Source organism: Kitasatospora sp. NPDC088264, assembly GCF_040685715.1.
Taxonomy (GTDB): Bacteria; Actinomycetota; Actinomycetes; order Streptomycetales; family Streptomycetaceae; genus Kitasatospora.
The window spans coordinates 1-55807 of record NZ_JBFBIR010000014.1 but is presented as its reverse complement, the minus strand read 5'-3'; the positions used below and the strand labels follow the sequence as shown (position 1 = coordinate 55807).

The following is a 55807-nucleotide window of genomic DNA, read 5'->3' as shown; positions in this document are numbered from 1 at the left end:
AAGGGCCGGTGAGGAGCGAGGCGCGCGGGCTGTCAGCGCACGTCGACGGCGCGCGGCCCCGCGCCGCGCTCCAGGTACCAGCGCGCGGTGCCCACCACGCCGTACGCGCGGATGCGCCGGGTGGAGTTCTGCACCACCATGTCGCGGCGGCGCACCACCGCCGTGGTGTGCCGGCGGACCCTGTTGAGGAACGCCCGGTCGGTGGGTGAGGGCCGCCGGGGCATGCCGCCGACGGCGAGGTAGAGCTCGGCGGTGATCGCCATGTTGTTGCCCGCGTGCATCCGGTACGGGGTCAGGTAGCCGTGTCGGCGGCGGTGCGCGGGCCGGATCCGGCCGAAGAAGGCGCCGAGCGCGACCAGTGCCAGGAACACCGCGCGCCCGGCCGGGCCGTGCTCGTCGTGGCGGGCGGCGACCCGGCCGCAGACCAGCCCGCCGGAGGCGACCAACCCTGCGCGGGCCGCGGCCGTCCAGCCCGGTTCGGGCAGGCAGTCGGCGTCGGTGCGGGCGAGCAGGGTGGCGCCGTGGGCGATGGCGTACCGGAAGGCGGTGTCCACCGCGGAACCGACGCCCTTCTCCCGCTCGACCACCACCTCGACCGGGAACGGCGCGTGGGCGGCGAAGGCCCGCACCAGGGCGACGGTGCCGTCGGTGGAGCCGTTGTCGGCGACGAGCAGGGTGAAGTTACGGTCGCGCTGGCCGGTGAGGGCGCGCAGCACGCCCTCGATCCGGGCCTCCTCCTGGTAGGCGGGGACCACCACCCACAGGTCGGTCCTCACGAAGCCTCCCAGACCATGGTCATGAGGCTGACGCCACCGCCGAGACCGATCAGCAGCACCTTCTCGCCAGGCGCCAACATGCCGCGTATTCGGTCGAGTTGCACGCCCAGCGTGGCACTGGCCACGTTGCCGAGTTCCGGCACGGTCAGGACCAGCTTCCCGGCCGGCACCCCGGTCAGCTCGACGAAGCGTTCCAGGTAGGGGATCGTCACCTGGTGCACCAGCACCCGGGCGTAGTCGTCCCAACCGAGGCCGGTGCGGGCGGCGAGCCGGGCCAGGGCCGCGGGACCGATCTCCTCGAAGATGCCGCGCAGTTCCTTGCCGCCGCCCCGGAAGTAGCTGTACTCGTCGCCGCGCGGGTGGCGGGAGCCGCCGCCGGGGATGCCGCCGGCCGGCCAGTGCTCGGAGGCCGTCTCCGTCCCGACGTCGAGGATGCCGCCCCGCTCCACGGCCTCGACGACGACGGCCGCCCCGGCGTCGCCGAAGGTGTAGCCGGCGAAGCCGTCCCGGAACTCCGCCGGGGAGGACGGCGTGCGGAGCATGGCCCGGCTGGGTGTCTCGCCGGTGACGACCAGGGCACGCCGGGCCCGGCCGGCCAGGATCATCGCGCGGGCCAGGTCGATTCCGTTGAGGAAGCTGTTGCAGGCGTTGCTGACGTCCAACGCGTGTGCACGGGTGCCGAGTTCGGCCTGCACGATGTGGGCGGTGGCGGGCTCGCACACGTCCCGGGTGGCGGAGGCGAACAGCAGCAGGTCCACGTCCTGCGGACGCAGTGCACGGGCGGCGAGGGCGCGTCGGGCGGCGCCGACCGCCAGGGTGGAGGCGTACTCGCCGTCGGCGGCGAAGTGCCGGGTGCGGATGCCGGTCGCCTTCTCGAACATCCGCTCCGGCAGGGCGAGTCGGCCGCCGGCGGTGACCTCGTCCTGGAGCTGCTGGGAGGTGAGCCGGCGGGCCGGCAGGTGGGAGCCGACGGCGGTGATGCCGATCCTCGGTGTTGCTGCTGTGTGCATGCCCCCATGCTCCGGCGGCACGACCGGGCCGACCTGAGTACGGGTACTCAGGCCGGCCCGCCGGGCTACCCGATCACGTCTGCGCAGATGGACGGTGGACGGTTGCCGGGACTCCGGCGCGTGCAGCACCCGTGGTGCCGTCACCGGTCCGGGTGGCTACTCGCCGCAGCGGCCGACCAACTTCGCGTTACAGCCCCGCCGAGACCCCGAGCCCTGTCATGATCGGCATGTTGCGTCTCGTAGATCCTCGATCCTCGGAAAACAGGAGTGGCTGTGGCAGAGCGGCAGAACGGCACGGTGAAGTGGTTCAACGACGAGAAGGGCTACGGCTTCATCACCCCGGAGTCCGGAGCGGACCTGTTCGTTCACTTCCGGGCGATCCAGGGAAGCGGCTTCAAGTCCCTGGTTGAGGGCCAGAAGGTGACCTTCGTGGCGGTCCAGGGCCAGAAGGGGCTCCAGGCCGACGAGGTCCAGGTGGTGGGGTAGTAGCAGTTCCTCCCCTTCCTCCCCCGGGCCCCGGTCCGAACGGGAGATGCGGGAGATGCGGGAGATCACGCCCTGGGCGGCCTCCGTTCGATCGGGGCCGCCCAAGCCGTTCTGAACGGCTGGCCGGCTCGCCGGGCGGTCAGCCGCCCGACGTCTCGACGGTCCTCAGCCGCGCCGGGTGCCGGCCGGCCGGTTGCGGTGGCGGCCGACGGTGCCGACGCGTTTGAGGGTCCGGACGATCGGGGCGGTCTCGACCGTGTCGATGCCCGGGAGGGCGCCGAGACGGTCGGTCAGGTAGTCGTACAGGTACTCGTCGTCGGGGCAGAGGACGGCGGCGAGGAGGTTGGTCCGCCCCGTGGTGGCGGCGGCGTAGGCGACTTCGGGGTGTTCCGCCAGGGCTGCGCCGACGGCGGCGAGGTGCGAGGGCCGCACCGACATCCAGATGGCGGTGGTGGTCGGGCTGCCCAGTAGCCGCTCGTCGACGTCCACGACGAAGAAGAGCGCTCCGGCCGCGCGCAGGTGGGCGATCCGGCGGCGCACCGTCGACTCGTGGCAGCGGGCCTCGGCGGCCAGCGCCGCGTACGTCGTACGGCCGTCGCGGGCCAGCGCGGCGAGCAGCGTGTGGTCGAGGTCGTTGAGCTCGGTGAGCCCGGTGGGCTCCAGCGACGGCGCCCAGGACGGCGACGACGGCCGGGCGTCGGAAGGCGGGAGCCTCGGGGGTGGGAAGGCAGGCGGCGGGAACGCGGGGGCGAGCGCGTCCCGCTGGTCCTGGTCCAGCGCGCAGGTCAGGGCGCCCCAGGTGGTCGGGCCGCCCTTGAACAGCCGCAGCACGCGCTGCGCGGTGATCGAGGTGACCCCCGGGAGCCGGTCGAGCAGTTGCACCGGCGCGTCCTGGGCGCGGTCGCGGTGCGCCACGAGATGGCAGATGATCTCGGTGGCGCCGGAGGCGAGCTGGACCCACCGCGTGTCCTCCCGCGCGGCCAGGGCCCGGGCCAGGCCGAGCGACGCGCCGGGGGCGGACTGCAGTCGCAGCGCCCACACGGTCTGCCCGACGGGCCGGGGGTTGAGCCGGCCGATGACGCGCAGCCCGGCGCTCTCGCGCAGCGCGGCGTAGCGGCGGGCGACGACCTGCTCGGAGACGCCCAGCACCGAGGCGATCCGGCACAGGGGGGCGCGCCCGTCGATCTGCAGGGCGTGGATCAGCCGGAGATTGAGGGATTCCACGGATCCAGACCCTACCCGGGGCGGTATCCGGCACCTACGTCCGGACTCGTTGCGTCCGCTCGCGGCCGATCCGGATCATCGGTGCGCAGGCCGACGCGGCGCCTGTCCGCGCGGAACTGCGATCCCCGTGACGGCCCGCGCCGAGGCTCGGCCGCCACCCGCGAGGAAGAGGAGGAGGGGAGATCCGGGCACACCACCCGGCTCCCCGACGACAGATGAGCACATTCCGTGATCTTCGGCATTACATCGACCACCTGACCGAGGCCCTCGGGAAGGACGAAGTCCTCCAGATCGACGGCGCCGACCGGGACCTGGACATCGGAGGCATCACCGAACTGCTGGCGGAGCGGGAAGGCCCCGCCCTGATGTTCGACAACATTCCGGGATTCCCCACGGGGTACCGGGTGTTCACCAACTTCATGGGGACGCCCGCCCGCACCGCGGTGGCGCTCGGGCTGCCGCACGACACCCCCAAGCTCGACATCGTGCGGGCCTGGAAGGACCTCAGCAAGCGGATCGAGCCCGTTCCCCCGGTGGAGGTCGCCACCGGCCCGGTCCTGGAGAACGTCCTGGTCGGCGAGGACGTGGACCTCGGGATCTTCCCCACCCCGCGCTGGCACGACAGGGACGGCGGCCGCTACATCGGCACCGCCTGCATGGTGATCACCCGCGACCCCGACAGCGGCTGGGTCAACGTCGGCACCTACCGGGCCTGCGTCCAGGGCCGCGACCGGCTGTCGCTGTGGATGCTCGGCAACCGGCACGCCAAGGCGATCGCCGAGAAGTACTGGGCGCGCGGCCAGACCTGCCCGATCGCCGTGGTGGTGGGCCAGGACCCGATCCTGTCGACCGCCGCCGCGATCGCCGCACCGTCCGGGATGTCGGAGTACGACCTGGCGGGCGGGCTGCGCGGGGAGGGCGTCGAGGTCCTGTACGCGCCGGGCAGCGAGCTTCCGATCCCGGCGCACGCCGAGATCGTGATCGAGGGCGAACTGCCGCCGGTCGAGGAGGAGTCCGTCCTGGAGGGCCCCTTCGGGGAGTGGACCGGCTACTACACGCACTCGGGCCAGGAGACCGTCGTCCGGGTCACCCGGATCCTGCACCGCGACGACCCGATCATCCTGGGCGCCCCGCCCATGCTGCCGACCATCCCGGCCGGCGACCAGGCCGTTCCGCTCTACTCGGCGTCGCTGACCTGGGACCACCTGGAAGCGTCCGGCGTGCAGAACGTCAAGGGCGTGTGGGCCTACGCCCGGCAGCTCCTGATGGTCGTCTCCATCGAGCAGACCGGCGCGGGGGACGCCATGCACGCGCTGCTGGCGGCGGCCGGGCGCAAGCGCACCGGCGGCATGGAACGGTACTTCGTCGTGGTCGACGAGGACATCGACATCACCGACATCAACCACGTCCTGTGGGCGATGTTCACCCGCGTCCACCCGACCGAGTCCATCCAGGTCCTGCGTGCGCCCACCACCGCCATCGACCCCCGGCTCGCACCCGACAGACTCGCCACCGGCGACCTGTCGATGGGCATCGTGCTCATCGACGCGTGCAAGCCGTTCGCGTGGAAGGACCGGTACCCGGCGGCCAACCGCGTCGACCAGGCCACCCGCGAGCGACTGCGCGAACGCTGGGCGGGCGTCCTGGCGCTGTAGCCCGCCGGGGGCGGTGAGGGAGCAGCGGCGCGCCCCCTCCCTCACCCTCCCCTCCGGCCCTTCCCCCCTACGCCAGGAGCACATTGTGTCCGCCACACCCCCCACCACACCCCCCGCCACCCGCCTCGTCATCGGAGTCACCGGCGCCACCGGCGCCCCGATCGCCGTCCGCCTGCTACAGGTCCTGCGCGAGGTACCGCAGGTGGAGACCCACCTCGTCCTGAGCACCTGGGCCCGCTCCACCATCGAGGTGGAGACGCCCTACAGCGCCCGGCGCTTCGCCGAACTCGCCGACGTGACACACAAGTTCGGCGACCTCGGCGCCACCATCTCCTCCGGCTCCTACCCGGTCGCGGGCATGGCCATCGTCCCGTGCAGCATGAAGACGCTCGCGGCCGTCCGGCACGGCATGGCCGACAACCTCATCGCCCGCGCAGCCGACGTCACCCTCAAAGAACGGCGCCCGCTGGTCCTTGTGCCCCGGGAGACACCCCTCAACGAGATCCACCTGGAGAACATGCTCGCGCTCTCCCGGATGGGCGTACGCATCGTCCCCCCGATGCCGGCCTTCTACGACATCCCGAACGGCATCGGCGACCTCGTCGACCACATCGTCATGCGCGTCCTCGACCAGTTCGACCTCCTCGCAGGCACCGCCGACATCGCGGAACGCTGGCAGGGCCTGGCCGACACCCGCCGCCACCACCCCTAGCATCGCGCGGCACACCCACCCCGCTACGAAACACCACAGCGCTGGTCGCAGCCACCCACGTGTGGCCGCGACCAGCGCTCTTCGGAATCAGTCGAGGATGGCGTCGATCTCCACTTCAACGAGCCATTCGGGATCGATGAAACGTGAAACCTCGACGACGGTGCAGACCGGACGGACCGACGCGAACCGCTCCCCGTGCGCTCGCGCGGCCTCCTTCCAGCGCGTCACATCGGTGAGCATGAGACGGGTCCGCACAACGTCCCCCAACGACGCCCCCGCCTCCTTCAGCGCGGCCTCCGCAATGTCCAGACACCTGACAGTCTGGGCGTACACATCGCCCTTCCCCACCGTCGTCCCACCGTCCCCGATGGGAGCAGTCCCCGCGACTGCAACGTGTGACCCCTTGCGGACTGCCCGGGAAAAGCCGATCTGAGGTTCGAGAGGCGAGCCGGAACTGACTATCTGCCGATGATCCATCGCACCATGCTCCCAGAGCACCGCACATCTGAAAACAGGCCCTCCACCGGGCACTTCGCCCCTGAAGCAGCCCGTCCCCACGCGTGCGGGGCCGATCACTGCGGTCAAGCCGCAGGAGCAATCCCCGCGCGTGCGGGGCCGATAGCCGAACGGCGCCCACGCTGAGGTCCTGAGCGGAGCAATCCCCGCGCGTGCGGGGCCGATTCCCAGATGACGGTCATGCCGGTGGCTACAGGGGAGCAATCCCCGCGCGTGCGGGGCCGATTGCTTTGACCTGGGGTGATTGAGCGTCAGAGCCGAGCAATCCCCGCGCGTGCGGGGCCGATTGGTCAGCCGGGGCCGCAGCCACGCCACCAGGAGGAGCAATCCCCGCGCGTGCGGGGCCGATGCTTCGTGACCTGCGGGTTTATCGGCGGGAGCGGGCTGAGAGGATCAGTCCGTCGAAGTCGACGGGCTTCCAGCGGTCCTTGCCGGCGGTGCGGACGGTCCAGCCCTGTTCGTTGGTGGCGGGTTCGACGAGGACGGCTTGGCCGTCGCCGATGCGGGTAGCGAGGAGGTCCCAGAGGCGGTCGCGGATGCGGCGGCTGGGGGTGCCGACGAAGACGCCGGCGTTGACTTCGACCATCCAGCGGGTGAGGTGGCCGCGCAGGCCTTCGGGGGCGGCGATGAGGATGATGACGGTCATGGGCTGTCCGTGTCCTGGGTGAACTCCGGGCCGATGATGGCCAGGTGTTCGTCTCCCATGCCCGGGTCGGAGACCGGGGGCGTCGGTGTGCCTTCCGTCCCGGACCAGTTGACTCCGCCCTGGACCGTGCCGACGCGTTCGTCCCAGAGTTCGTTGACCTCGACGTCCGGCATGTCGGTGCCGTCCGGGCTGAGGAGGGCCTTGACGTCGTGGACGATGCGGCCGAGCAGCTTGTCCTGGGCGATGCGGTCGCGCAGGCCGAGCCGGGCGTCGCGTTCCTCGGTGTGGCCCTGCTTGGCGAGGTCGAAGGCGAGGGGGATGGTGTATTCGGCTTTGTAGAGGTCCGCGATGTCGAGGACGAACGAGGTCGCCAGGCCGGTGTGGACGAAGCCGAGGCCGGGGCTGGCGCCCAGGCCGGTGATGACCGCGTGGCAGATCCCGTAGAGGGCCGCGTTGCCGGCCGACAGGAGGCGGTTGAGGTCGTCGCCTGCGGCATACGCATCGCCCGCCTTGTAGACCCGGCCGTTCCAGGGGACGCCGGTGCGCCGGGACTCGGCCTGGTAGAGCTTGCGGATACGGGCGCCCTCGCGGCCGCGCAGCTGCTGCATGGTGGCGGCGCTGACGTCCTCGCCGGGGAAGCGCATACGGTACATGGTCCGGGCGACGGCGAGGCGTTCCTTGGTGCGGCTGACGAGCCAGGCCTGCCGGTTGAGGAGGGCCGCGCCACGGCTGGGGCCGAGTCCTGCGGCGTACATCCGCACGCCCTGCTCGCCGACCCAGCACACGGTGGTGCCGGAGTCGGCGAGCAGGTTGACGGCGCCGTGGGTGATGCGGGTGCCCGGGCCGAGGAGCATCACGGCGACCATGGCGGCCGGGACTCGGACGGCCTCGCGCTTGTTGATGACGACGACGGCGTTCTCGTCGCGGTCGATGTGGCTGCGCTCGACGTAGACGCTGGAGACGCGGTCGGCGAGGCGGTGCAGGTCGTGGGGGTGGGCTTTCCACCAGATGTCGGCCATCGGTCAGTGGTGTCCGATCGGCAGCGGGGCGAGGGTGAGCAGGCCGCAGCCGTAGGCCTTGGAGGGGCCGATGCCGCCGAGGAGGGCGGCTTGGAGGAGGCCTGGGTCGGTGATGCGCAGCCGGCCGTCGAAGGTGGCGGTGGTGAGGGTGACCGGGCTGCGGGTGCCGGGCTTGGTGAAGGTGCTGCGGCTGCGGTCGGTGATCCGGGCCTCCCGCGCGGGCTGCTGTGCCTCTGCGGGGGTGTCCGGGGCCGACGGTTCGAGGCCCGGTGCCGCGCTGTCGGTGCGCGCTTCGGGGATGGTGAAGCCCCAGCGCTGGGTGCGTTCGAGGAACCAGGTGAGCTGCTGGGCGCCAGTGCGGTGGGCCATGCGGTAGGAGCGGTGGTGGAGTTCGGCGGCGGTCTTGGTGCGGTGGGGGCTCGCCTTGGCGGGCTTGGAGGTGTTCTGGACGGGGCTGGCCTTGAGGCGGAAGGCGAATTCGCGGCCGACGGCGAGCTGGGCGAGCAGCGGACTGTAGTCGCGGACCGCGTAGTGCTCGCCTTCGGCGTCGGGCCAGCCCGCCTGTTCGACGATGTGGGTCCAGTCGGGCTTGGAGGGGGTGAGGACCAGCAGCGTGGGGCGGCGCGGGTGGTCGGCGTCGAGGCGCCACAGGATCCGGTCGCCGGGGGCGATGTCGGGGACACCGGCTGTGACGGCGCCGTGCAGGGCGCGGGGGTTGGCGAGCAGGGTGCGGCTGGCGGCGCGCAGGGGGTTGATGCGGACGCGGGAGAGGTAGGTCATCTGGTCACCAGCCCAGCAGGGCGAACGGGTCGTGGCCGCCGGCCGCAGTGGCCGGTTGGGCGGTCGTGGTGGGCGGGGTGGACGCGGCAGACAGGGCGGACGGGGCGAGGCCGGTGGGGGCGTTGAGCCAGGCGTGGCGGATCCGCCGGGTGGTGAAGCCGCGTTCGCGGGGCGCGAAGGAGCGCGGGACGTCCTGCGAGGTGTCGTCGCCGGCCGGGTCGTCGAAGGTCGCGGCCAGGTCGATCCGGTGCGGCGAGAACGGATCCGGACCGCGTTCGGCCCGGCGGCGGTAGGCGGCCTTGACGGCGGTGCCCGCCTGCCAGGGCTCGTCCGCCAGCACGTCCTCCAGGGCTCCGGTGCGCACGGCGCCGAGGGCGATCGGCTGGGTGGGGACGCAGGAGCGGCGGCCGAGGGCGAGCGGGAAGGCGGGGCGGCGGATCGCCTCGGCGAGCGTCGCGACGAGGCCGGCCGGGCCCTGGACGGCGGCGACGAACACCGCGTCCTGGAGGTAGTAGCGGTGGGTGACGTGGGTGTCCTTGGCCGGGGAGGTCGGCTTCTGGATGCCCTTGGCGTTGACGCCGCTCTGCGGCAGCGGGCGGCCCCGGTAGTCGCTGACGGTGTGGTAGTCGCGCAGCAGCGTGCCGGTCTGGTCGATGCGCACGCCCAGGCGCAGGCCGACCAGGCCGGTGATGTCCGCTTCGCGGGGAAGTCCGGCGGCGGCGGCGAGCAGGCCGACGACGCCGGACTTGGTCGGCTGGGGCGGGGTGTCGCGGCGGTTGAAGGCGCTGCGGTCGCCCCAGGACTGGAGCGGCCCGGCCAGGCGCAGGACGAGGACCGCCTGGTCCTCCGCCTGCTCCGGGGCCGGTGCGGGGGTGGTGGTGGGGGTCGGGTCGGCGGGCATCAGTTGTCGTTCACCCGCTCGGTGAGGGCGGTGCGCAGGCCGTCGCGCAGCTCGGTGAAGGTGCGGTTCGCGCCGAAGGCCTCCGCCAGCTGCTGCGCGGGCTCGTCGACGCCGGTGTCCGCGCCGAGGGTGTGGCAGATGCCGACGTACAGCGGGCTGTCTCCCCACTGCTCGGTGGCCGTGGCGAACTCCACGGCGAGGCGGCGCGCGGACTCGGCGACGATGCCCCGGCTCGCCGGGACGGGGTTCTCGTAGGCGGACACGAGGTTCACGGGCTGGTCGGCGCGCACGACGACGGCCACCAGGCTGGGGCGGGTGCGGTGCGCGAAGGAGTTGCCGTAGCCGGTGGGCATGGACCGGGCGAAGGAGTCGACGAACAGGTCGACGGCGGCGACGGCGGCCTTGTCGTCGCCGAGGTTGCCGCGCAGCTGGTGCAGGCCCACGGTCGCGTAGCGGTAGAGGGTGGCGGAGTTGAAGCCGATGGTGCCGATCATGCCGGCGCCGGTCTCGTCGGCGGTGTTCTCGTCGTCGACGGCCGTGTAGTAGTCGAACTCGAGTTCGGTGGCATGGGTGGAGATCGCGTGCGCCACCTGGGTGGCGGCGTCGACGTTCAGGCCGGGAATGTCGGCGACCATCCGGCCGAAGAGCGCGACGTCGGCCGGGTGGCCGCTCTGCAGCTGCTCCTTGACCGGCAGGGGCTTGACGGCCTCGTCGAGGGCCTTGGCGTCGAGGGCGGCGAGGTCGGCGGCGGTGTCGGCGACCAGGTCGACGATGCCGTCCAGCTGGCGGCGCCCGTAGAAGAGCAGGTAGGCGGTGTCGCCCTCCTTCTTGCCGGCGGAGATCCCGGTCGACTTGATCAGGGCGTCGGCGATCCGCTGCGCGTCCTCGGCCTCGATGCCGGTGCGCTCGGTGATGCCCTTGGCGAGCTGGGCGGCGATCCGCTTGGTGCGGGTGGCGAGGTCCTGCCGGTCGCGGCTCTCGGCGAAGTGGATGCGGGTGGCACGCTTCCAGGCCTGGGAGGAGACGCGCGAGCGGCGCTTGCCGCCGAAGTACGCCTCCTTGGGGTTGCCGTTGTCGTCCCGGTTGAGGTTGGCCGGCGGGACGGTCTGCAGGATGTGGACGTCGATGTAGAGGCGGGCGGTCATGCGCTTCTCCTCGGGGGTGGTGGTGCCGGCGACGGGTGCGGCGGGGGGTGATCAGCTGTCGGCGGGCGTCTTGTCCTTCCACTCCTGGTAGCCGATCGCCCACTTGAGGCGGACCTGCGGGCGCCGGTCGGTGCTGTGCCAGGCCTGGATGTCGGCCATCAGGTGGCTGTAGTCCAACGGCTGTGTGATGGAACGCAGTTGGGTGATCAGGCCACGTAGGTGGACCAGCAGCGCGGACACGCTGGTGGCGCCCGCGAGTTGCGCGACCCGGGTGTCGAGCGCCTCCTCGCTGACCTTGCCGCTCCGGCGCAGCACTCGCAGCGCCTCCCCGAGCTTGACGCCACGGCGGTGCATCGGCTTGGACTGGCTCTGCTGGTGCAGGCCGTAGAGGGCCAGCGCGGCGTGCTCGGCCTTCTGCTCGTCGGAGACCTCGTCGCGCAGCGCGAGGACGTCGTTGACCTCGCAGCTGTAGAGCGGCCACATCTTGGGGCTGTCCATGACGGGGCGCCCGAGGCCGGAGCGCAGGGCCGCCAGGTCCTCGCCGGGCGGCCGGCGTGGTTGCTTGGTGCGGGGGTCGTACCGCCAGTTGTGGTCGGGGCCGGTGAACTCGTCCCAGTACCGGCGCCGTCGGGCGGCGGCGGCGTTCCCAGTCGCAGCGGTGTGCTCAGCGGCGGCGGTGTGCTCAGCGGCAGCCGCGGCGGTGTGCTCAGCGGCAGCCGCGGCGGTGTGCTCAGTCGTCAAAGTCCGCTCCGGGGTCGTGGTCGAGGGCGGGGCCGGTCTCGGCCGCCCGCGCGGCGGCCGCTTCCCGTACGGCGTCGGCGTACCGGGGAAGGATCTCGTCGAGTCGGCGCCGGAAGTTGGCGCCCGCGGTGCCGAGCCTGTAGGTCTGCGTCTTGCCCGCCTTGCCGCCCTGGCTGATCGTGCGGCCGCCGAAGGTGGTGGCGGGTGCGGCCAGCAGGAGCGTGTTCGCCGCGTCCCACGCCTGGCGGTGGGCGAGTTGTTCCCATGCGAGCCGGCCCCGCTCCAGAGCCTCGTCGTCTGCGCCGGCGGTGCAGACGCCGGCGAGCAGGCGGCGCACCAGGGGGTCGAGGGTGTGCAGGAGGAGTTCGCCCGGTCGCTGGCCCTTGTCCCAGGGGATGGGGTCCGTTCCGGCGGCCCGGCGCAGGTCGGCGGAGAGGTTGCTGACGGCCTGGGCGAGTCGTTCCGCCTGCTCGGCGACGTCCAGGAGGAGCAGTTGGGCCTCGCTGTCCTGCTGGAGGGCGAGCAGCGGCAGGGGGATGGCGTCGTGGATGACGTCCTCGACGATCGCGGACTGGGTGCCGTAGACCATGCCGAAGGTCTCGACCTGGAGCGGGTAGTCGGCGGGGAGTTGGTCGTCCTCTTGCAGGGCGCTGATCTGGTCGAGCAGGATGCTGGTCTCGAAGCCGCCGTCGGGGCCCTGGCGAGTGGGCGTGAGAAGGGCCTCCAGACCGCGCCAGGCGGCCTTGCCCTGGGTGTGGCGGCGCGGCCTGCGCTCGGGCAGGGCGGAGGCGGACTTCTTGGCGGGGGCGGTGAAGGTCCAGGCGGTGTGGGGCTCCTGCTCGGGCATGGGCGTCAGCCGGTCCCCCGCGCTGATGACGACCCGGGCCACCTTCAGCTGCCCGGCCTCGTCCTGGTGCGGGATGAGGCGGATCCGCCGGGCCTGCCAGGTCCACAGGTCGAGGAGGCCTTCGGCCGCGCGGGGCTGCCAGGCGGGGCCGTGCGGGGCGCGTTTCCACTGCGGGAGGCCGAGGTTGTCGGGCGGGGTGAGCGGAAGGTTCAGCAGGAGGGTCTCGTACAGGGTGCGCCCGGTGGGGATGATGACGCCGAGCTGGCCGAGCGGGCCGGTGGGGTTCCCGGTCGTCTTGCCCGCCTTGACCTGGTCATCGCCGACGACGCCGGTCTTGATCGCCGCGGTGTCCCAGCAGTGGGCGTGCACGAGCCAGTGGGCGGCCTGCGCCGGCGTCAGGTCGAGCGGATCCGCGTCGGTACGGGTGCCGAACAGCGGGACGTTGTTGCCGCTCGCCGCGGTCGCCACCAGGGCGGCGGAGCCCTTCGTCTCGTCCTTGGCGGTGCGCAGCCCGGCGACCTGCCCGAACGGGGCGGCGGGGTCGAAGAGGTCGAACTTCGCGTGGTGATCGGAGAGGTAGGCCTCCAGGCTGCCCAGCTCGCCCTTCGTGAATCCGCCCCGGGCGAGCCGCTCACCCTTCTCCCCGGGGTTCCGGGGCGCGCCGGTGGCGTCGGCGACGACGGGCAGCAGGACCTGGCGCAGGACGGCCGGCAGCTGGGTGGAGAACTCCACGACGAGGCCCTCGAACTCGTGGGCCCGGGCCAGGGCCTCAGCGATCCCCACCTGCACGGGGGGCCCGCCACCGACGGGTCGTACCGTCAGCCACGGTTCCTCGACAAGGTTGTACCCAGGCATGCGCTGATCTCCCAACTAGCCATGTTTAGCTTGTTGCTGATGCATCGTGGCACCGGCGGATGCCTGTTGTGGGGTGAATGCTTGAATTGCCGCCGGCCCCGCGGCATCGGTGCGCGGGGATGGCCCGTGGCCGTGTTTTCCGGCCCAGGTCGGCCGCAAGTCGGCCCCGCGGTCGCGGGGTTGAGGGGGTGGGTCGACGCCTGTTCGACTCACCCCCTCGCCTCTATCGGTACTGGGGCCCGCTGGGGCCCTCCACTCACCACGAGGCCGAGCAGGTCGTCGTAGCGCAGCTGGAAGTCACCGAGGGCTGCTTCGCCGTGCTCGTCGAGTTCGAGGGCCAGGCTGTATCGCAGCCATGGATGGTCGCGCCAGCCCGACAGCGGACCGAGCGCCTGCTCGGCAGTCTTTGTCAGTTTGGTGGGCAGGCGCACCGTCCCGGAGAGCACGTCGTCCACCATCTCGGCCGCGACCGTCCCGTTGGGGCCGACCTTACGGCCCGTCATCGCGTGGAAGTCTTCCCCGGTGCGGCGCACCAGCACGACCTCCACGCTCCGGTCCCCGTCCCGGACGAGTGCCTCGAACTGTCCCTCTGCCAAATTGCTGTGAGCTCCGAAGTGCAGACCGGCCAGAGTCTGCGATCCGTGCTCCCCGGAGCGGGTCAGGACGTACTGGGCTGCTTCATCTCGGCGCTTGGCCTGCCGCTTCTCCCAGTCCTGCCGCGCCTGCGCCTCGGCTTCGCCCCACTCCGCCGGGACGACGGGATCAGTGCCGTAGACCCGGGCGACCAGCTCCGGCACCTGGCCGGGGATGCTCCACGCGCCTGCGCCGGCCTTCGCCGTCCGCTCGGCCTCTGCGGCCGTACGCAGCAGGAGGTAGCGGCCGTAGATCCCCTCCGAGTCGCGCAGGATCTGCGGGGCGCCGTCGTCGTCGAAGTGCACGCCGGTGATGGCGACGGTGGGCCGGGACAGCCGGCGGGGGCGCTGCACGCCGTCGTGACGGTGGAGGCGTCCGATGCGCTGGAGGAGCAGGTCCATCGGAGCGAGGTCGGTGATCAGCAGATCGGCGTCGACGTCGAAGGACTGCTCCGCGAGCTGGGTCGCGACGACGATCATCCTGCCGGGACGCCCGGATCCCGCGGCCGGCGGTCCGAGGAGCTTCAGCACCTCCTGCGTGCGGTCCGCCCGGTGGCCGGCGTGCAGGCGCCCGTGCAGGAGCCGGACATCAGCGCCGAACTCCTTGTGGAGGGCCTCGAACGCGGACTGGGCGCGGGCCACGGTGTTCCGAATGACCAGGACGCACCCGCCGTCAACCAGCCGCTCCCTCAGATAGTCGACCACGGCGGCATCCTGCGCGACTTGGGCGTCGGTCCGCATCGGAGGCTCGTCGAGCACCTCGACCCGCACCTGAAGGTCCTCACGCCAGGACGCGGTGCTCTCCACCAGCACTTCCGGCTGCCCGGCCGGCCCCGCCCAGGCCGCCGTGACGCTCGGATAGCCCTCCGGCTCGGGAAGCTCCAGGGCTGCCGAGGCCTCCGCCGACCGCGTACCGGCCAGGTAGGCGGCGACCAGGCGACGCCTCTGCTCCGGCGGCAGCGTCGCCGACAACAGCACCACCGGCACGCTGGCCTGCCCGAGCCACCACAGGCCCTCCAGCAGGAACTGCGACATGTAGACGTCGGCGGCATGGACCTCGTCGAGGATCACGACCTTGCCCACCAGGCCAGCCATCCGCAGCATCACGTGCTTGGTCCGGGTCGCGGCGTACAGGAGCTGGTCGATGGTGCCGACCGCGAACGGGCTCAGCAGACCACGGCGACGCCCGAGGAACCACTCGGCGGGGGCCCTGCGCTCCCCGTCCGCGCAGCCGTCGAAGCAGTCGGTCTGCATGCCGAACTCGTCTTCTCCCACCGACGAGAAGGGGTCGTCGGCGTCCTGCCCCCACTCCCCCGCGCCCTCCAGCAGGCCGCGCCACTCCTTGTTGAACATCCGCTTGCCGTGCAGCAGCGCGACCTGGCCCTCCAGCCCATCGCCGACCTCGCGCAGCCACGACCGGACCTGGGTGAACATCGGGTCCGCCGTCGCCTGGGTCGGCATGCCCAGGAACACCCCGTCCGCACCGTGACGCGCTGCCATCAGCTCGGCCGCCGCCAGAGCCGCCTTCGTCTTCCCCTCCCCCATCGGCGCCTCGACGATCGCCAGACCGGGCCCGCCCATCCGACGCACCACGTCGAGGACCAACTCCTGCGAGGGCCTGGTCCCGTGGCCGAACCGGTCCCGAAACGTCTCCGGGCCGGGCGCCGCCAACGCTCCCCATCCACCGCGCAGTTCGAGCCTCGACCACGCCGCCGCGGCCCGCTGCCGCGCTTGAGGCATCGCCACCTTCGCCAGGTCGGACACACCCGTGAAGTGCCGCTCGTCGCTGGCGATCCAGTCCGCCATCACCACGAAGCCGGACAGCTGAAGCTGCGCCGCGCGGCTCGGCACCAGCGCCGGCTCCACCGCAGCCAGCGGCGACTTCCCCTCATAGCCGAGCTCCCGCGAGAACACCTCCACCAGCGCCGACTGCGCGAGCTTCCAGGGCCGGCTGCTGCCTTGCAGCTTTTCGTTCTTCTTCGGCGGGCTCAGCTGCCCCAACGTCGGAATCAGCCCGTGGTGGCCGGCGACCAGCGGCCAGACCCAGCCGACCTGTTCCTCGCTCCACTTCGCGTCAGTGAGCAGCGCCCTCAGCACCCGGGCACCGGCTTTGTCATGCCGCCAAGACGAGCCCTTCACCGCGTACTTGTCCCAGGTAAGCCCCGCTTGACGGACCGCAGCCTCACCAGCGGCGTCGAGATGCTGAAACACCGGGGTGGCCTTGCCACAGTCATGAATCCCGCACAACCAGGCGAACAGACGCCGCCCCTTACCCGTGCCCCCCGCGAGAGCGTCCAGACGCCACCGCGTCACCGGCGGCAGGTAGCGGTCCCAGAGGATCTCTGCCACCGCCGCAGTGTCCAGCATGTGCGACAGCAGGAGATTGGCCGTTCCCCCGGCCCGCCCGGCCGACTTACCCCACAGCGCACCCAGCCAGCCCCTGACCTCGGGCGGGTACCACTGCCAACGGTCCTCAACCATCGCCTCAACCTCCACACGCAGGTACGCTTCGAGAGCCTAGGACACCCCACTGACAACTCGCCTCGGAGCAAAGAAATATGACGGTCATACATCAGCTCCTCTCCGGGCCGCCATCCGATCGAACTGAATCAATCAGGCCCCTCGGCCGCTAATCACCGCAGGTCAGAAAGTGTCGGCCCCGCGCTCGCGGGGGTTGCCCTGCGCACGAGGACCAGGAGGACGAGCGGGCGGGCGTCGGCCCCGCGCTCGCGGGGGTTGCCCCCCCGTGCCCGGAGTGGGACACCACCGCAAACGGTCGGCCCCGCGCTCGCGGGGGTTGCCCCCGGTAGGTGTCGATCGTGCGGGGCAGCTCGAAGTCGGCCCCGCGCTCGCGGGGGTTGCCCGGCCGCTGACGCCCGCGAGAACGCCATCGACCTGTCGGCCCCGCGCTCGCGGGGGTTGCCCCTGCCCGGTCTCCAAGCGCAGGGGCCGCTCCAGGTCGGCCCCGCGCTCGCGGGGGTTGCCCCGCGATCCGGACACGCTGGTTGCTTGGACTAGTGTCGGCCCCGCGCTCGCGGGGGTTGCCCTGGTCGATGATCAGCGGTGGGCGAGTGCTCATGGTCGGCCCCGCGCTCGCGGGGGTTGCCCCCGCCCTGACGCTCGGGGGGGGATAGTGGCGCCCGTCGGCCCCGCGCTCGCGGGGGTTGCCCCTCATCGACGAGGTGGAGTACCTTGCCCCGGAAGTCGGCCCCGCGCTCGCGGGGGTTGCCCCACGGCCTCGCTCAGCTGGCCGTCCTCGCCCACGTCGGCCCCGCGCTCGCGGGGGTTGCCCCAGCGGTCACAGCATGGCTAGTTGAGAGTGCTTGTCGGCCCCGCGCTCGCGGGGGTTGCCCGGTCGTCGCCCGCGGTGGCTTGCCCGGCGCGTGGTCGGCCCCGCGCTCGCGGGGGTTGCCCCCGGATTAGACCACCGCACCATCAGCCGGGCTGGTCGGCCCCGCGCTCGCGGGGGTTGCCCCGTGCAGTCGGCGACGACGCCGGCGGCCCAGCGGTCGGCCCCGCGCTCGCGGGGGTTGCCCCCTCTCCCACATGACCCCGGACCTGTCGGACGCGTCGGCCCCGCGCTCGCGGGGGTTGCCCCACGCTGATCGACGCGCTGGTCGAGGAACTGAGGTCGGCCCCGCGCTCGCGGGGGTTGCCCCCAATCGGGCCGGTGGATGAGGCCCGTGGGGGAGTCGGCCCCGCGCTCGCGGGGGTTGCTCCCTGTTGCCGCCGTCCGGCGTCGGGTCGGGTAGGTCGGCCCCGCGCTCGCGGGGGTTGCCCCGCCACCACCATCGCGAAGGTGACGAAGGAGAAGTCGGCCCCGCGCTCGCGGGGGTTGCCCTTGGAGCTGGGACGACGGAGGGTGGCTGACATCGTCGGCCCCGCGCTCGCGGGGGTTGCCCCGTGCCCAAGCCCATTCCACGCCCCACAACACCGTCGGCCCCGCGCTCGCGGGGGTTGCCCCGCGTCGGCGCGCTTGCGGATCGCGTCGGCGGCGTCGGCCCCGCGCTCGCGGGGGTTGCCCCTCACGTCGGGTGCTCACGCTGCCTCCAGCAGGGTCGGCCCCGCGCTCGCGGGGGTTGCCCCACCCACTCAGACTTCGGCCACCGTGCCGGACGGTCGGCCCCGCGCTCGCGGGGGTTGCCCGACCGCGCCGAGGACCAGGGTGGCGATCATGCTGTCGGCCCCGCACTCGCGGGGGCTCCCCCGTGTGTGCCCATAGAGACGCAGCAGGCCGGACTGGACAGGCGGACCGTCGGCCGGTTCGAGAACAGGCCCGTGCCGCCCACGCTCGACAAGTTCAGCGCGATCGCCTGTGCGATCGGGGTACCGCTCCGGCGACTGCTCCGTGATGGATGACGCTGACCGGCCGCACCGTGGTACGGCCGGTCAGGGCTTGCGATGCTTCCCCGCCGGCTTCTTCGGAGGTCGAGCCGAAGACATCGGAATCACCCCGTCGCCGTCGATGCCGTGCAGGAGGCGCTGTGCGGCAGCGTAGTTCGGCGCGATCGTCTCCGGTACCCACTGGTAGCCGTCCCAGCAGGAGATGAGTCGAGGTGCGTCCTGGTACAGGTGGGCCGGTGCGGTCTCGTGGCCGATGGTCGCGGCCTTGAGTTCGCCGACCGGCCGACGCCGCGCGTCCCGCCGCGCTGCCCACTGCCCCAGGGGTTCGTCCTCGTCCATCTGCTCCTCCTCCGCGACGGGGCAGCCCAGAGTACCGGCAGTCAGCCGGGGAGGAGCCAGCTCGGGCCGCTCGGATCTCCGATCCAGACCCGCTGGTCCTCGCCGCTCACCATGAGGCCGAACGCGGCCTGTCCCGGGCTACCGACCTTCTCCCAGCGTTCGACAGTTCGGGGACGAGGAACACATCCCGGCTCGACTGCTCGCCGCGCACCTGTCCACGCATATCGACCACATCACTGCGGTCCTGCCGAACGCAGTCACCCACCGGGGCGCGCTCACCATCGCCGCTGGAGAGACCGCGGCTCTGGCCGGATGGACCTATTGGGACCTCGGCGACTACTCGCGCGCCGGTCACTACTACCGGACGGCTCGACTCGCGGCCGACCGCGCCGGACACGGCCCGCTGCATGCCCTCGCCCTGGGCTACGCCTCGTACGGGGTGGATGCAGCAACGGCTCGGCAGATGCTCGCCGCTGCACAGGAGAATGTCCGGGGCCGAGGCCTGGAAGCGGCCCGGGCCTGGCTCGCCGCACGGGAAGCCGAGGAGGCCGCAGCGGACGGCGACAGGGAGTCGGCACTGCGTGCACTGGACCGCGCCCGGACTGCCTTCGACTACGCGGAGCCCGACACCGCTCCGGCCTGGTTTTCCTTCTTCGGCGAAGCACGCCTCAGCTCAATGACGGTGGCGACCTACGCCAAGCTGCGACACCGAGACCTCGGCGCGGCCGCAGACCAGACCCTGGTCGACCCGGGCGAAGACGACCGGAAGATCAGGGTCGCAGTGCTCGGAGACGTCGCGGCCGGCTACCTCACGGCGGGCGCCGTCGACCAGGCCGTCGAGATCGGCCGCCGCGCCCTCGCCGCCACGCTCGAAGCCCAGACGACCATGGGTCGAGTACGGCTGTCCGCACTGGCCGACCAACTCCCGGCATCGCCGGCGGCCCAGGCCTTTCGAGACGAGATCCGGGCCTCCTTGGAGCAACTGCCGATCAGCTTCGCGTCTCTGCGGCCACCCAGTCCAGGTAGGCGGCGGATCCAGTGATCACCGGCACCCCGACGACCTCCGGCGTGTCGTAGGAGTGCAGCTCAACGATGCGCGCGGACAGCCGATCAGCCAGGCTCGCCCGGGACTTGAAGTCGATCCGCCACTCGGCGGAGTCCTGCACCCCGCCGTCCCACCAGTAGACGGACTGGACGCGGTAGACCTGCGCACACGCGGCCAGGCGGTCACGGATGACCGCCGAGGCGAGCTCACGGGCCTTCGTCTCGTCGTCATGGGTCGTCGTCACCACAACGAAGTCACCGGTCGTCATACCGTGACGGTACCCGGCATCAACCGCCGCCCCCAATCTGCCCAGCGGACTTACCCCACAGCGCGCCAGCCAGCTCCCGACCTCGGGCGGGTACCCCTGCCAACGGTCCTCAAGCATCGTCTCAACCTCCACGTACGAGTACGCTTCGAGAGCGTAGGCCACGACACCGACAACCAGCCCTGGGACAAGGAGAGATGGCAACAACGCATCGGCTGTTCGACGAGCCCTCTACCAATCGAACTGAATCAATCAGGCCCCTCGCCCGCTAATCACCGCAGGTCAGGAAGTATCGGCCCCGCGCTCGCGGGGATTGCTCCCATCGTCCACTACTCAGCGCGTTCAGCGGCGGATCGGCCCCGCGCTCGCGGGGATTGCTCCCGGCCGGCCGCAGCCTCATAGTTCCGGCGGGCATCGGCCCCGCGCTCGCGGGGATTGCTCCCTCCACCGTTGCCTCCGTCGATGTCCATGCCGATCGGCCCCGCGCTCGCGGGGATTGCTCCCAGCTGATGTGGGCCCAGGTCGTGGCGGCCTTCATCGGCCCCGCGCTCGCGGGGATTGCTCCTGCGGGACGGCGGCCGGGTTCGGCGAACCGGTATCGGCCCCGCGCTCGCGGGGATTGCTCCGTGCCCACGCCGTTCAGCTCGGTCGAGTACTCATCGGCCCCGCGCTCGCGGGGATTGCTCCCGAACCCGGCCGAACGCGCCCTCCTGGCCGTGATCGGCCCCGCGCTCGCGGGGATTGCTCTTGGTGTGCCACTCTGGCGCCTGTTCCACGGGTAAGCCCTGGCCGGTCGCACCGCCGTACGGCCGGCCAGGGAGTCACTTCTCGGGGTTCGGCGGCGGGTCGTTCGGCGGGGGCGGGGTCTTCGGGGCGGCCGGCGGTGACTTCGGCCCACCGATCCCGCCCGAGCCACCGCTGGGGTCCTTCTGCGGGTTCATCTCGTACTCCTCAACCTCCGGTACCGCCGGGATATCGTCCGGCGGCATGGTGGGGCGTTTGTGTACCCGGGTCGGGCCTCGGGAGCCGCGGCCCTTCTCTTGCCACCGGCCCTGTGCGTTTGGGGGTACTGTGCCGCCCATCGCGTCCTCCTCCTGCTGGGGGTCACCATCGTGACGTGGCCAGTGGCCTAGCTGCCGAACGTCCCGCCAATCCCGGTGGGACGGGCGCACGACATGCAGAGGACCCGGGAGTGCAGTACGACCCAGACCCGCATGAGGTCCTCCACCCCGCCGTACGGGGGCGGCGCCCCGGCCGGGGCGCCGCAGGACGCGCAGGTGCGGTAGGCCCGCGCCTGCGCGAAGCAGGTCAGGCAGATCATGCGGGTTGGGACCTCGGCCTGAAGGGCGCACGGCTGTGGGCCGGTGAGGTGCCGGCAGACCTGCAGCGTGCCGTCGTCGATGGCACGGCCCATGGCCGCGATGGAGGTCTGCACCCAGGCTGGGGCCGCCCCGATGTCGACGGCCGGGCCCCTACGTACGCCTGCCACAGTGAGCAGTTGGTCGATATCGGCGCTCGCCGCAGTGAGCTGGTCGTCGATGGCGGTCAGCGCCGGGTCTTGGTCCTGCACAGCGCAACCTTCGGGGCGTCCAGGGGCGGGCAGTGCTCGACCTCGGCCATGTACGGGGTGAGGGCCCGCAGGACGCGGCCGGCCACCTCGCGCCCGCAGACGGTACACAGACCCCGTTCGATCCGGTCCTCGGCCGCGACCGGTGTACCGCCGACGGCGCTCACTCGGCGGTCCGTCGGGCCGGACCGGTCTGGTAGTTCGCGTTCTGCACCTTTCGGCGGATCCACTCGTGGGCGGCGGACTCGGAGGACAACCAATCGGTGGCCGGGTAGCCGGTCACCAGGTCCAGGACGACCCACTGATCAGGGCGGCCCGCCGGTCGCTCCACCCGCTCCGGGCGGTAGCGGGCTGCAACGCGCTGCCGGCAGGTCAGCCCGTCGCCGCACGACACCCGCGCGATCACGAGGCTGCCGTCGTTCAGGCTAACCGTGACGTCGATGATCTCGTCGCCGTTCATTCTGTGTTCCAGCTCGCTCGCGCTGCGGCTGCCAAACAGCCGCTTCATCGCCCACATCTGGAGGCTGTCCATCGGCAGCTCGCGTACCGTCAGCCACAGGATGTCCAGTGCCTGCAGTGCCGGCGCGGTGACCGGCTCCAAGTGGCCGTCCACCGAGACCGTGAGTTCGTCGGTCAACATGCCGTCTCCTTGCACTTCGGGTGAGCCGCGACCGGCCAGCCGAGCGGCGCCGTGGTCGGGCCAGTCGACGTGTAGACGTGACCAGCCGCTACCAGAGGCGGTTCGGGCGAGCCACAGTCGATACACGCTTCTCCGTGGAGTCGAGCGGGGCTTATTGACCCCGGTTCGACAACCTGTGGCGTCGGTGTCCCTGTCACGCCTCTAAGCGTCCCTGTCGGGCACCCCCGGAAGTGCCACAACCTGTGGCACCCCCTTTTACAGAGCCCTGGCCCACCGAGCGAAAGCGAGCAGTTGCTCGTCCCGGCCGCGCGACAGCCGAACCATCGTGGCCAACTCCGTCCGCACCTGACCGTGTTCGCGAACGTGTTGCGGGGCGATTTGCCTCGCGACCAGCAGTGATTCCTTCGCGTGCTGCGGTTGCCCGAGGAGCATCTGGGCCCGGCCGAGGTCGATGTAGTAGTGCGACCGGCGCTCAGCTGGCAGTTCGCGCGGTGGTGCCCAGCGGGCCGCCGCCACCACCGCGTCCTGGAGATCCTGCGGCTTGCCCAGCTCCACGGCCACCGAAAGCCGGTGGACCTCCAGGCTGTCAGGCCCGACCGCCGTACCGTTGTAGAGCCGCTCCCGCACCCGGCTGGCCAGCGCCTCGGCGTCTCGCAGGTGCTCACGCGCTTCGTCCGCGCGCCGCATACGGCCGGCAGCGACCGCCGCGCGCATGTGCAGGGCGGCAGCAGCCGCAGCGAGCGGCTCCGTCGTCGGGGCTGGCATCCGGTCGACGGCGGTCCGAAGCAACCGCAAGCCAGGGCCGAGCTGGCCGACAGAGAAGAACGTCTCCATACGTACGTACGCCGCGGCGGCTTCGAGGGCGGGATCAGCGGCGATCGATGCCGCCCATCTCATCAGCTCGATCAGTCGGCCCGAGAGGTCGCCGTAGCCGTACTTATAGGCCACCGCGTCCGCCGACCTGATCGCCAGCGCGAGGAGGCGGGCGGCCCGTTCGCGGTCAGTTCCCCGAGCCTGGTCCACTGCGCGGAACAACTCGCTGAGCAACTGCGGCATCTGTTCGGCGAGATGTGCGTACCGCGACTGCACGCGGTCCTCGACTGCCCGTTCGACGTCGGCCGCGAGTAGCGGCAGCGACCGGACCGGGCCGTCCTCCGGCAGGTCGTACGCGGCGATCGCGCGCTGCAGGGTGGGGATGGCGTCGTGCACCCGGCTGTCGGTACGACCGGGGCCGTCCAGCAGATCCTCCGGAGTGCGGTCGAGAGCACGGGCCAGTGCCTCCAGGATTCCGTCACCCGGGGACCGCTCGCCGCCTTCGACCTTGCGGATCGTGCTGTACGAGACGCCGGACAACGTCTCCAGCTGTCGACGCGTCAACCCGCTGGCCAGGCGGGCGGTTTCGATTCGCTGACCGAGTGCGGTGGCGGTGGTTACGGGCATAGTGTGGCTCCGTTCCGTGGTCGCACTCGGAACGGTACCGGCGCTTGTACGGCGTCGGGCGGATTCGCCCCGGCGGTCACGCCGCCGGGGCGGTCCTGCTACTGGCCGACCAGCACCTCGGCCAGTTCGGTCAGCGAGTTCACGGTCCAGTCCGCAGTGGGCGCGGTCGACGTGAGCCCGATCGGACCGCGGCGAAGGTGCGCGGCTCGGAGGCCGGCAGCCTGGGCAGGTGTCACGTCGTTCGTCGGATGGTCGCCGATGTACACGATCTCGTGAGGCTCACCAGGCGCCCACGCCGTCACCCGAGCGAAGAAGCCGGGGTTCGGCTTGGACACCCCCCACTCGCCGGACGTGGCGATCGCATCGGCCGGCAGGTCGAGGTCGTACAGCAGCTCGGTCACCGCGGCGTTCTGGTTGCCGGCGATCCCGACCCACAGCCCCGCTTCCCGGAGTCGGGCCAGCGCCGGACGGACGTCCGGGTAGAGGTCGGCCTCGTCAAGGTAGTCGCCCTGGCCAACTGCCTGCCGGGCGCGCCACTCGGCGGCCACGTCCACACCCGGGCGTACGATGCGGATCGCGTCGGCATTGTCCCGACCTTGAGCCAGTACGGCCCCGACCAGGGCCGACATCGTGTGCGTGGGAACGTGAAGCCAGCGGGCCCAGCCGCCCCAGTACCGGGTATCGCTGGTCAGGGTCTCGCCGATGTCGAACACCACAGAGCGGATGGGCATGGACCGAGCCTACGCCCGACCCGGTCATCGGCCCCGCGCTCGCGGGGATTGCTCCAGCCCGATCGCCGGGTACTGCACCACCGAAGGATCGGCCCCGCGCTGGCGGGAATTGCTCAACTCTGTTCACGGTCGGCGTCCGCGTGGGGTCATCGGCTTCCCAGTGGTGCCTCTTACTGCCGATGAGGGCGGTCGCTGGCGAGTTCCTGCCACGGGTCGTAGGAGGCCTTCGGGTCCTTGCGCTCCTTCGAGGTCCGCTTGGTGCCCTTGGCCTTGTGCGGGCTCTTGCGGGCCTGTGTCTGCCTGGCCGTGTCGGTGCTGGCGGTTGGGGAAGACCGCGAGCCCTGCTGCGTCCCGCGTAGCAGGGGCCGAGGCGGCGCCGTTACAACGGGCCCGGCTACCGTAGCGCTGCCCTGCCTACGTCTGCCGACGCGGCTCCTCGGCAGCGCCCGCGCCGCACGCGTGCGGTGCCCAACTGGCGGCCGCGTGGCGGAGGAGGGTGAGGGCCTGCTCGGAGGGGGAGTTGGCGGGGGTGGTGCACACGATGAGCGCCTGGTCTGGTGAGCGAGCGATGGACAGGGTCTGCTGGGTCACCGTGACCGTGCCGACGACGGGGTGGTGCAGCTCGTAGGAGGAGGCGTCGCACGGCACTACGCGGTGGTCTGCCCACAGGGCGACGAACTCCGGGCTTTTCATGGTCAGTTCGCCGATCAACTCCGCGAGCAGCGCGTCCTCCGGATGTCTGCCGACGGCGATGCGCAGGTTGCCGACCACCGCGCGCGCCTTGCGTTCCCAGTCCGCGTACAGCTCCCGGCAGTGCAGGTCGAGGAAGAGCATCCGGCTCATGTTCGGGCGTCGGGCCGGGTCGTCCGGGCTGAGGACGTCGAGGTGGCCGGCCAGCAGGGCGTGTCCGAGGGTGTTCCAGGCGAGGACGTCGGTGCGGCGGCCGAGCACGATCGCGGGGACGCCGTCGACGGCGCGGAGGAGGTCCCGGGTTTCGGCGGCGAGCTTCTCGGGCCGTGGGCGGCGTGGCCGGGGCGTGTGGCGGGCGGTGTCGGCGAGCCGGTCGAGGTGGGCGCGTTCGTGGGTGTCGAGCAGGAGGGCGCCGGCGATGGCGTCGAGCACCTCGGCGGAGGCCCCGCGGGACAGGCCCTGTTCCAGCCGGGTGTAGTAGGAGACGCTGACGCCCGCGAGTTGGGCCAGTTCTTCGCGCCGGAGCCCGGCCACCCGTCTGCGGGGCCCGAGGTCGCGCAGGCCGACGTCCTCGGGCCGCAGCTGCGCCCGCCGGGCTTGGAGGAAGGCGCCGAGTGGGCCTGGTCCGTTCATCGCCCCAGTATTCGACGGGCGGCCCGGTCCCTGCCACACCCTGCGAGGGGTAGGACAAGCCGGGAGTGGCTGGTGCCCGTCCGGGTGTCAAGGATCGGTCTCAGTCGGCCGCCGATTCGGCCGCGTATCCCGGACCCGAGGACGGACCGCATGGATCAGGACATGAACCAGAACATCGATCACGACATGGATCAGCGCATGGGCCAGCACATGGATCAGCACATGGGCCAGGACCCCGAACAGATCACCCTGGGCGACGTCACCGTCACCCGCGTCAAGGAGTTCTACGGCTCGGCCGGGCTGGCGCCGGGCCAGTTCTTCCCGGACAGCCCCGACGGCTCGTGGGACGAGCACCGCGACTGGCTGGTGCCCGACTTCTGGGACCCGGAGACGGACGAGTGCCGTACGGCGATCCAGTCCTGGCTGCTGCGCAGCGAGGGGCGCACGATCCTCGTGGACACCGGCGTGGGCAACCACAAGGACCGCCCTTACGCGCCGGTGTGGAGCCGCCTGGACACCGGCTACCTCGACAACCTCGCCGCTGCCGGCGTGCGGCCCGAGGACGTCGACGTCGTGGTCAACACCCATCTGCACGTCGATCACGTGGGCTGGAACACCCGTCTCGACGGCCGGGACTGGGTGCCGACCTTCCCGAACGCCACGTATCTGATGCCCCGGCGGGACTTCGAGTTCTGGGACCCGGCCAACGGGCACAGGAGCGTGTTCGGCCGGGGGAACCAGAACGTGTTCGAGGACAGCGTCGCGCCGGTCCACGCGGCGGGGCTGACGCACCTGTGGGAGGGGACGTACCGGATCGACGGGAACCTGCGGCTCGATCTCGCTCCCGGGCACACTCCCGGCTCGTCCGTGCTCACCCTGGAGTCCGGCGGCGACCAGGCCTTGTTCGTCGGGGATCTGGTGCACACCGCGTTACAGATCGCGGAGCCGGAGACCAATTCCTGTTTCTGCGAGGACCCGGCGGAGTCCCGCGCGACCCGGCGCAAGCTACTCGGCCGTGCCGCCGAGAACAACGCGCTCGTCCTCCCGGCGCACTTCGGCGGCCGGGGGGCGATGGAGGTCGCGCGCAGCGGGTCGAAGTTCGCGGTCAAGGAGTGGGCGGGTTTCTCCCGGATCTCCTGATCTCCCGACCTCCCGACCTCCCGACCTCCCGACGTCCCAACGTCCCGACGTCCCGACGTCCCGTCCGGAGATCTCCCGATCGATGTCCCGTTCGTTCCCTTCCAGAGAGGAAGTCATCCCGTGCCCCGACAGGCAGATCCGGTCGTCGAAACCCCGGCGGGCGCCGTGCGCGGCGTCCGTGACGAGTCCGGTGAGCGCTTCCGCGCCCTCCCGTACGCGGCGGCGCCGGTCGGTGCCGGCCGGTTCGCCGCGCCCGTGCCGCACCCGGGCTGGCCGGGTGTCCGTGACGGCGGCAGGCCCTCGCCGACCGCCCCCCAGCCGGCCCGGGACTTCGGCCGGCTCGACATGAGCCCCTACTTCGGGCCGGGTTGGGTGCCCGGCGAGGAGTACCTGACCGTCGACGTCCACACGCCGGCCGCCGACGGGGGCGGGCGCCCCGTCATGGTCTTCGTGCACGGCGGCGGGTTCGTCACCGGCTCGAACCGCGCGGCGCTCTACGGCGGCGGCGCGTTCGCCCGCGACGGTGTCGTCCTGGTGACGGTGAACTACCGTCTCGGCGTGCCGGGGTTCCTGGAGCTGGCGGGCGCTCCGGCCAACCGCGGGCTGCTCGACGTGCTCGCCGCGCTCAGGTGGGTGCGGGGCTCGGTGGCGGCCTTCGGTGGCGACCCGGGGAACGTCACGGTCTTCGGCCAGTCCGCGGGCGCCACGCTCGTCGGCGCGCTGCTCGCGACTCCGGCGGCCGCCGGTCTGTTCCGGCGGGCGATCGTCCAGAGCGGCAACGGCTGCGGCGCGTTCACCCCGGAGCAGGCACAGCGGGTCACCGCCGCGGTGGCGGCCGCGCTGGGCGTCGAGCCGACCGTGGAGGCGTTCGCCCTGGTCCCGGACGAGCGTTTCGTGGCGGTCCTGCCCGCGCTGGCCGGCCTGGATCTGCGGACCGACGCCGCTTCGGACCCGCTGGCCGGGCTCAGCCCGTTCAGCCTGGTCCTGCCGGCGCAGCCCGCCGACGCCCTCGCCGACGGCCCGGCCGCCGACGTCGATCTGCTCATCGGCACCAACACCGAGGAGGGGCACCTCTACGTCGTCCCGCAGGGCGGTCTGGAGTCCACCACGGACGCCGACGTGCTAGCCGTCGCCGCCTGGGTGCACGCGGACCCGGAGGCCGCCCTCGCCGCGCACCGCGCGGCCCGGCCGGGCGCGACACCGGGCGAGCTGCGCTCCGCCGTGCTCGGGCGGGCCCTGTTCGAGGCCGGTACGGCGCGTCTGGCACAGGCCCACGCCCGGATCTCGGGCGGCCGTACGCACCGCTACTCGTTCGGGTACCGCTCGACGGCTCTGGGCGGGCGGCTCGGCGCCGCCCACACGGTCGAACTGCCCTTCGTGTTCGACGTCGCCGACGAACCGTGGCTGCACGGGGACACCGGGCTGCTCGGCCCCGACCCCGCCCCGGCGGGGCTCGCAGCCCGGGTCCACGGTGCCTGGGTCGCGTTCGCCGGCACCGGGGACCCGGGCTGGGGCGCCTACGACCTGCGCCGGCCCGTGGTGGAGGTCTTCGGCAGCTGAGCTTCCTCACCGGATGGGTCGCGGATGGTCGCCAGGTCGCGGGTGGACGCGGGCGCGGTCAGGCGACCAGGCGCAGCCAGGCTGCCGCGAGTGCGGCGTGGCCGGCGGGCGTCGGGTGGACGCCGTCCTCGGACCAGTGCTCCGGGCCGGCCGCGGCGGCGAGCTCGGCGAACATGCCGTCGGCGGCGAGCAGGTGCGCGCCGTAGGTGCGGGCGAGTTGGCGCACGGCCTGGATCTTGGGGTCCAGGTCGGTGCGCCATTGCCGTCGTTCTTCCGCTCCGATGAGGGCGGCGCCGGCCTCGATGACGTCGTGGATCGGCAGGAGGAACGGCTCGATGAGGATCAGCTGTGCGCCCGTCTCGGCGAGGGGCGCGAGCAGGCGGTCGTAGCCCGCTTCGAACTCCTCCGCGGGGATCACGCGCCCCTCCGGGTCCAGCGTGTGCCAGCCCATGTCGTTGACTCCGACGAGGATCGACACCACGTCCGGTCGGGCGTCGAGCACGTCGGTCTGCCAGCGGGCTTCGAGGTTCATCACCTTGTCGCCCGCGTTCCCGGTGTTCAGCCAGGTCACGGGCCGGTCCGGGTGCCGGAGTCCCCACTCTCCCGCGACGCGCAGCGGGTAGCCGTAGCCGAGGCCGGCTTCGCTCTGCTGCCGTTGGCAGTCGGTGATCGAGTCGCCGGTGAACATCACGGTGCTTCCCGGTCGGATGGTGATCGTCATGTGCGCTCCTTGGACGTGGACGTGGACGTGAATTCGGCTGATGTGAACGTGAATTCGGGTGAGGAGGGGCAAGGCCGGACCTCTCGAAGGTGTCGGACCTCGCCGTCATCGGGCTGACAATCACCGGCACGCCACCGTCATCGCGCTGACGGCCCCCGAGGCCGGTGGGCCGCCGCCACCCGGGCCGGTGGCTTTTCTGCTTCAGTCGAAGATTCAGAGGATTCAGCAGTCGCGGATCCGACAGCAGAGACCGCGAGACCGAGGTGCGGATGACGTCCAGCCCAGTTCCCAGTCCGTCCGCCGGTTCCTTCCCGAGCCCGCCGGAGCGTACGTCGGGCCGTTCGTCGGGCCGCTCGGCCGGCCGTCCGGTCGCGCCCGGTGCGGTCGCGTTGTCCGGGGTCAGCAAGGCGTTCGGCGTGGTCAGCGCTGTGGACGGGATCGATCTGGAGATCAGGCCGGGCGAGTTCTTCTCGATGCTCGGGCCGTCCGGGTCGGGCAAGACCACGGTACTGCGCATGATCGCGGGCTTCGAGGCGCCGAGCGCCGGCCGGGTGCTGCTGGGCGGGGTCGACGTCACCGGATTGCCCGCGTTCGACCGCGACGTCAACACGGTGTTCCAGGATTACGCCCTCTTTCCGCATCTGTCGGTGTGGCAGAACGTCGAGTACGGACTGAAGGTCAAGCGGGTGCCGCGGGCGGAGCGGGCCGCACGGGTGGCCGAGGCGCTGGCGAGCGTGCAGTTGCCCTCCTTCGGTGACCGGCGCCCCGCCGAACTGTCCGGCGGGCAGCGCCAGCGGGTCGCGCTGGCCCGGGCGCTGGTCAACCGCCCGTCCGTACTGCTGCTCGACGAGCCGCTCGGCGCCCTCGACCTGAAGCTCCGGCTGGAGATGCAGCTCGAACTCCAGCAGATCCAACGCGAGGCCGGGATCACCTTCGTCCTCGTCACCCACGACCAGGACGAGGCGCTCACGATGAGCGACCGGATCGCGGTCCTCAACGCCGGCCGGATCGAGCAGGTCGGCACTCCCGCCGAGGTGTACGAGCGACCGGCCACCGCGTTCGTGGCGGGCTTCGTCGGCACCTCGAACCTGCTCCGGGGCGCCTGCGCCGAGCAGGTCTTCGGCCGGCCCGGGACGTACTCGGTGCGCCCCGAGAAGATCCGCATCGCCCGTCCGGACGACCTGACGGGGCCCGACGAGTACGGCGTCACCGGGACGATCGGCGAGGTCGTCTACGCCGGCGCGCAGACCCGCTTCCTGGTCGACCTGGCGGCGGGCGGGCGGCTGGTGGCCGTCCGGCAGAACCTCGACGGCTCCGGTCTCGACGCCTCCGGTGCCGATGTCTCCCGCCGCCGGGGGGCGAGCGTCCTCCTGGCCTGGCGGCGACAGCACACCGTCCGTATCAACCCTTGACCCGCGTCAACTCCTGACCCTCAACCCTTGACGAACAACCCTTGACGAAAGCGATCGAGTTCATGAGCACCACACGCCCCCTACGCCGCCGGACCCTGCTTCGCCGCCCCGTCCGCCGCCGCCCCGTCCGCCGCCGCCCCCTGAGCGCCCTGGCGGCTGCGGCCGCCCTGCTGCTTCCCGTGGCGTGCGCATCGAACTCCGGCGGCGGCGGCACGGGCAGCGGGTTCACCGCACCGGACATCCCCGCGCAGAAGTCCCTCGGCCCCGGCGAGGGCACCGTCAACATCGTCGCCTGGGCCGGCTACGTCGAGTACGGGCAGGACAACAAGGCCGTCGACTGGGTCACCCCGTTCATCCGGCAGACCGGCTGCAAGGTGAACCTGAAGGTGGCGGGCACCTCGGACGAGATGGTCGCGCTGATGAAGACCGGCCAGTACGACACCGTCTCGGCTTCCGGCGACGCGACGCTGCGCCTGATCGCGGGTGGCGACGTCGCGCCGGTCAATACCGCGCTCGTCCCCAACTACGCCGATGTCTACCCCGGGTTGAAGAACCGCCCGTGGAACTCGGTCAAGGACGTGCCGTACGGAATCCCGCACGGGCGCGGCGCCAACCTGCTGATGTACAACACCGACAAGGTCACCCCCGCGCCGACCTCCTGGGGTGCGGTCTTCACCCCGGACTCGCCCTACGCCGGGCACCTCACCGCGTACGACAGCCCGATCTACATCGCCGATGCCGCGCTGTACCTGATGAGGACCAAGCCCGAGCTCGGCATCAGGAACCCCTACGCCCTCACCTCCTCCCAACTGGACGCCGCGGTGGCGCTGCTCAAGGTCCAGAAGAAGCAGGTCGGTTCCTACTGGAGCGACTACACCAAGGAGCAGGCGGCGTTCGACTCCGGCGACGCCCTGATCGGCACCACCTGGGAGGTGATCCAGCGGGCGGTCGCCGCCGAGGGCAGGGTGAGGACGCAGGCGATCCTGCCCGTCGAGGGTTCCACCGGCTGGTCCGACACCTGGATGGTCTCGTCGCACGCCCAGCACCCCAACTGCGCCTACGCGTGGATGGACTACATCGTCTCGCCGTCGGCCAACGCGCAGGTCGCCGAGTACTTCGGCGAGGCCCCGGCCAACTCGAAGGCCTGCGCGCAGATCACCGACAACCCGGGCTTCTGCGCCGACTACCACGCCACCGACGAGAACTGGTGGAAGGACGTCTACTACTGGACGACGCCCACCGCGCAGTGCGCCGACGGCAGCGGCCGCGACGACTGCACCGCGTACGCCCAGTGGGTCACCGCCTGGAACGGGATCAAGAGCTCGTGAGCGCCCCCGCCGCGGCACGCACCCCGGCGCACACCGACGCGCGCACTCCGACGCGCACCCCGATGCGCCGGCTGGCCGGGCTGCTGGACCGGCGCCCCGGTCTGCGGCTCGCGGCGCTGCTGGCGGCGCCGATGACCTGGCTGGTGCTGGCGTACCTCGGCTCGCTGGCGGTCCTCCTGCTGTCCGCGTTCTGGAGCACCAACGCGTTCACCTCCGCCGTCGAACAGCGCTGGACCGTCGACAACTTCCGGTCGCTGCTGACCGATCCGCAGTACCGGACGGTCGCCGTGCGCACGCTGGGCATCGCGGTGTCGGTGACGGTGATCGACGCGGTGGCCGCCCTCCCGATGGCCTTCTTCATCGCCCGGGTGGCCCGGCCAGGGAGCCGGCGCCTGCTGCTGGTGGCGGTGCTGACGCCGCTGTGGGCCGGCTACCTGGTCAAGGCCTACGCCTGGTGGGTGATGCTCAGCCACGGCGGTGTCCTGGACTGGGTCGCCGCCCCCTTCGGCGGGCACTCCCCCGGTTTCGGCGTTCCGGCGGTGGTCATGGTGCTCGCGTACCTGTGGCTGCCCTACATGGTGCTGCCGCTGTGCACCGCGTTCGGGCAGCTGCCCGACAGCCTGCTCGCCGCGGCGGCGGACCTCGGCGCCGGCCCCTGGCGGACCCTGCGCACGGTGGTACTGCCGCTGGCCAGGCCGGCGCTCATCGCCGGGTCGGTCTTCACCTTCTCGCTGAGCCTGGGCGACTACCTGACGGTGCAGATCGTCGGCGGCACCACGTCCATGCTCGGCAACGTCATCGCGTCCAACGTGACGCTGAACCTGCCCCTGGCGGCCGCGGTGTCCTGCGTCCCGGTGCTGCTGATCGTGGGCTACCTGCTCGCCGTGCGCCGCACCGGCGCGCTGGACAGTCTGTGAGGCCGAGGCCCTGATGCAACTCTCCCGCGGTGCCCGGATCCTGCTCCGGACGGCGACGGCCCTGGGGTTCGCCGTCATCTACGCCCCGCTGCTGCTGGTCCTGGTGAACTCCTTCAACGCCTCGCGCTCCTTCGCCTGGCCGCCGTCCGGCTTCAGCACCCGCTGGTGGACGGCCGCCTGGCAGGAGACCGGGCTGCGCGAGGCGCTGGCCACGTCGCTGAAGGCCGGGCTCGGCGCGACCGCGGTGGCGCTGGTCCTGGGCACCATGGCGGCCTTCGCCGCGACCCGGTACCGGTTCTTCGGCCGGCAGTCGGTCTCCTTCCTGCTGATCCTGCCGATCGCCCTGCCCGGCATCGTCACCGGCATCGCGCTCAACGCCGCGTTCCGCACCGTGCTGACCCCGCTCGGGGTGGGCTTCGGCCTGTTCACCGTGGTCGTCGGGCACGCCACCTTCTGCATCGTGGTGGTGTTCAACAACGTGTCGGCGCGGCTGCGGCGCATCGCGCCGTCGGTCGAGGAGGCGTCGGCGGACCTCGGGGCGGACACCTTCCAGACCTTCTGGTACGTCACGCTGCCGGCCGTGCGCAGCGCGCTGCTCGCCGGGGCGCTGCTGGCCTTCGCGCTCTCCTTCGACGAGATCGTGGTGACCACCTTCACCGCGGGCCCCGGCACCCGGACGCTGCCGCTGTGGATCTTCGAGAATCTGGCCCGGCCCAACCAGGGCCCGGTGGTGGACGTCGTGGCCTCGGTGCTGATCGTCCTGGCGGTCGTGCCGGTCTACCTGGCGCAGCGCCTGTCCGGCGAGCCGCTGGAGGGGCGCGGCCTCTGAGTCGGCACCGCCGAGGAGAGGCGCCGTTGACATCGTCGTATCCTGGATTACGCAGGCTGCCTGCGGGTGTCGGAGGCCCTCCCCCGACGGCCACCGGCCCTGCTCACCGTGTCACGGCGCTGTTCGCGCTTCCGCGGCAGCGTGCACGTCTTCGAGACGAAGCGCTCAGGAGTGACCATGCTGACTGGCATCAGGTTCCCCTCGCAGGAGATCGGTTCGGATCGTGCGGTCATCCGCGATTGGGCCCTGCAAGCGGCCGGGACCGGCTTCTCCTACCTCGTGGTGAACGACCACGTGGTGGGGGTGGACCCGGACTCGCGGCCCGGCTACGGCGCCCGGTTCCCGGGCGGCGCGCAACGGACGGCGGCGGCCTACTCGATCAACACCGCGTTCCACGAGCCGCTCACCACCATCGCCCATCTCTCGGCCCTCTGCCCGGACCTCGGCTTCTCCACCGGCGTCCTGGTCTGCCCACAGCGGCAGACGGCGCTCGTCGCCAAGCAGGCCGCACAGGCCGACATCCTCAGCGGCGGCCGGCTGCGGCTCGGGATCGGCGTGGGCTGGAACCCGGTCGAGTACGAGGCGATGGGCGCCGACTTCCGGACGCGCGGACGGCGGATCGAGGAACAGGTGTCGCTTCTCCGGGCCCTGTGGACCCGTCAGATCGTCGACTTCGAAGGCGACTTCGACCGCGTCGTCGGTGTGGGCCTCGAACCGCGGCCGCTCCAGCAACCGATCCCGATCTGGATGGGCGGGTGGAGCGACATCGTGTTGGACCGCATCGGACGGATGGCCGACGGCTGGTACCACGGAGGCGAGTTCAAGCCGGACGTCCCCCAGAAGATCGAGGCGATCGCCACCGCCGCCGAGCGAGCCGGTCGCCGGGCCGACGACATCGGAGTGGAGGGCGCGGTCGAACTCCGGTACGGCCTCGAAGGGATCGAGGAGCGGGCCCGGAGGTGGGCGGAGGCGGGCGCCACACACCTGGTCGTCGACCCCATGCACGCCGGGTACCACGGCGGCGAGCACCTCGACCACCTGGCCCGGATCGCCCAGAGGCTGCCGCTCCGGGCCTGAACTCACGGATTCCGGCGAGCACCGGACCCGAGCTCACGGATTCCGGCGAGCACCGGACCTGAGCTCACGGATTCCGGCGCCATCGACGGGGCACGGGCGACAGAACGGCATCCGGAAGTTGGACCGGTGCCGCTACGACCCGTTCGGCCCCTGCGGGCGGGCGACGCCGCCACGCGGGCGCGCGGCCACCCGCCGGGAGGCGGCCGTGGGGGTCGCCGCCGGGTGCCGGGGCCGCGCCGGATTCCGGCGGCGCGGCCCCGCTCAGAACGAGCACGCTACGGCAGCTGCACCGGGGTGAAGGTGCCGGCCGGGGTGTCGGCGAGGGCGCCGTTCATGGCGTCGCGCCAGATCGGGCCGGCCAGGGTGCCGCCGAAGGCCTGGCCCACGACCGTGCCGCCGATGCGCTGGCCGTCCAGGGGCTTGGGGTTGTCGGTGTCGCTGACGACGGTGGCGCCGGCCATCTCGGGGGTGTAGCCGACGAACCAGACCTGGCGGCTCGCGTCGGTGGTCCCGGTCTTGCCGGCGCTGTCGCGGCTGCTGAGGCCGGCGGTCTGGCCGGTGCCGTCCTCGACGACGCCCTTGAGCATCGCGGTGACGGTGTCGGCGGTCGTGTTCGACATCACGGCGGAGCAGTTCGCCTGCGGCACCGCGAGCTGCTTGCCGTCGGGGCCGGTCACCGAGGCGATGGCGGTCGGCGCGCAGTAGGTGCCGTGGGCGGCGAACGCCGCGTAGACGCCGGCCATCTCCAGCGGGGTCAGGTCGTTGCTGCCGAGCGTCATCGACGGGACGACCTGGAGCTTCTCGCCGCCCGCCTGCTGGGTGATGCCGAGCTCGTTGGTCATCCGAGCGACGTTGCAGAGCCCGGCGTCGCCCTCCAGCTTGGCGAAGTAGGTGTTGACCGACTGTGCCATGGCCGTCTTCATGTCGAACTGGCCGGTGAGGCTCTGGCTGTCGTTGTGCACCTGCCCGGCCGAGGGGAACCGGCCGCCGGAGCAGTCCGTCATCGCCGGCCACGGGATGCTGTAGTCGGTGGTGTAGCTCTGGCTCGGCGAGATGCCGTTCTCCAGGGCCGCCGCGGCGACGATCGGTTTGAACGTCGAGCCGGTCGGGAAGCCGAGCCCGCCGCCCATGGCCTTGCCGACGTTGTAGTTGATCTGGGTCTGGTGCTGCTTGCCGTCGACGCCGTACGGGCGGCTCTGGCCCATCGCGAGGATCTTGCCGGTGCCCGGCTCGACGATGCTCATCGCGGTCGCGGCCTGGTCGCCGGCGTTCACGTGGGCGGTGACGGAGGCGTAGAGCGAGGCCTGGGCCTTGGGGTCGAGCGTGGTGTGGATCTGGAGGCCGCCGCGCTTCCACACCGCCTGCCGTTCGGCCGCCGACTTGCCGAAGGCCGGATCGGTGAGCACCGTCTGGCGCACGTAGTCGCAGAAGAAGCCCTCGCCCTGCTTGGCCAGGATGCAGCCCTGCTGCGGCGCCTGGACGTTGAGCCCGAGCGGGGTCGCGATGGCCTGCTGGGCCTGCTCCTCGGTGATGTGCCCGTACTCGGCCATCTTGCGCAGCACGGTGTCGCGCCGGTCCTTCGCCGCGGTCGGGTTGACCGTCGGGTCGTAGCCGGTGGGCGACTGCACCAGGCCGGCGAGCAGCGCGGCCTGCGGCAAGGTGAGGTCCTTGGCGTGCACGCCGAAGTAGCGCCGCGCTGCCGACTCGATGCCGTAGGCCTTCTCCCCGAAGAAGGTGATGTTCAGGTAGTTGGTGAGGATCTGGTCCTTGCTCAGGGTCTCCTCGACCTTGATCGCGTACTTCAGTTCCTGGATCTTGCGGCCGATCGTCTGGCGCTGTGCCTCGGCCACCTTCTGCGGGTCGTCGCCCGCCTCGTCGACGAAGACGTTCTTCACGTACTGCTGGGTCAGGGTGGACGCGCCCTGCGCGGTGCCGCCGGAGGTGGCGTTCTTGTCCAGGGCGCGCAGCACGCCCTTGAGGTCGATCGCGCCGTGCTCGTAGAAGCGGTTGTCCTCGATGTCGACGAGTGCGGTCTTCACCAGCGGGGACATCTGGTCCGCCGGGACGACGGTGCGGTCGCGGTCGTACACGGTGGCGATCGTGCCGCCCTGCGCGTCGAGGATCGTCGAGGCCTGTGAGAGCGCCGGGGTCTTGAAGTCGTCGGGCAGGCTCTGGAAGTCGTCGGCCGCCGACTGGGCGCCGAGCCCGACGGCCGCCACCGCGGGCAGGGCTATGCCCGCCGCCACGATCCCGGCGATCACGCTCACCCCGATCAGCCGCGTTCCGTGCCCCAGTTTCCGCATCTCCATCGCCTCCCGCTTCTCCGCCATGTCGTGCGCGACCCTACGGGCGCGTCATGAGGAACTCCTTGGGACGTGGGCCCCGCCGTGTCACAGCCGCGTGACAACCTGCCGCGCCACCGCCCCCGTGCTCCCGGCGCCGCCGGCAGACCCGGCCGCGCCTTGATCACCTGGACCCGGAGGTGCGAAGTCTCGGAACACCCCGTGCGGCTTGAGCGAACTCCCCGTAGCCCGTCATTCAGACGGCAGAATTGACACTTCCTGCCGTATGCGCCCGAGAGCGCAAGGGCGGTCTTTCCGAAGCCGGCGGCCCCCGGGGGGAGGCTCCCGCGAAACCCGGGGTGAAATATTCGCCCATGGCGGGCCGGAGCCTGCTAGAGTCGTTTTAGTTGCAGTAGTGGTTCCCATGAACTTTGTGTGCGCCTGCTGATGTTTCGCAGGCGCATTTTTGTTTCCCGGCTCTTCCCCGGGTGGGTGCTCATCGCGGCGACTCGGAGCCTGCATGGTGCGGGCTTCGGACAGCCCCTTGAAGGAGATTTTTTTATGGCTAATGGCACTGTGAAGTGGTTCAACGCGGAAAAGGGCTTCGGCTTCATCGAGCAGGAGGGTGGCGGCCCGGACGTCTTCGCCCACTACTCGAACATCAACGCCAACGGCTTCCGTGAGCTGCTCGAGGGCCAGAAGGTCGAGTTCGACGTCACGCAGGGTCAGAAGGGCCCGCAGGCCGAGAACATTCGTCCGCTGTAGTTTTTCTGCCACGGCACCCGCCTAGCAGCGAGGGGCCCGCACCGCGTACATGTTGCCCGGTGCGGGCCCCTCGGCATTTGCGTCACGACGCATTCCCGGCCGTTCAGGCCCCCTGGCTCCGCCACCGGCAGCCATCCCCACGCGAGACGCACAGCGCCGCGTCCGGATCGGCGCCCTGCCGTGACAGCTCACGGTTCGAGGTCGTTCGCTCCCACCCCTCTCGGTGAGCGCCGACCGTAGGTGACGTGCCGCACGGTTCTACCGTCCACGCCCCGCCCGTCACACTTCCGGCCCGTTCCCTTGCGGTCTCCGTCGGCGCCCCGCGCCACGGGGCCTTCCTCGTGACGCGCCGCCCTGAGGAAGGTTTCCACGTGAACCGCTCCAGTCGCTCCTCGTACCAGAACGCCAACTCCCGCTCCGCCGCCGGCTCCCGCTCAGGCTCCGGTTCCGGCTCCCGCTCCGGCGGCAGCTCCTTCTACGGCTCCCGTCCGGCCGGCGGCCGGCGCCCCTCCGATCGGGGCCGCCGCCAGGACTCCTCCCCGCAGGGCGAGTTCGCGATGCCGGTGAGCACCACCCCGGCGCTGCCGGCCGTCGAGTCCTTCGACGAACTGGACATGCCCGCGGCCCTGTTGAAGACGCTGACCCGCCAGGGCGTCACCTCGCCGTTCCCCATCCAGGCCGCGACGCTGCCGAACTCGCTGGCCGGCCGCGACGTCCTCGGCCGGGGCCGCACCGGCTCCGGCAAGACCATCGCCTTCGGTCTCGCCGTCCTGGCCCGCACCGCCGGGCAGCGGGCCGAACCCCGCCGCCCGCTGGCCCTGGTGCTGGTCCCGACCCGCGAGCTCGCGCAGCAGGTCACCGAAGCGCTCACCCCCTACGCGCACTCGGTGCGGCTGCGGATGGCGACCGTGGTGGGCGGGATGTCGATCGGCCGCCAGGCGCAGGTGCTGAACCGCGGGGCGGAGGTCGTGGTGGCCACCCCCGGCCGGCTCAAGGACCTGATCCAGCGCGGCGACTGCCAGCTGGACGGGGTCGGCGTCACCGTCCTCGACGAGGCCGACCAGATGGCCGACATGGGCTTCCTGCCCCAGGTCACCGAGCTCCTCGAACAGGTCGCCGAAGGCGGCCAGACCATGCTGTTCTCCGCCACCCTGGACCGCAACGTCGACCGCCTCGTGCGGCAGTTCCTGAACGACCCGGTCACCCACTCGGTGGACCCGTCCGCGGCGGCGGTCAGCACCATGGAGCACCACGTGCTGCACGTGCAGAACCACGACAAGAACACCACGATCGCCCACATCGCCTCCCGCGACGGCGGGGTGATCATGTTCACCGACACCCGGGACCGTGCCGACGCGCTGGTCGAGGACCTGCTCGCCAACGGGGTCAAGGCCGCGGCCCTGCACGGCGGCAAGTCCCAGCCCCAGCGCAACCGCACCCTGGAGCAGTTCCGCACCGGTCAGGTCACCGCGCTGATCGCCACCAACGTCGCCGCCCGGGGCATCCACGTCGACGGCCTCGACCTGGTCGTCAACCTGGACCCGCCGAGCGACCACAAGGACTACCTCCACCGGGGCGGCCGCACCGCCCGGGCCGGCGAGTCCGGCACCGTCGTCACCCTCGTCCTGCCCAGCCAGCGCCGCCAGATGGCCCGCATGATGACCACCGCCGGCATCACCCCCGTCACCACCAGGGTCCTCGCCGGCGACGAGGACCTGACCCTCATCACCGGCGCCCGCGTCCCCACCGGCGTGCCCGTCGTCATCGCCGACCCCGTCGTCGAGCGTCCGCGCCGCAGCGCAGCCGCGAACCGCGGCCGCCGCGGACGCCCCGCCTCCACCGGCGGCGACACCCGCGCGGCCTCCGGCCGCGACAACCAGGGCTCCTCCGGCCGCCGCCGGGCGCCCAGGCGCGTCGCCCTCGCCGCGTAGCACCCCGACGCGGGCCCGACGCCCGGTGCGCACCGGGCCCGCGCGGCCCTCCCAGGCCCTCCGAGGCACGCCGGTTCCCGCGACCGCCGACCCCGGAAGCCGGAACCGGCCCTGCGGTCCGCTCCGACGCACGCCGCCAGCCCCCACTCGCCCCTCCGCCAGTGCCCCGATCACCGCCGACCCCGGCGGAAGCGACACGAAGGAGTCCGCCCATGACCATCGCCCTCGACCACCCCGCAAGCACCACCACGGTCGGCGACCTCATGAAAGGCCCGGAACTGCAGATCAGCGACGATGTCATGGTCGACACCGCGATGGACATCCTGCAGAGCTCCGGCACCGACCACCTGCTCGTCCGCGACGACGACGGCCGCTGCGCCGGGCTGCTGACCCGCCTGCACCTCGCGCCGTTCCAGGCCCGGTCCTGGTACACCGAGCGCACCCCGGTGCGCGACATCGTCCTCGACCGCGCCCCCTTCGCCACCACCGACATGCCCGCCACCGCGGCGGCCGCCGCCATGCGCTCCCGCGGCCTGGACGCGTGGCCGGTGGTGGACCACGACGGCCGCGTCATCGGCCTGCTCAGCCTCTAGACACGATCCCCTCGACGATCCTCATCAGGCGCTCCCCCGCCTGGTCGACGCTTCCGTTCTGCGCGCAGACCTGCGCCCCTTCGAGCACGAAGGTGATCTCGGCCGCGGTCTGCGCCGGGTCGGGCAGCCGGGCCTCGGCGCACATGGCGACCAGCCTGCGCAGCTGGCGGGCCTTGTGCTCCTCGATCACCTGCCGTGCCGGGTCGGAGCGGTCGGGCAGTTCGGCGATGGAGTTGATGAACGGGCAGCCCCGGTGCGAGATCGCCGGCAGCCCGTCGGCGATGAAGCGGGCCAGGCCCAGGATCTGTTCCCCGGGCCGGCCGGGGTGCTCGGCCTCGACCCGGTCGAAGGCCTCCTGGTAGTCGGCGGCGACGATCCGCAGCCACTCCGCGACCAGTGCGTCCTTGGTCTCGAAGTGCCGGTAGATCGCCATCTTGGTGGTCTCGGCCTTCTCGGCGATCGCCTGGACGCCCACCCGCCGGATCCCCTCGCGCTGGAAGAGCTCTTCCGCCGCGTCGAGGATGCGCTCACGGGGCGGAAGCTTCGCCACCCTGCTCGGCCTTCTGGTGCTCGATGTCATGACTGCTCCGTGACGTCCGGTCGGCGGTTCCCGAGGTGCCTTCCCACTCGTCTTCCCGCTTCCGCCACGATACCAAGCAGCTCCATACGATACCGTTCGGTATCGTCAGATGCTGACCGGTATCATTCTTTCCGCTGGGAGTGACAGTGAGGATTGCCGAGTACACGAGCTTCGACGCGGTCGGGCTCGCCGGACTGGTGGCCGGCGGCGAGGTGACCCCCGCCGAACTGGAAGCCGTCGCCCGAGAGGCCGCGCAGGCGGTCGATCCGCAGCTCAACGCCATCGTGGAGACCTGGCCCACCGACGACGCGCCCAGCCCGGGCAGCGCACCGCTGGCCGGGGTCCCCTTCCTGATCAAGGACATCGGGGTCACCATGGCCGGGCGGCGCATGGAGCTGGGCAGCCGTCTCGCGGCCGGCAACGTCGCCGGCGCCGACTCCTCCCTGATGCGGCGTCTGCGCCGCGCCGGCCTCGTGACGTTCGGGCGGACCACGACCCCGGAGATGGCCTACAGCATCACGACGGAACCCGCGCTGTACGGCCCGACCCGCAACCCGTGGGACCTCCGGCGGAGCGCCGGCGGATCCAGCGGGGGCGCGGGCGCGGCCGTCGCCGCCGGGGTGGTCCCGATCGCCCACGCCACCGACGCGGCCGGCTCGATCCGCATCCCCGCCTCCTACACCGGCCTCTTCGGGCTGAAGCCCACCCGCGGCCGGGTCTCCATGGGCCCCGACGTCGACGAGGTCTTCAGCGGCCTGGCGGTGCACGGCAGCGTCAGCCGCACCGTCCGCGACAGTGCGGCACTGCTCGACCAGATCGGCGGCCCGGAGCCGGGCGACCCCTACTCCGCCCAGCAGCCGTCCCGGCCCTACGCGCAGGAAGTCGCCCGCCACCCCGGCTCGCTGCGGATCGGCGTCCTCACCCAGGCGTGGGGAGGACGCCGGACCACCACACCGGTGGCCGACGCCCTCTCCCGAACCGTGCGCCTGCTCGAATCCCTCGGACACCAGGTAGAGGAGGCCGAGGTCGACCTCGGGGTCGGCTGGGAGGAGTTCGTCCTGGCCAACGCCCGTCTGATGGCGGCGAATCTCACCGCCATGGTCGACGGGCTCGCCGCCGCCCTCGGGCGGCCCGCCGACCCCTCGACCCTCGAACCGGGAACTCTCACCAGTTACCACTACGGGCGGCAGGTCAGCGGCGCCCAGTTCGTCGCCGCGTTCGCGGTCCGCAACCGGGTCGCCCGCAGCCTGGCACGGTACTTCGACGCGTACGACACCCTGCTCACCCCGACCCTGCCGGAGCTCCCCCCGCTCCTGAACACCTACACCGAGGGCGGGGAGACGCTGGACGGCCTCGGCTGGATCGACCGCCTCCTCGACCGCTCGCCGTTCACCGCGGCGTTCAACGTGGCGGGCACGCCCGCCATGTCCGTACCGCTGACGGCCGACACCGAGACGGGACTGCCGATCGGCATGCAGTTCGCCGCCGGGTACGGCCGCGAAGGCCGCCTCTTCCGCCTCGCCGGGCAACTCGAACAAGCGAGCCCGTGGTCGCACCGCACGCCCTCCGTGTGGGCGGGGAACGCCCCGGGCCGCTGACGAACGCCTCTGGGGGAACCGGGTCGTACGACTGCGCGGAAATCGGCTCAGACGAGCACGACCCGGCGCCCCCGCGTGTGGCCGGCGTGGCTGTCGATGTGCGCCGCCGCGGCCTCGGCGAGCGTGTACGACTTCTCGACCGGGATGTGGAGCCTGCCCCGCGCGATGAGGTCGACGGCCTCGGCGAGCGCCTCCGGCATGCTCCCGGCCACGCCGGAGAACCGGACGCCGAACTGCGGCGCCGAGAGATCGGCGATGGAGATCACCTTCTGCGGATCCCCGGTCAGCTCGACGAGTTCGCGGATCACGCCCGAACCGGCCAGGTCGAGCGCCGCGTCGACCTGGCCGAGTTGCCGCACCCGCTCGACCCAGCCCTCGCCGTACGTCGTGGCGGCGGCACCCAGGCTGCGCAGGTAGTCCTGGTTCGCGGCCCCGGCCGTGCCGATCACCGTGATGCCGCGGTCGCGGGCGATCTGCAGCACCGCCGAGCCGACTCCGCCGGACGCGCCACTGGCCAGCAGCGTCTGCCCGGGCCGCACGCCGACCTGACGGATGATGCGCAGCGCGGTCTCCACCACGGAGGGATAGCCGGCCGCCTCTTCGAACGTCAGCCCTTCGGGCATCCGGGCCCAGGCCGACAGCACGGCGAACTCGGCGTAGGTGCTCAAGCCCTCGCCGAACACGTGGTCGCCGGCCTCGATCCCCTCGACGCCCTCGCCGACCTCGTCCACCACCCCCGAGGCGTCCTGCCCGACGCCGGAGGGCAACTCGATCGGATGGGCCTGGAGGAACTGGCCTTCGCGGATCCTCCAGTCGACGGGGTTGACGCCCGCCGCCCGTACGGCGATGCGGATCTGACCGGGGCCCGGGTGGGGCCGCTCGGCGTCGACGAGCTGCAGAACGTCCGGCCCGCCGAACTCGGCGAAGCTCACCTTCTTCATGTTCTTCATGCGGCCGACCGTAGCACTAACGGTTAGCGTTTAGTAACTGTTCCACCTTCGTATCTGCTAGCGTGAGGGCATGACCGTGCCGCCCGGACGCCGCGAACGCAAGAAGGCCGCGACCCGCCAGAAGATCGCCGGCACCGCCCTGCGGCTCTTCCTGGAACGCGGGTACGACGCGGTGGGAATCCGGGACGTGGCCGCCGAAGCCGACGTGGCCGTCACCACGCTCTTCTCCCACTTCGCCTCGAAAGAGGCCCTGGTGTTCGAGCGGGACGACGACTTCGAGCAACGCCTCACCCGGGCGGCCACCACCCGGGCGCCGCACGAGCCGCTCGTCCCCGCGCTGCGCCACGAGATCCACGCCCTGGTGCGCCATTGCACGGCGGACGCCGCCGCCCCGATCTGGCGCATGATCGAGGAATCACCCGCCCTGCGGGAGTACGAGGAGTCGATGAGGCTGCGCCACGCGGACTCGCTGGCCACGGCCATCGCCACCGACCTCGGCCTGCCGCAGACCACGACGGCCTGCCGGGCGATCGCGAGGTTCGCGATCGACGCCTACACGCTGGCCCGCGAGGCGGCCGATCCGGAGGCCGCGGTGGACGAGATCTTCCGGATGATCGAGGCGGCCTGGGAGGTCACCGGCCCTGCTCGACGCGCGTGAAACGTCGCGGAGCAGCCCCACAACCGCGCCGAAGGCCCCTTCGACAACTCGAAGGGGCCTTCGGAGGGGCCTTCTTGTCTGCAACACATCTACGGCGGTTATTTGTGTTCAGGATCCGGGGCTGCAAGGGTGTCGAACCATGAGGATCACGATCACCGTGGAGAATCCGACCCCCGAGGCGCTGGAGAAGCTGCTCGCCTTCGCCACCATGCCGGACGCCGTCGTGACGGCGCTGCCCGATGACCGCTGGACACCGGAGCGGGCCCGCTCGTACTACGACCGCCTGCCGCCCCGGGCGCAGCAGATCCTGCTTCAGGTCGTCGAAGGCGAAGGCGAGTGTGCCGCAGAGGAGCTCAAGGCGAACGGCCGCAGCCTGCGGGGATCCACCGGCGCGTTCCGCCGCGTCCTCTCCGAGGGCAAGCGGACCGGCCTCTGGCCGGACGCCCTGCCCGTGCCGCTGGTGTCCCACGTCGTCGGCGGGCAGCTCAAGAAGCTCGAAATGCCCGGATCCGGCACCGACCAGTACCCGCACTCGGCCTTCGAGGAGGGATTGCGTGACGCCCCGGCCCGCGATCGCTGATCGCCCGGGAAGCCACTCATGTACACACCCCCACCAGTCAGTTGTCGCTGTTGACGTTGGCGAGGGCGGCGCTGTAGCCCGTGGGACAGTACAGGATGTCGGAGCCGTCGCCGGTGTGCCAGCGGCCGTTGACCGTCTGCCGGATGCCCTTGACGCTGTCGCTTTCACAGATCAGGACGAGTTGCCAGTGGTTCTTCGGGGCACTGGTCTGGCAGTTGACGGAGCCCCAGTTCTGGCCCTGGTTGGTGACGCAGTAGGAGATCGCCGAGGCTGACGGCGCGGCGATCAGCCCCGCCCCCATGAGCAGTGCCGCCCCGGTGCCGATGGCTGCGATTCGACGCATGACCTTCTCCTTGCCGTAGATCCGACAGCATGTGCGGTCAGCATTCCGAAGATGTGAATGCGTGTGTACATGAACAGCACAACTGGCCGAAACCGGACCCTTACGCTTCGGTTCGGTGGCGCGCCGACCTGCAGTGCAGGTGAGGGCCTGCGGTGCAGATGAGGGTGCGGGGAGGGCGTAGCAGTCTGGTGACATAGCAGGGTCTGTTTCGTCGACTGCTCGCACTAACTTCGTTCCTGTACGCAGCCACGTTGCTCCTGTCCCCGCAGGAGGGGCCACAGGCAACTCGCTGTTCCTCACCCGTACTTCGCTCAGGAGCACCGCATGTCGACCTTAACGAACCGCCGCTCGTCCGCCGTCCGCACGCTGGCCGGTTCCGCCCTGGCGGCCGCCCTGCTGGTGTCCACCGCGACAGCTTGCTCCAGCCCGTCCCCCGCGAACCAGACCGCCGCGCCAGCCGCCACGCCCACCACGCCCAGCGCGCAGGGCACCACCCCGCCGGCCGCTGCGCCCAGCGCTCCCACCCCTCCCGACGCCACCGCGCCGGCCAGCACGCCGGCCGCGCCCCCCGCGCCCGGCACCGCCCCACCGGCTGCCACGCCCACCGCGCGCCACACCACCACGCCGCCGGCCGCCCCGCCCAAGGGGACGTCCCCGGTCCGCACCCAGAAGCTGGTGGACGGCAGCACGGCCGAGATCCGCGCGACCGGCAACCAGAACTACGTCGCCAAGATCGTCAACAACGGTACGGAATACGGCACGCTGGAGACGCACGACTCCGACGCCGGGGTCGACTTCAACGACATGTTCATCGTGCTCTCGATGGACGGCACGGCCCACTCCTGGATGGGCGGCGGACACCAGGGGCCGGGCACGTTCAAGCTCGCGGGCGGCTGGACGGCCAAGGTCACGAAGATCGGCGAACTCCACTACCGCGCGCAGATCCTCGGCAACGACGGCGCGGTGAACGGCACGCTGGAGGCGAACCAGCAGGACGCCGGAGCCGTCGCCAACGGCGTGTACATGGTGCTCAGCACCGGCGGTGAGATCAGCGCCAACATGTGAACATGACAAGGTCGTGCTATGAATGCCCAGGAACCCGCCGGCGGGCCGCCGGCGGAAACCTCCTGGACCGCCCGGCCAGCCGAACGAGTGAAGCCGGAGGCGGCCGCTCCCCGCGCGGCCCCGCCGCCCACGCCGGCGTCAGCAGCAGGCTCGCAGCCTGCCTGACGACCGCACTCGAACAGGCTCTGGCCGCCCGTGCGCTGGGCTCCGCCGCCCTGCCGACCGCCGTTCGCGACCGGCCGGAGGGCGTACCCGCCGCGGCGGCGCGGTGCTCGAAAACTCCCCGTTCGACCCGGGCGCGCCCGGAGATGACCTGCTTGAACCCCGCGTTCGAACAGCACCATCATCTGTCCCCTGCCGACCACAAGGCCACCCCAACTCAGCTTCCCTGAGGCCGGTTTGGACTGCCCCGGCGCGTCGACAGGAGGAGCGTCCCGTCGCCCCCGCTCAACAGCCCCGTCGGCCCGAGTGAACGAGGAGTCCGCGCAGTGATCGATTTCGAGGTGCTGACCGCACTGGCCGCCCACGAGGGCATCGAGCGGATCGGCGTCGGCGTGGTGCTCCGCGACGCCTCCGGCCGGATCCTGCTGATCCGCCGGGCCGCGCACGACGCCCTTCCCGGCCCGTGGGAGTACCCGGGCGGCGGCCGAGAGGACGGCGAGGGGATCGAGGCGGGCGCGGCCCGGGAACTGGCCGAGCAGACCGGGCTCGCCGGGCTGCCGCTGGAGTACGCGCGGAGCCTGGACCTCACCGACCGGAACGGCCGGCGGGTACGGCAGTTCGTGTTCACCACCGTCGTGCCCGACGGCACCCCGGTCACGCTGTCGGCCGAGCACGACGACCAGCAGTGGGCCCGTCCCGACCAGCTGCCGCAGACCGGCGACGGAGAGCGCGAGGTGATCAGGTGGCTCACCCGTCGCCTGGCGATCCCGGGCTGGCGACCGGTCGGCGGCTACCTCACCACCATCGCGCGGCCCACGGTCTACGGGTGCTTCCTGGTCACCGACCCGGACGGCCGCGTCCTCGGGATGCGCTCGACCATCAACCCGACCGTGTGGAACCTCCCCGGCGGCAACGTCGAACACGGCGAGACCCCGTTCGACACGGCACTGCGCGAGGCCCAGGAGGAACTCGGCCTCGACCTCGCCGCGGAGAACCCCGAGGTGATCGCCCGGCGGCGCCTGGTCGCGGTCGTCCACGAGCAGGTCGGCACGGAGTACCCGGTGCCGGTGTGCGGATACGTCTTCGACGGCGGCGTCCTGACCCGGGAGCAGCAGGCCCGCATCCGGCTCGACCCGGCCGAGCACACCGAGTGGCGCTTCGAGACCGCCCACGACTGGGACGCCCTGATGTCACCGGACCGCTACCAGCGGCTCCTCCAGGTACTGCGCGCCCACCGCTGCGGCATCCCGCTGTACCTGGAACGCCCTTCCCCGGAGGACGAGTTCGAAGGAATCATGGTCCTCGTCACCGACCGGCACGGCCGCCTGCTGATGCACCACCGCGACGACAAGCCGGGCATCGCCTGGCCGGGCTACTGGACCCCCATCGGCGGCTGGCGCGAGGGCGACGAGACCCCGCAGGAGAACGCGGCGCGCGAGGTCCGCGAGGAAGCCGGCATCGAGATCACGGGGCTCCGGATCCTGCCCGGCCCGCACCACGAACTGGTCTCCCCGCTCACCCGCGTCCTGCACGCCGCCTGGGACGGCCCGGAGACGGACCTCCGGCTCGGCGACGAGGGCCTGGCCGTCCGCATGGTCCCCCTGGCCGAGGTGCTCGACCTCAAGGTCCCGCCCTACCTCCAGCACTACCTGCCCCTGCTGGCCGACGGGACCGACGGGACCGACCAGCCTGCGAGGAGGACCTCGTGAACCAGCCCTGGCGCAGCGAAACCAGCCGGTCGGGCCGCCCGGCCCCGTCGGAACCGACCGGCTGAGGATGGCCGGCCGCCACCGCCGCCCGCCCGAGCCGCAGCTGCCGGCCGACACCGATGCCCGGCTGCGGGCCATCGCCGACCAGCGGCCCGTCGTGGAGGAAGGCATCGTCACCTTCCCCGCCAGCCCCGTCCCATACGGCTACCGCACCGTGCACCGGCCCGACGGCGGCACCGACCGGCACCTCGTCCGCCTCGACCTGCCCCGGCGACCACCCGGGTGACCGGCTCGGCAGCCGATGCTCCTGACGATCCGTCACCACGGGTGGACCGCAGTCCAGTACCAGGCCCCACCCCCGCCCCGAACGTCTACCTCTGGCCGACCCGCTGCCGGCCGGTTCGCCGAGAGGCGGCCACGACGGAGAAGGCGTACTCCCGCATCCGGAGCTCGTAGGCACGTACGCCGTCCACGAGCGGCACGCCGGAGGCCGCGGCCCCGGCCAGGGTCCGCGTCAGCTCGGCGGCGTCGCGGATCGCGGTGTTCGCGCCCATCGCCAGCACCGGGCTCATGGCGTGGATCGCGTCCCCGAGCAGGGTGACGGGGCCCGGCTCCCACGGCGGTACGGGGCTCGCCGTGGAGATGCGCAGCGGGAACAGCGAGTCGGTCTCCCAGCGGTCCAGGAGGCGGTGCACATCGGGGTGCCAGTCGTCGCCCACCAGGCGTCCGGCCAGCTCGCGCAGGGCGGGGCCGTCGAGACCGCGCAGCGCCTCGAACGAGGGCATGGCGGGGTGGTCCGCCGGCGCTCCCACCAGGCAGGCGACGTAGTCGCCGACGGGGGTGAGGGGGACGGGCGGCGTGTGTGCCGGGCCGGCGGCACCGGGAGGGCGGGCGAACCGCACGGGCCCGAAGCCGACGTGCGGACTTCCCGGCCCGCCGGTCACCACGGTGAAGATGCTGTCGAACACCCACGGCGGCAGTGCGGCCGCGGCCCCGGCGGCCGCTGCGCCCGTCTCCGACTCTCCGGCCTCTCCCGCCTCTCCAACCCCGGTTTCCGGCGCATCCGGCGCGTCCAGCGGGATCCTGCCGTAGATCAGCCGCAGTCCGGCGTCCTCGACCCGGGCGTGCGGCAGCAGCTGTCGGCGTACCGCCGATCCAACCCCGTCCGCGCCGACCAGGAGGTCGGCGCTCGCGCTGCGGCCGTCGGCGAACCGCACGGTGACCGTTCCGTCCTGCTCCCTCTCCCAGCTCAGCAGTTCCGCGCCGTAGCGCACGGTGTCCGCCAGGCCGGAGAGCAGGATCTGACGCAGCGTCGGCCGGTTGAACGCGTACGAGCGGTACGGGCGAGCGGTGCCGTCGGCGGGATCGGGGTCGGGCGCGGTGGGCCGGTCCGCGAGCGTGCCCAGGTGGCGGTCACGGACGGAGACCCGGGCGGGCGGCGAGGCCGCGGTCGCCAGGCCCAGCCGGAAGAGGTGCTCCGGCAGGCAGCGTTCCAGGCCCGCGAGCCCGGGTTCGTCGAGCTGGACGCGGTAGCCCTGCGGCCTCGCGTCCGGGTGGAGGTCCCGCTCGTACACGGCGACGTCGAAGCCGCGGGCGCGCAGCCCGTGGGCGAGGGTGAGGCCGCCGAGTCCGGCGCCGGCGATGATGACACGGTGCTGGTGCACAGTCTTCTGCCTTCGTTGTGGTCACGAAGGAAGCACTGGGGTTCCGCGAAGGGAACAAACACCGCGAGGGCGCCGCTCAGAAACACCATTCAGGAGCGATTTTTCGCGCATTCCGTTGAATCTGGAGCCACAGTAGCAGTGAGCCGTCGGCGGAACCGACCAGCCTCTTCGACGAGAACCGGCCCGGAGGCCGGGGCTCATCAGCTGAAGGGGCTTGGCCCAGGTCGTGCTCCGCCGGCCGGCCCGGCAAGGCGTGGTCGCCGACCGACGACGCGCGGGAAGGTGCCGTCCGGCACGGCCCGATTGGCATGACTGTTCAAGTGATACGCTCACAAGATGACGAACCAGGAGGGAACGCCCGAGGCGCCGGACGAGCATGCGGACCTGTGGCTCACGCCGACCGAGCTGGCCTCCTGGATGTCGGTGGTCCGCCTGATCACCCGGCTCCCCTGGGCGGTCGACGCCCAGCTCCAGCGCGACGCCGAGCTGAGCATGGTCGAGTACATGACCCTCGCCATGCTGTCCGAGGCGCCCGAGCGGACCTTGCGCATGAGTGTCCTGGCCGAGCACACCAGTACGTCGCTGTCGCGCCTGTCGCACATGGTGAAGCGGCTGGAGAGCCGCGGCTACGTCCGGCGGGAGCCGGATCCGGCCGACGGGCGGTTCACCAACGCCATCCTCCTGCCTGCCGGCATGGGCAAACTGGAGGCGGCCGCCCCCGGACATGTCGCCCAGGTCCGCCGCCTCGTCGTGGACAACCTGTCCGGCGAGCGCCTGCGCAGGCTCGGGCAGGACGCGGAACGCATCCTCCAGCGCATCGACTCGCCTGCGCGCTGAGTCCAGGGCTTGATCACTCAAGCCACAGCTGCGGCCACAGGGCCTCTCGACCCACCACAACAGCGAAGCGTCGCGACCTTTCGGCAGATTGACTTGAAGGTTAAAGTAAATACACGAGGGCGTCGATCCCGGCGCCGCCGCGCCACCTCCGCGCGGCACGGATCAGGGAGCTGAGATGTCGCTGGAGAACGAGAAGATCATTCGCAACGCCTACCGGGTCGCCGAGGAGCAGGACGTCGCCGGCTGGATCGCGGCGTTCACCGAGGACGGAACCTTCACCGACATGTCGGTCCCGTTCACCTACCGCGGCGCGGACCAGCTGGGCAAGACGGTCGAGACCTACGCGCGGGCGTTCCCCGACATGCACCGGGAACTCGAACGGTTCTACGTCACCGGCGACGTGGTGATCGTGCAACTACGCTTGCAAGGCACCCACCTCGGCCCGCTGGAGCTGCCGTCCGGCACCGTCCCGCCTACCGGCAGGCGCATGGACGCCCCGTGCTGCGACGTGTTCGAGCTGGTCGGCGGAAAGATCAAGCGCTTCGACTGCTACGCGGAAGGTTCCGTCATCGCCACCCAGCTCGGCCTGGCCTGAGTTCCACCACCGCTTGAGCCTTCAAGTCGTCGGGTCTAGAATCCGACATGGAGGCTCAAGCGGGAACGTCGGCACCTGTACCTGCACCTGCACCTGGCCGCGCCCGACGGAGCCCGCCGCACCACCGCCAGCCTGCCCAGCAGGACTGACACGGAAGGAGCGCCCACCGTGAGCACCCTCAAGATCGCCGTGATCCTCGGCAGCACGCGCCCCGGCCGCAACGGCAAAGCGGTCGCCGACTGGGTCATCGACCGCGCGGGAGCCCGCGCCGGCGTCGAGTACGAGCCCGTCGACCTCGCCGACTGGCCCCTGCCCTTCATGGACGAGCCGCTGCCGCCGTCCATGGGCCAGTACCAAGGCGAGCACACCAGGGCGTGGGCCGCCAAGGTCGCCGAGTTCGACGGCTACGTCTTCGTCACCCCGGAGTACAACCACTCGATCCCCGGCGTACTGAAGAACGCCCTCGACTTCGCCTACGCGGAGTGGAACAACAAGGCCGCCGCTTTCGTCTCCTACGGCACCGTCGGCGGCGTCCGCGCCGTCGAGCACCTGCGCAGCATCGCGAGCGCGCTCCAACTCGCCCATGTCAACCAACAGCTTTCCTTCTCGCTGTTCTCCGACTTCGAACAGCTCTCCCTCTTCAAACCCGGCGAGCACCATGACGCCTCGGCCACCAGGCTGTTCGAACAGCTGGAGGCCTGGTCGGCCGCCATGAAGACGCTGCGCTCCTGAGCCGACCCGCGAGGACGACGACGCGGCGGCGCGACGGTGACGCGGCGGCGCGGCGGCGCGGCGGCGCGGCGGCGCGGCGGTGACGCGTTGCCGGTTGCGGCCGGGGAGCAGGACCAGGTCATCCGCTCCCATGCGGGCTGCCGGCCCCTCGGTGAGGACCCGGCCGAGGCCCTGGTCACCGATGTGTCACTGACGGCGCTGCGGGTGTTCCGCACGGCGGCCGAGCAGGGGACCTTCACGGCGGCAGCGGAGTCGCCGGGGTACACCCAGTCGGCGGTGTCCCGGCAGATCGCCTCGATCGAACGGGTCGACGGCGCCGACCCGGAGCCGTGGGTGACCACCACGGCGACGGCCCATCTGCGGTGAAGAGCCCGGAGCCGTGGGTGACCGCCGCGACGACGGCCCGTCCGCGGCGAAGAGCCCGCCGCCGGGACTGTCCGCCGGCAGGGCAGCCAGGTCGACGACCACCCCGACCAGCCGCCTCGGCCACCGTTCGCCCCCGGAACTCGTAGCTCGTCGCCGACCCTCCGCAGGCAGCGTCGCGCCGGGGCCAGGCCGCTGCGGGTGCGCCGACGGCCGCCTCGGCGCACCGTGGACCCATGGCCCTCATCGGGCCGCCGGGGCTGCGGACGCCTGGGCGATCTTGGGGGGCGAAGAGCCGGTGGAGCCGCCAGGCCCCGCCCCACAGGGCGCTTCGGACGTGCTCGGCGCCCCGGGCCGAGCGCCGCCGCCCTGCCCGTCAACGTCGGCAGCCGGCCGGGCCCACGTCGTTTTCGTCACCGAGGGACTGACCACCACCGACCAGTCACGCGAACGCCTCGAAGGGGAAATCCGCCATGTCCTACCCAATGGCTCACTACTGGGGTGAATCGGGCGAGAATACGGCGACGCTCCGTTCCGGCGCCACCGCGCCGGACGTGTTGATCGGCGCGGGGGGCACAAGAGTCCACTACCTGGTCGACACGCCCTCCGCGAACAAGACGTTCGGCCTGTACCGATTGGACATGGGGCCCCGGCCGACAGGCCCCGCTCCACATTTCCACCGGACCATGTCCGAGTCCTTCTTCGTCCTGTCCGGGATCATGCGCCTGTACGACGGTGAACGATGGATCGACGCCGAGGCGGGTGACTTCCTGCACGTGCCGGAGGGCGCTGTGCACGGCTTCCGCAACGAGTCCAACGAGCCGGCCTCGATGCTGATGCTCTTCGTGCCGGGCGTGCCACGCGAATCGTTCTTCGAGGAAATCTCGGAGATCGCGGCCGAAAAGCGCCCGATGAGCGAGGCGGAATGGGCGGAACTCTACCGCCGGCACGACCACTTCCTGGCCTGACCGGCTCGTCCGGCCGGGGTCGGCTGGAACGACGACTCGGGCGATCACGTACTGGCCGGGGTGGTCAGCCGCGTGGGGCTCGGAGTCCGCTACTGCGTGGCCGCGGTGACCACGCCGATGGGGGCCTGCACGGTGCCCGCGTCGGTCCGGCTGGGACAGGAAGATCCTGGACCGGGCATGCGCGGTTCAAACGCCTCGCCACTCCGCACTCGACACGTCACCTTGTCCAACAGAACGCAGCCGGCGCCGGGGCCCGGGCGGTAGGGCCTGCGGCCTGCGGCTGTTCCCCACCCTCGGCACGGGCGCGGCCGGTGTCAGCCGAAGTGCCGGACGGTCGCCGGATCGGCGGGTTCGTAGGGGTGCCACTGGTCCGCGGCGGGACGGCCGGTGGCGACGAAGGCGGCGATCGCGCGGGAGAAGGTGCCGCCGAGCGAGCGGACGGCGGCGGTGGCCTCGCCGAGCATGGGGCTGTCGGGGTAGGCGTCGAAGGTGTCGAAGAAGAAGGGGAGTTCGACGCAGTGCGCGGCGCCCAGGCCTGCGGGGTCGGGCACCGGGACGTGGTCGAACCGGTAGACGTAGGTCGGGTTTCCGGCCGCGGCGTGGCGGTCGGCGATGGCGAGGGTGTCGTCACGGAAGACGAGCCCGGTCTCGAACTCGGTGAGGATGTCGGCCGGGGTCGCGTTCGGCCGCCGGGCCGCGATGCGGTCATACCGCTCGTCGCCGCCGTCGGCCTGGCCGGCCGCGATCGAGCGGGCCCGGTCGGCGGTGATCTCCCGGATGCGGGGGGCGAGGGCGAAGAAGGATGCCATCTCGTTCCTGGTGGTGCCGGTCAGCAGGCCTTTGCCGTCGAGGCGTCCGTCGACCAGCGCCTGCTGCCACGTCGCGGGGATCCCGGAGGCGCCGAGGACGGGGTACATGGGCGGGGCGACGTTGCCCGGGCGGGCGGCCTCCCGGGAGAGCCGCTGGTAGGCGGCCAGGAGCCGGTCGGCCGGGACGGCGCGCAGCGCGGCACCCCGGTCCCGGGTGCCGCCCGGGCCGAGGATGCCGAGGATGTCGAGGAAGCGCCGGGCGTGGTCGCTCGCCTCCTCGGGGTCCTGCGGGGCGAGCCCGAAGGGACCGCTCTGGGCGATGACCTGGTTGACGAGCGGGCCGGTGGTCGGGGAGACGGCGAGGTAGAGGGCGGAGAACGCCCCGGCGGACTGGCCGCCGACGGTGAGGCTGCCGGGGTCGCCGCCGAAGGCCGCGATGTTGCGCCGCACCCAGGCGAGGACGGCGGCCTGGTCCTGCACGCCGAGGTTCTCGATGCCGAGGTCCGGCAGGTAGAGGTAGCCGAGCGGGCCGAGGCGGTAGTTGGCGGTGACGACGACGGCCCGGCCGGCGGCGGCCAGGTGCCGGCCGTCGTACCAGTCCCAGCCGCCGGACCCGCTGGTGAACCCGCCGCCGTGGAACCACACCAGGACGGGCAGGGCACCCGGGGCGGACCCGTCCGCAGGCGGACGAGGGGTCCACACGTTCAGCGTGAGGCAACCGTCCTCGTCCCAGTCGGGGGTGCGTGGCCCCATGACGGCTTCGAGCCGGGAGGGGTTCTGCGGGACGGACGGGCCCGGGCGGTCGGCGTCCCGGACGCCCGACCAGGCGGGGTGCGGCACGGGGGCGGCGAAGCGCCGCTCGCCCACGGGCGAAGCAGCGTAGGGGATGCCGCGGAACGCGGCGACGCCGTCCTCGACGGTGCCTCGGACGCTGCCCGACTCGATGGTCACGACGGGGCTCTCGCTCAGGGTCATCGGTGTCGCCTTCCTTGCAGACGGGGGACGGCTCCGGTCTATCGCAATCGCCATGAGACGGGAAGATGTGACGGTTCGGCTCTCCGCCGCACGTAGGCGCCGTCCGCGAGACCGGGGTGCTCCCCGGCCGCTCCCAGCCGCGCACCCCGGGCGTCCAGCGGCGTCCTGTCCGTCCAGTCGAGATCGACCACGAGTACCGTCCTGTGTCCGCCCGCACCCCGACCGACGATCGGTCGGCCGCTGCTCATCCTCACCGGTGACCACCACCGGGCACCAGCACCCGCGCACCGCAGCAGCCGAAGGGCTGGTCCGCGGACGGCAGGCCGTCGGCGCTGGGGCTGGGGCCGGGTTGTCGGAAAACTTTTTCTCCCGGGACCGATGAGTTCGGGCGGTGGCGGCGGTCATACCTGGGAAAGCAACGACAGCCGACCGGGGAGACCTGAGATGTCCAGCACCGCCACCGCCACTGCTACCGCCGCTACCAACGCCACCGCCGCTACCGCCGTCGCCACGAAGTCCGGCAAAGCCGTGGTCCGGGTGGTCTGGACGCTGCGGATCCTGCTGGCGCTCTTCTTCGCCGTGGCCAGCGCGCTGCCCAAGCTGCTCGCAGTCCCCGCCGCCACGACCGTCTTCGACGCCATGGGTGTGGGCCACTGGTTCATGTACCTGACCGGGCTGGTGGAACTGGCCGGAGCAGTCGGGCTGCTGGTCCGCCGGCTGGCCGGGCCGGCAGCCACGGCGCTGATCGTCTTCCTGGTGTTCGCGTTCGTCACCCAGCTCACCGCGATGCACGGCGAGAACGCCGGGACCCCGTTCATCTTCATGGTGCCGCTGGCCGTCATCGCCTGGAACCGGCGCGCCGAGACCGCCGAACTGCTCGGCCGCCGACGCTGACCAGTGCAGCGGCCGGTTCGGATGGGCGTCGCCGTGACGCCCGTCCGAACCCGGTGCCGTCCGCGGACGGCTCGGTGCCTGGTGCTAACAGCTGTGCGCGGCGTCGGGGCGCTTCGCCGCGATGTACGGCT

The 55807-nt window shown here is 71.8% G+C and carries 52 protein-coding genes, 1 pseudogene and 3 CRISPR repeat arrays; of the genes and pseudogenes, 26 read left to right on the top strand and 27 right to left on the bottom strand.

What is annotated here, in order from left to right; all coding sequences use genetic code 11:
• Positions 1–32 precede the first annotated feature (32 nt).
• Both AB0O82_RS14080 and AB0O82_RS14075 read right to left on the bottom strand, forming a co-directional pair.
• Complete coding sequence (locus AB0O82_RS14080; RefSeq protein ID WP_363583373.1) at positions 33–776, bottom strand: glycosyltransferase; 744 nt, start codon at positions 774–776, stop codon at positions 33–35.
• Positions 773–1786: a 3-oxoacyl-[acyl-carrier-protein] synthase III C-terminal domain-containing protein gene (locus AB0O82_RS14075; protein ID WP_363583371.1), complete on the bottom strand. Its 1014-nt coding sequence runs from the start codon at positions 1784–1786 to the stop codon at positions 773–775. The genes AB0O82_RS14080 and AB0O82_RS14075 overlap by 4 nt, the downstream gene beginning before the upstream one ends.
• Before the next feature lie 273 nt (positions 1787–2059).
• On the opposite strand from AB0O82_RS14075, the gene AB0O82_RS14070 reads away from it, so the two are divergent.
• Positions 2060–2272, top strand: coding sequence for a cold-shock protein (locus AB0O82_RS14070; protein WP_363583369.1), 213 nt, complete (start codon positions 2060–2062; stop codon positions 2270–2272).
• 165 nt (positions 2273–2437) lie between these two features.
• Here the strand turns inward: AB0O82_RS14070 and AB0O82_RS14065 are convergent, their stop codons facing one another.
• The gene (locus AB0O82_RS14065; RefSeq protein ID WP_363583367.1) at positions 2438–3496 is read right to left on the bottom strand and encodes an Lrp/AsnC family transcriptional regulator; all 1059 of its coding nucleotides are present in this window, start codon (positions 3494–3496) and stop codon (positions 2438–2440) included.
• 215 nt (positions 3497–3711) lie between these two features.
• Here AB0O82_RS14065 and AB0O82_RS14060 point away from each other — a divergent pair, with 215 nt between their 5' ends.
• On the top strand, positions 3712–5151 hold the full coding sequence (locus AB0O82_RS14060) for a UbiD family decarboxylase (protein ID WP_363583365.1): 1440 nt from the start codon (positions 3712–3714) through the stop codon (positions 5149–5151).
• A gap of 85 nt (positions 5152–5236) precedes the next feature.
• Positions 5237–5863, top strand: a complete 627-nt coding sequence (locus tag AB0O82_RS14055) for a UbiX family flavin prenyltransferase (RefSeq protein ID WP_363583363.1) — start codon at positions 5237–5239, stop codon at positions 5861–5863.
• An 87-nt stretch (positions 5864–5950) separates the two neighbouring features.
• On the opposite strand, the gene AB0O82_RS14050 is transcribed toward AB0O82_RS14055, so the two are convergent.
• From AB0O82_RS14050 to AB0O82_RS14005, 10 genes are all read right to left on the bottom strand, one after another.
• Positions 5951–6340, bottom strand: a complete 390-nt coding sequence (locus AB0O82_RS14050; RefSeq protein WP_363378571.1) for a RidA family protein — start codon at positions 6338–6340, stop codon at positions 5951–5953.
• A gap of 114 nt (positions 6341–6454) precedes the next feature.
• Positions 6455–6728: a CRISPR direct-repeat array (repeat unit 29 nt; unit sequence GGAGCAATCCCCGCGCGTGCGGGGCCGAT).
• A gap of 18 nt (positions 6729–6746) precedes the next feature.
• Complete coding sequence (gene cas2e, locus AB0O82_RS14045; protein ID WP_331744407.1) at positions 6747–7025, bottom strand: type I-E CRISPR-associated endoribonuclease Cas2e; 279 nt, start codon at positions 7023–7025, stop codon at positions 6747–6749.
• Entirely contained in the window at positions 7022–8044 is a 1023-nt protein-coding gene (cas1e, locus tag AB0O82_RS14040; RefSeq protein ID WP_363583361.1) for a type I-E CRISPR-associated endonuclease Cas1e, read from the bottom strand. The genes cas2e and cas1e overlap by 4 nt, the downstream gene beginning before the upstream one ends.
• Positions 8045–8047: 3 nt before the next feature.
• Positions 8048–8824 (bottom strand): type I-E CRISPR-associated protein Cas6/Cse3/CasE, encoded by a 777-nt coding sequence (gene cas6e, locus AB0O82_RS14035; RefSeq protein ID WP_363583359.1) that lies wholly within the window; start codon positions 8822–8824, stop codon positions 8048–8050.
• Between the two features lie 4 nt (positions 8825–8828).
• The gene (cas5e, locus tag AB0O82_RS14030) at positions 8829–9725 is read right to left on the bottom strand and encodes a type I-E CRISPR-associated protein Cas5/CasD (protein ID WP_363583357.1); all 897 of its coding nucleotides are present in this window, start codon (positions 9723–9725) and stop codon (positions 8829–8831) included.
• The gene (gene cas7e, locus AB0O82_RS14025; protein WP_363583355.1) at positions 9725–10870 is read right to left on the bottom strand and encodes a type I-E CRISPR-associated protein Cas7/Cse4/CasC; all 1146 of its coding nucleotides are present in this window, start codon (positions 10868–10870) and stop codon (positions 9725–9727) included. Before cas7e ends, cas5e begins: the two co-directional genes overlap by 1 nt.
• A 51-nt stretch (positions 10871–10921) precedes the next feature.
• Positions 10922–11611: a type I-E CRISPR-associated protein Cse2/CasB gene (gene casB, locus AB0O82_RS14020; RefSeq protein ID WP_363583353.1), complete on the bottom strand. Its 690-nt coding sequence runs from the start codon at positions 11609–11611 to the stop codon at positions 10922–10924.
• Entirely contained in the window at positions 11601–13241 is a 1641-nt protein-coding gene (gene casA, locus AB0O82_RS14015) for a type I-E CRISPR-associated protein Cse1/CasA (RefSeq protein WP_363583351.1), read from the bottom strand. Before casA ends, casB begins: the two co-directional genes overlap by 11 nt.
• A 281-nt stretch (positions 13242–13522) precedes the next feature.
• Complete coding sequence (gene cas3 / locus AB0O82_RS14010; protein ID WP_363583349.1) at positions 13523–16426, bottom strand: CRISPR-associated helicase Cas3'; 2904 nt, start codon at positions 16424–16426, stop codon at positions 13523–13525.
• Positions 16427–16597: 171 nt separating this feature from the next.
• Positions 16598–18153: direct repeats of the CRISPR family, unit length 28 nt; unit sequence GTCGGCCCCGCGCTCGCGGGGGTTGCCC.
• Positions 18154–18334: 181 nt separating this feature from the next.
• On the bottom strand, positions 18335–18628 hold the full coding sequence (locus tag AB0O82_RS14005) for a DUF6087 family protein (protein WP_363583347.1): 294 nt from the start codon (positions 18626–18628) through the stop codon (positions 18335–18337).
• 463 nt (positions 18629–19091) lie between these two features.
• Between AB0O82_RS14005 and AB0O82_RS14000 the strand changes: the two genes are divergently transcribed.
• Positions 19092–19670 (top strand): hypothetical protein, encoded by a 579-nt coding sequence (locus AB0O82_RS14000; protein ID WP_363583345.1) that lies wholly within the window; start codon positions 19092–19094, stop codon positions 19668–19670.
• Here the strand turns inward: AB0O82_RS14000 and cutA are convergent.
• The 7 genes from cutA to AB0O82_RS13965 all read right to left on the bottom strand — a co-directional run bounded on the left by cutA (position 19618) and on the right by AB0O82_RS13965 (position 25639).
• On the bottom strand, positions 19618–19941 hold the full coding sequence (cutA, locus tag AB0O82_RS13995; protein ID WP_363583343.1) for a divalent-cation tolerance protein CutA: 324 nt from the start codon (positions 19939–19941) through the stop codon (positions 19618–19620). The genes AB0O82_RS14000 and cutA overlap by 53 nt on opposite strands.
• Positions 19942–20229: 288 nt before the next feature.
• Positions 20230–20686: direct repeats of the CRISPR family, unit length 29 nt; unit sequence ATCGGCCCCGCGCTCGCGGGGATTGCTCC.
• A 381-nt stretch (positions 20687–21067) separates the two neighbouring features.
• Positions 21068–21508, bottom strand: a complete 441-nt coding sequence (locus AB0O82_RS13990; RefSeq protein ID WP_363583341.1) for a hypothetical protein — start codon at positions 21506–21508, stop codon at positions 21068–21070.
• Entirely contained in the window at positions 21484–21672 is a 189-nt protein-coding gene (locus tag AB0O82_RS13985) for a hypothetical protein (RefSeq protein ID WP_363583339.1), read from the bottom strand. The genes AB0O82_RS13990 and AB0O82_RS13985 overlap by 25 nt, the downstream gene beginning before the upstream one ends.
• On the bottom strand, positions 21669–22145 hold the full coding sequence (locus AB0O82_RS13980; RefSeq protein ID WP_363583337.1) for a hypothetical protein: 477 nt from the start codon (positions 22143–22145) through the stop codon (positions 21669–21671). The genes AB0O82_RS13985 and AB0O82_RS13980 overlap by 4 nt, the downstream gene beginning before the upstream one ends.
• A gap of 255 nt (positions 22146–22400) precedes the next feature.
• Entirely contained in the window at positions 22401–23585 is a 1185-nt protein-coding gene (locus tag AB0O82_RS13975; protein ID WP_363583335.1) for a helix-turn-helix transcriptional regulator, read from the bottom strand.
• Between the two features lie 98 nt (positions 23586–23683).
• The gene (locus AB0O82_RS13970; RefSeq protein ID WP_363583333.1) at positions 23684–24316 is read right to left on the bottom strand and encodes an HAD family hydrolase; all 633 of its coding nucleotides are present in this window, start codon (positions 24314–24316) and stop codon (positions 23684–23686) included.
• Positions 24317–24730: 414 nt separating this feature from the next.
• Positions 24731–25639 (bottom strand): helix-turn-helix transcriptional regulator, encoded by a 909-nt coding sequence (locus tag AB0O82_RS13965; protein ID WP_363583331.1) that lies wholly within the window; start codon positions 25637–25639, stop codon positions 24731–24733.
• A gap of 222 nt (positions 25640–25861) precedes the next feature.
• Here AB0O82_RS13965 and AB0O82_RS13960 point away from each other — a divergent pair, with 222 nt between their 5' ends.
• Together AB0O82_RS13960 and AB0O82_RS13955 are read left to right on the top strand one after the other, a co-directional pair.
• Complete coding sequence (locus tag AB0O82_RS13960) at positions 25862–26779, top strand: MBL fold metallo-hydrolase (protein ID WP_363583526.1); 918 nt, start codon at positions 25862–25864, stop codon at positions 26777–26779.
• Between the two features lie 120 nt (positions 26780–26899).
• Positions 26900–28339, top strand: a complete 1440-nt coding sequence (locus AB0O82_RS13955) for a carboxylesterase family protein (protein WP_363583329.1) — start codon at positions 26900–26902, stop codon at positions 28337–28339.
• A gap of 58 nt (positions 28340–28397) precedes the next feature.
• Here AB0O82_RS13955 and AB0O82_RS13950 read toward each other — a convergent pair whose 3' ends face one another.
• Complete coding sequence (locus AB0O82_RS13950; RefSeq protein ID WP_363583327.1) at positions 28398–29060, bottom strand: GDSL-type esterase/lipase family protein; 663 nt, start codon at positions 29058–29060, stop codon at positions 28398–28400.
• A gap of 389 nt (positions 29061–29449) precedes the next feature.
• On the opposite strand from AB0O82_RS13950, the gene AB0O82_RS13945 reads away from it, so the two are divergent.
• From AB0O82_RS13945 to AB0O82_RS13925, 5 genes are all read left to right on the top strand, one after another.
• A complete protein-coding gene (locus AB0O82_RS13945) occupies positions 29450–30472 on the top strand; it encodes an ABC transporter ATP-binding protein (RefSeq protein ID WP_363583325.1) in 1023 nt (340 codons plus the stop codon).
• Between the two features lie 62 nt (positions 30473–30534).
• Entirely contained in the window at positions 30535–31800 is a 1266-nt protein-coding gene (locus tag AB0O82_RS13940; protein WP_363583323.1) for an ABC transporter substrate-binding protein, read from the top strand.
• 62 nt (positions 31801–31862) lie between these two features.
• Complete coding sequence (locus AB0O82_RS13935) at positions 31863–32717, top strand: ABC transporter permease (RefSeq protein ID WP_363583524.1); 855 nt, start codon at positions 31863–31865, stop codon at positions 32715–32717.
• A gap of 13 nt (positions 32718–32730) precedes the next feature.
• Positions 32731–33546 (top strand): ABC transporter permease, encoded by an 816-nt coding sequence (locus AB0O82_RS13930; protein WP_363583321.1) that lies wholly within the window; start codon positions 32731–32733, stop codon positions 33544–33546.
• 177 nt (positions 33547–33723) lie between these two features.
• The gene (locus AB0O82_RS13925) at positions 33724–34623 is read left to right on the top strand and encodes an LLM class F420-dependent oxidoreductase (RefSeq protein ID WP_363583319.1); all 900 of its coding nucleotides are present in this window, start codon (positions 33724–33726) and stop codon (positions 34621–34623) included.
• Between the two features lie 275 nt (positions 34624–34898).
• On the opposite strand, the gene AB0O82_RS13920 is transcribed toward AB0O82_RS13925, so the two are convergent.
• Complete coding sequence (locus AB0O82_RS13920) at positions 34899–36953, bottom strand: transglycosylase domain-containing protein (RefSeq protein ID WP_363583317.1); 2055 nt, start codon at positions 36951–36953, stop codon at positions 34899–34901.
• Between the two features lie 513 nt (positions 36954–37466).
• Between AB0O82_RS13920 and AB0O82_RS13915 the strand changes: the two genes are divergently transcribed.
• From AB0O82_RS13915 to AB0O82_RS13905, 3 genes are all read left to right on the top strand, one after another.
• Positions 37467–37670 carry a cold-shock protein gene (locus AB0O82_RS13915; RefSeq protein ID WP_030918248.1) on the top strand — a complete coding sequence of 68 codons (204 nt, stop codon included), beginning with the start codon at positions 37467–37469 and terminating at the stop codon, positions 37668–37670.
• Between the two features lie 371 nt (positions 37671–38041).
• Positions 38042–39601 carry a DEAD/DEAH box helicase gene (locus AB0O82_RS13910; protein WP_363583315.1) on the top strand — a complete coding sequence of 520 codons (1560 nt, stop codon included), beginning with the start codon at positions 38042–38044 and terminating at the stop codon, positions 39599–39601.
• Between the two features lie 212 nt (positions 39602–39813).
• Entirely contained in the window at positions 39814–40194 is a 381-nt protein-coding gene (locus AB0O82_RS13905; protein WP_363583313.1) for a CBS domain-containing protein, read from the top strand.
• Here AB0O82_RS13905 and AB0O82_RS13900 read toward each other — a convergent pair.
• Complete coding sequence (locus AB0O82_RS13900) at positions 40184–40774, bottom strand: helix-turn-helix domain-containing protein (RefSeq protein WP_363583311.1); 591 nt, start codon at positions 40772–40774, stop codon at positions 40184–40186. The two genes, AB0O82_RS13905 and AB0O82_RS13900, sit on opposite strands and share 11 nt — an antisense overlap.
• Positions 40775–40920: 146 nt before the next feature.
• On the opposite strand from AB0O82_RS13900, the gene AB0O82_RS13895 reads away from it, so the two are divergent.
• The gene (locus AB0O82_RS13895) at positions 40921–42372 is read left to right on the top strand and encodes an amidase (RefSeq protein ID WP_363583309.1); all 1452 of its coding nucleotides are present in this window, start codon (positions 40921–40923) and stop codon (positions 42370–42372) included.
• A 47-nt stretch (positions 42373–42419) separates the two neighbouring features.
• Here the strand turns inward: AB0O82_RS13895 and AB0O82_RS13890 are convergent, their stop codons facing one another.
• A complete protein-coding gene (locus AB0O82_RS13890; RefSeq protein WP_363583522.1) occupies positions 42420–43313 on the bottom strand; it encodes an NADP-dependent oxidoreductase in 894 nt (297 codons plus the stop codon).
• Between the two features lie 79 nt (positions 43314–43392).
• Here AB0O82_RS13890 and AB0O82_RS13885 point away from each other — a divergent pair, with 79 nt between their 5' ends.
• Positions 43393–43980, top strand: a complete 588-nt coding sequence (locus tag AB0O82_RS13885; protein ID WP_363583307.1) for a helix-turn-helix domain-containing protein — start codon at positions 43393–43395, stop codon at positions 43978–43980.
• A gap of 139 nt (positions 43981–44119) precedes the next feature.
• The gene (locus AB0O82_RS13880) at positions 44120–44560 is read left to right on the top strand and encodes a hypothetical protein (RefSeq protein WP_363583305.1); all 441 of its coding nucleotides are present in this window, start codon (positions 44120–44122) and stop codon (positions 44558–44560) included.
• 37 nt (positions 44561–44597) lie between these two features.
• On the opposite strand, the gene AB0O82_RS13875 is transcribed toward AB0O82_RS13880, so the two are convergent.
• On the bottom strand, positions 44598–44903 hold the full coding sequence (locus AB0O82_RS13875) for a hypothetical protein (protein WP_363583303.1): 306 nt from the start codon (positions 44901–44903) through the stop codon (positions 44598–44600).
• A gap of 324 nt (positions 44904–45227) precedes the next feature.
• On the opposite strand from AB0O82_RS13875, the gene AB0O82_RS13870 reads away from it, so the two are divergent.
• The 3 genes from AB0O82_RS13870 (at position 45228) to AB0O82_RS13860 (ending at position 48125) form a co-directional block, all read left to right on the top strand.
• Positions 45228–45968 carry a hypothetical protein gene (locus AB0O82_RS13870; protein ID WP_363583301.1) on the top strand — a complete coding sequence of 247 codons (741 nt, stop codon included), beginning with the start codon at positions 45228–45230 and terminating at the stop codon, positions 45966–45968.
• A gap of 488 nt (positions 45969–46456) precedes the next feature.
• On the top strand, positions 46457–47839 hold the full coding sequence (locus AB0O82_RS13865; RefSeq protein ID WP_363583299.1) for an NUDIX domain-containing protein: 1383 nt from the start codon (positions 46457–46459) through the stop codon (positions 47837–47839).
• A gap of 67 nt (positions 47840–47906) precedes the next feature.
• The gene (locus AB0O82_RS13860; protein WP_363583297.1) at positions 47907–48125 is read left to right on the top strand and encodes a hypothetical protein; all 219 of its coding nucleotides are present in this window, start codon (positions 47907–47909) and stop codon (positions 48123–48125) included.
• An 85-nt stretch (positions 48126–48210) separates the two neighbouring features.
• Here AB0O82_RS13860 and AB0O82_RS13855 read toward each other — a convergent pair whose 3' ends face one another.
• Positions 48211–49503 (bottom strand): NAD(P)/FAD-dependent oxidoreductase, encoded by a 1293-nt coding sequence (locus AB0O82_RS13855; protein WP_363583295.1) that lies wholly within the window; start codon positions 49501–49503, stop codon positions 48211–48213.
• 336 nt (positions 49504–49839) lie between these two features.
• Between AB0O82_RS13855 and AB0O82_RS13850 the strand changes: the two genes are divergently transcribed.
• The 5 genes and pseudogenes from AB0O82_RS13850 to AB0O82_RS13830 all read left to right on the top strand — a co-directional run bounded on the left by AB0O82_RS13850 (position 49840) and on the right by AB0O82_RS13830 (position 52998).
• Positions 49840–50340: a MarR family transcriptional regulator gene (locus AB0O82_RS13850; RefSeq protein ID WP_363583293.1), complete on the top strand. Its 501-nt coding sequence runs from the start codon at positions 49840–49842 to the stop codon at positions 50338–50340.
• A gap of 175 nt (positions 50341–50515) precedes the next feature.
• Positions 50516–50935 carry a nuclear transport factor 2 family protein gene (locus AB0O82_RS13845; RefSeq protein WP_363583291.1) on the top strand — a complete coding sequence of 140 codons (420 nt, stop codon included), beginning with the start codon at positions 50516–50518 and terminating at the stop codon, positions 50933–50935.
• 168 nt (positions 50936–51103) lie between these two features.
• The gene (locus AB0O82_RS13840) at positions 51104–51667 is read left to right on the top strand and encodes an NADPH-dependent FMN reductase (RefSeq protein WP_363583289.1); all 564 of its coding nucleotides are present in this window, start codon (positions 51104–51106) and stop codon (positions 51665–51667) included.
• A 171-nt stretch (positions 51668–51838) separates the two neighbouring features.
• Positions 51839–51988 (top strand): annotated as a pseudogene (locus AB0O82_RS13835) (LysR family transcriptional regulator); the annotation flags it as partial.
• 515 nt (positions 51989–52503) lie between these two features.
• The gene (locus AB0O82_RS13830) at positions 52504–52998 is read left to right on the top strand and encodes a cupin domain-containing protein (protein ID WP_363583287.1); all 495 of its coding nucleotides are present in this window, start codon (positions 52504–52506) and stop codon (positions 52996–52998) included.
• 314 nt (positions 52999–53312) lie between these two features.
• Here AB0O82_RS13830 and AB0O82_RS13825 read toward each other — a convergent pair whose 3' ends face one another.
• Positions 53313–54782: a carboxylesterase family protein gene (locus AB0O82_RS13825; protein ID WP_363583285.1), complete on the bottom strand. Its 1470-nt coding sequence runs from the start codon at positions 54780–54782 to the stop codon at positions 53313–53315.
• Positions 54783–55226: 444 nt separating this feature from the next.
• On the opposite strand from AB0O82_RS13825, the gene AB0O82_RS13820 reads away from it, so the two are divergent.
• Positions 55227–55676, top strand: a complete 450-nt coding sequence (locus tag AB0O82_RS13820; protein ID WP_363583283.1) for a DoxX family protein — start codon at positions 55227–55229, stop codon at positions 55674–55676.
• Positions 55677–55807: the final 131 nt, after the last annotated feature.

Excerpts from the sequence above, each read along its gene's own strand:
- cutA (WP_363583343.1), bottom strand. The coding sequence starts at position 19,941 with ATGACGACCGGTGACTTCGTTGTGGTGACGACGACCCATGACGACGAG.
- AB0O82_RS13940 (WP_363583323.1), top strand. The coding sequence starts at position 30,535 with ATGAGCACCACACGCCCCCTACGCCGCCGGACCCTGCTTCGCCGCCCC.
- AB0O82_RS13970 (WP_363583333.1), bottom strand. The coding sequence starts at position 24,316 with ATGCCCATCCGCTCTGTGGTGTTCGACATCGGCGAGACCCTGACCAGC.
- AB0O82_RS14000 (WP_363583345.1), top strand. The coding sequence starts at position 19,092 with ATGCTCGCCGCTGCACAGGAGAATGTCCGGGGCCGAGGCCTGGAAGCG.
- AB0O82_RS13870 (WP_363583301.1), top strand. The coding sequence starts at position 45,228 with ATGTCGACCTTAACGAACCGCCGCTCGTCCGCCGTCCGCACGCTGGCC.
- AB0O82_RS13950 (WP_363583327.1), bottom strand. The coding sequence starts at position 29,060 with ATGACGATCACCATCCGACCGGGAAGCACCGTGATGTTCACCGGCGAC.
- cas5e (WP_363583357.1), bottom strand. The coding sequence starts at position 9,725 with ATGCCCGCCGACCCGACCCCCACCACCACCCCCGCACCGGCCCCGGAG.
- AB0O82_RS13820 (WP_363583283.1), top strand. The coding sequence starts at position 55,227 with ATGTCCAGCACCGCCACCGCCACTGCTACCGCCGCTACCAACGCCACC.
- AB0O82_RS13905 (WP_363583313.1), top strand. The coding sequence starts at position 39,814 with ATGACCATCGCCCTCGACCACCCCGCAAGCACCACCACGGTCGGCGAC.
- cas1e (WP_363583361.1), bottom strand. The coding sequence starts at position 8,044 with ATGGCCGACATCTGGTGGAAAGCCCACCCCCACGACCTGCACCGCCTC.
- AB0O82_RS13920 (WP_363583317.1), bottom strand. The coding sequence starts at position 36,953 with ATGGCGGAGAAGCGGGAGGCGATGGAGATGCGGAAACTGGGGCACGGA.
- AB0O82_RS13915 (WP_030918248.1), top strand. The coding sequence starts at position 37,467 with ATGGCTAATGGCACTGTGAAGTGGTTCAACGCGGAAAAGGGCTTCGGC.
- AB0O82_RS14005 (WP_363583347.1), bottom strand. The coding sequence starts at position 18,628 with ATGGACGAGGACGAACCCCTGGGGCAGTGGGCAGCGCGGCGGGACGCG.
- AB0O82_RS13875 (WP_363583303.1), bottom strand. The coding sequence starts at position 44,903 with ATGCGTCGAATCGCAGCCATCGGCACCGGGGCGGCACTGCTCATGGGG.
- cas6e (WP_363583359.1), bottom strand. The coding sequence starts at position 8,824 with ATGACCTACCTCTCCCGCGTCCGCATCAACCCCCTGCGCGCCGCCAGC.
- AB0O82_RS13825 (WP_363583285.1), bottom strand. The coding sequence starts at position 54,782 with ATGACCCTGAGCGAGAGCCCCGTCGTGACCATCGAGTCGGGCAGCGTC.
- AB0O82_RS13880 (WP_363583305.1), top strand. The coding sequence starts at position 44,120 with ATGAGGATCACGATCACCGTGGAGAATCCGACCCCCGAGGCGCTGGAG.
- AB0O82_RS13965 (WP_363583331.1), bottom strand. The coding sequence starts at position 25,639 with ATGAACGGACCAGGCCCACTCGGCGCCTTCCTCCAAGCCCGGCGGGCG.
- AB0O82_RS13830 (WP_363583287.1), top strand. The coding sequence starts at position 52,504 with ATGTCCTACCCAATGGCTCACTACTGGGGTGAATCGGGCGAGAATACG.
- AB0O82_RS13925 (WP_363583319.1), top strand. The coding sequence starts at position 33,724 with ATGCTGACTGGCATCAGGTTCCCCTCGCAGGAGATCGGTTCGGATCGT.
- cas3 (WP_363583349.1), bottom strand. The coding sequence starts at position 16,426 with ATGGTTGAGGACCGTTGGCAGTGGTACCCGCCCGAGGTCAGGGGCTGG.
- AB0O82_RS14050 (WP_363378571.1), bottom strand. The coding sequence starts at position 6,340 with ATGGATCATCGGCAGATAGTCAGTTCCGGCTCGCCTCTCGAACCTCAG.
- AB0O82_RS13975 (WP_363583335.1), bottom strand. The coding sequence starts at position 23,585 with ATGCCCGTAACCACCGCCACCGCACTCGGTCAGCGAATCGAAACCGCC.
- AB0O82_RS13845 (WP_363583291.1), top strand. The coding sequence starts at position 50,516 with ATGTCGCTGGAGAACGAGAAGATCATTCGCAACGCCTACCGGGTCGCC.
- AB0O82_RS14075 (WP_363583371.1), bottom strand. The coding sequence starts at position 1,786 with ATGCACACAGCAGCAACACCGAGGATCGGCATCACCGCCGTCGGCTCC.
- AB0O82_RS13860 (WP_363583297.1), top strand. The coding sequence starts at position 47,907 with ATGGCCGGCCGCCACCGCCGCCCGCCCGAGCCGCAGCTGCCGGCCGAC.
- AB0O82_RS13885 (WP_363583307.1), top strand. The coding sequence starts at position 43,393 with ATGACCGTGCCGCCCGGACGCCGCGAACGCAAGAAGGCCGCGACCCGC.
- AB0O82_RS13935 (WP_363583524.1), top strand. The coding sequence starts at position 31,863 with ATGCGCCGGCTGGCCGGGCTGCTGGACCGGCGCCCCGGTCTGCGGCTC.
- AB0O82_RS14060 (WP_363583365.1), top strand. The coding sequence starts at position 3,712 with ATGAGCACATTCCGTGATCTTCGGCATTACATCGACCACCTGACCGAG.
- AB0O82_RS13980 (WP_363583337.1), bottom strand. The coding sequence starts at position 22,145 with ATGTTGACCGACGAACTCACGGTCTCGGTGGACGGCCACTTGGAGCCG.
- AB0O82_RS13850 (WP_363583293.1), top strand. The coding sequence starts at position 49,840 with ATGACGAACCAGGAGGGAACGCCCGAGGCGCCGGACGAGCATGCGGAC.
- AB0O82_RS13960 (WP_363583526.1), top strand. The coding sequence starts at position 25,862 with ATGGGCCAGGACCCCGAACAGATCACCCTGGGCGACGTCACCGTCACC.
- cas2e (WP_331744407.1), bottom strand. The coding sequence starts at position 7,025 with ATGACCGTCATCATCCTCATCGCCGCCCCCGAAGGCCTGCGCGGCCAC.
- AB0O82_RS13930 (WP_363583321.1), top strand. The coding sequence starts at position 32,731 with ATGCAACTCTCCCGCGGTGCCCGGATCCTGCTCCGGACGGCGACGGCC.
- cas7e (WP_363583355.1), bottom strand. The coding sequence starts at position 10,870 with ATGACCGCCCGCCTCTACATCGACGTCCACATCCTGCAGACCGTCCCG.
- AB0O82_RS13890 (WP_363583522.1), bottom strand. The coding sequence starts at position 43,313 with ATGAAGAAGGTGAGCTTCGCCGAGTTCGGCGGGCCGGACGTTCTGCAG.
- AB0O82_RS13900 (WP_363583311.1), bottom strand. The coding sequence starts at position 40,774 with ATGACATCGAGCACCAGAAGGCCGAGCAGGGTGGCGAAGCTTCCGCCC.